At 42.7% G+C, this 57,671-nt stretch carries 46 protein-coding genes and 1 tRNA gene (1 of these 47 running past the window's edge); 18 read left to right on the top strand and 29 right to left on the bottom strand.

Going from position 1 to position 57,671, the window contains the following annotated elements:
• Nucleotides 1–49: 49 nt before the first annotated feature.
• The 3 genes from M917_RS01280 to M917_RS01290 all read right to left on the bottom strand — a co-directional run bounded on the left by M917_RS01280 (nt 50) and on the right by M917_RS01290 (nt 3,055).
• Nucleotides 50–757 (bottom strand): DUF2057 family protein, encoded by a 708-nt coding sequence (locus M917_RS01280; protein ID WP_021812931.1) that lies wholly within the window; start codon nt 755–757, stop codon nt 50–52.
• A 55-nt stretch (nt 758–812) separates the two neighbouring features.
• Nucleotides 813–1,616, bottom strand: a complete 804-nt coding sequence (hda, locus tag M917_RS01285; RefSeq protein WP_021812932.1) for a DnaA regulatory inactivator Hda — start codon at nt 1,614–1,616, stop codon at nt 813–815.
• Nucleotides 1,617–1,948: 332 nt separating this feature from the next.
• Entirely contained in the window at nt 1,949–3,055 is a 1,107-nt protein-coding gene (locus tag M917_RS01290; protein WP_021812933.1) for an AI-2E family transporter, read from the bottom strand.
• Nucleotides 3,056–3,422: 367 nt separating this feature from the next.
• Between M917_RS01290 and purM the strand changes: the two genes are divergently transcribed.
• Together purM and purN are read left to right on the top strand one after the other, a co-directional pair.
• Nucleotides 3,423–4,472, top strand: coding sequence for a phosphoribosylformylglycinamidine cyclo-ligase (purM, locus tag M917_RS01295; protein WP_040641591.1), 1,050 nt, complete (start codon nt 3,423–3,425; stop codon nt 4,470–4,472).
• The gene (gene purN, locus M917_RS01300; protein WP_021812935.1) at nt 4,472–5,179 is read left to right on the top strand and encodes a phosphoribosylglycinamide formyltransferase; all 708 of its coding nucleotides are present in this window, start codon (nt 4,472–4,474) and stop codon (nt 5,177–5,179) included. Before purM ends, purN begins: the two co-directional genes overlap by 1 nt.
• Before the next feature lie 287 nt (nt 5,180–5,466).
• Here the strand turns inward: purN and M917_RS01305 are convergent, their stop codons facing one another.
• Together M917_RS01305 and M917_RS01310 are read right to left on the bottom strand one after the other, a co-directional pair.
• Entirely contained in the window at nt 5,467–6,846 is a 1,380-nt protein-coding gene (locus tag M917_RS01305; RefSeq protein ID WP_021812937.1) for an NAD-dependent succinate-semialdehyde dehydrogenase, read from the bottom strand.
• 417 nt (nt 6,847–7,263) lie between these two features.
• Nucleotides 7,264–8,253: a LysR family transcriptional regulator gene (locus M917_RS01310; RefSeq protein WP_021812938.1), complete on the bottom strand. Its 990-nt coding sequence runs from the start codon at nt 8,251–8,253 to the stop codon at nt 7,264–7,266.
• A gap of 655 nt (nt 8,254–8,908) precedes the next feature.
• Between M917_RS01310 and M917_RS01315 the strand changes: the two genes are divergently transcribed.
• Nucleotides 8,909–10,495: an isocitrate lyase gene (locus M917_RS01315; RefSeq protein ID WP_021812939.1), complete on the top strand. Its 1,587-nt coding sequence runs from the start codon at nt 8,909–8,911 to the stop codon at nt 10,493–10,495.
• Between the two features lie 145 nt (nt 10,496–10,640).
• Nucleotides 10,641–12,257 carry a CYTH and CHAD domain-containing protein gene (locus M917_RS01320; RefSeq protein ID WP_021812940.1) on the top strand — a complete coding sequence of 539 codons (1,617 nt, stop codon included), beginning with the start codon at nt 10,641–10,643 and terminating at the stop codon, nt 12,255–12,257.
• Between the two features lie 99 nt (nt 12,258–12,356).
• On the opposite strand, the gene M917_RS01325 is transcribed toward M917_RS01320, so the two are convergent.
• Complete coding sequence (locus M917_RS01325) at nt 12,357–12,872, bottom strand: L,D-transpeptidase (protein WP_021812941.1); 516 nt, start codon at nt 12,870–12,872, stop codon at nt 12,357–12,359.
• 136 nt (nt 12,873–13,008) lie between these two features.
• On the opposite strand from M917_RS01325, the gene M917_RS01330 reads away from it, so the two are divergent.
• Nucleotides 13,009–14,211: a hypothetical protein gene (locus M917_RS01330; protein WP_021812942.1), complete on the top strand. Its 1,203-nt coding sequence runs from the start codon at nt 13,009–13,011 to the stop codon at nt 14,209–14,211.
• Between the two features lie 201 nt (nt 14,212–14,412).
• On the opposite strand, the gene M917_RS01335 is transcribed toward M917_RS01330, so the two are convergent.
• On the bottom strand, nt 14,413–15,651 hold the full coding sequence (locus M917_RS01335) for an argininosuccinate synthase (protein WP_021812943.1): 1,239 nt from the start codon (nt 15,649–15,651) through the stop codon (nt 14,413–14,415).
• 328 nt (nt 15,652–15,979) lie between these two features.
• Between M917_RS01335 and pyrC the strand changes: the two genes are divergently transcribed.
• The 3 genes from pyrC (at nt 15,980) to M917_RS01350 (ending at nt 18,585) form a co-directional block, all read left to right on the top strand.
• The gene (pyrC, locus tag M917_RS01340) at nt 15,980–17,050 is read left to right on the top strand and encodes a dihydroorotase (RefSeq protein WP_040641654.1); all 1,071 of its coding nucleotides are present in this window, start codon (nt 15,980–15,982) and stop codon (nt 17,048–17,050) included.
• A 260-nt stretch (nt 17,051–17,310) separates the two neighbouring features.
• Nucleotides 17,311–17,964 (top strand): ribonuclease T, encoded by a 654-nt coding sequence (rnt, locus tag M917_RS01345; protein WP_152513945.1) that lies wholly within the window; start codon nt 17,311–17,313, stop codon nt 17,962–17,964.
• A 545-nt stretch (nt 17,965–18,509) separates the two neighbouring features.
• A tRNA-Glu gene (locus tag M917_RS01350) sits at nt 18,510–18,585 on the top strand.
• A gap of 258 nt (nt 18,586–18,843) precedes the next feature.
• Here the strand turns inward: M917_RS01350 and M917_RS01355 are convergent.
• The 11 genes from M917_RS01355 to M917_RS01405 form a co-directional block, all read right to left on the bottom strand.
• Nucleotides 18,844–19,452 (bottom strand): BLUF domain-containing protein, encoded by a 609-nt coding sequence (locus tag M917_RS01355; RefSeq protein WP_021812947.1) that lies wholly within the window; start codon nt 19,450–19,452, stop codon nt 18,844–18,846.
• A gap of 516 nt (nt 19,453–19,968) precedes the next feature.
• A complete protein-coding gene (gene ispD / locus M917_RS01360; RefSeq protein WP_021812948.1) occupies nt 19,969–20,718 on the bottom strand; it encodes a 2-C-methyl-D-erythritol 4-phosphate cytidylyltransferase in 750 nt (249 codons plus the stop codon).
• Between the two features lie 120 nt (nt 20,719–20,838).
• Nucleotides 20,839–21,147: an FtsB family cell division protein gene (locus tag M917_RS01365; protein WP_021812949.1), complete on the bottom strand. Its 309-nt coding sequence runs from the start codon at nt 21,145–21,147 to the stop codon at nt 20,839–20,841.
• 143 nt (nt 21,148–21,290) lie between these two features.
• Entirely contained in the window at nt 21,291–22,607 is a 1,317-nt protein-coding gene (gene eno, locus M917_RS01370; protein WP_021812950.1) for a phosphopyruvate hydratase, read from the bottom strand.
• Between the two features lie 345 nt (nt 22,608–22,952).
• On the bottom strand, nt 22,953–25,313 hold the full coding sequence (locus M917_RS01375) for a heavy metal translocating P-type ATPase (RefSeq protein WP_021812951.1): 2,361 nt from the start codon (nt 25,311–25,313) through the stop codon (nt 22,953–22,955).
• Between the two features lie 220 nt (nt 25,314–25,533).
• Nucleotides 25,534–25,758 carry a heavy-metal-associated domain-containing protein gene (locus tag M917_RS01380; RefSeq protein WP_021812953.1) on the bottom strand — a complete coding sequence of 75 codons (225 nt, stop codon included), beginning with the start codon at nt 25,756–25,758 and terminating at the stop codon, nt 25,534–25,536.
• A gap of 101 nt (nt 25,759–25,859) precedes the next feature.
• A complete protein-coding gene (locus M917_RS01385; RefSeq protein WP_021812954.1) occupies nt 25,860–26,114 on the bottom strand; it encodes a hypothetical protein in 255 nt (84 codons plus the stop codon).
• 27 nt (nt 26,115–26,141) lie between these two features.
• A complete protein-coding gene (gene kdsA, locus M917_RS01390) occupies nt 26,142–27,017 on the bottom strand; it encodes a 3-deoxy-8-phosphooctulonate synthase (RefSeq protein ID WP_021812955.1) in 876 nt (291 codons plus the stop codon).
• Nucleotides 27,018–27,502: 485 nt separating this feature from the next.
• Complete coding sequence (locus tag M917_RS01395) at nt 27,503–29,137, bottom strand: CTP synthase (RefSeq protein WP_021812956.1); 1,635 nt, start codon at nt 29,135–29,137, stop codon at nt 27,503–27,505.
• Between the two features lie 192 nt (nt 29,138–29,329).
• Nucleotides 29,330–30,388: a porin gene (locus M917_RS01400; protein WP_021812957.1), complete on the bottom strand. Its 1,059-nt coding sequence runs from the start codon at nt 30,386–30,388 to the stop codon at nt 29,330–29,332.
• Between the two features lie 551 nt (nt 30,389–30,939).
• Complete coding sequence (locus M917_RS01405) at nt 30,940–33,138, bottom strand: malate synthase G (RefSeq protein ID WP_021812958.1); 2,199 nt, start codon at nt 33,136–33,138, stop codon at nt 30,940–30,942.
• Between the two features lie 497 nt (nt 33,139–33,635).
• On the opposite strand from M917_RS01405, the gene miaE reads away from it, so the two are divergent.
• Entirely contained in the window at nt 33,636–34,331 is a 696-nt protein-coding gene (gene miaE, locus M917_RS01410) for a tRNA-(ms[2]io[6]A)-hydroxylase (protein ID WP_406621707.1), read from the top strand.
• Nucleotides 34,332–34,442: 111 nt separating this feature from the next.
• Here miaE and M917_RS01415 read toward each other — a convergent pair whose 3' ends face one another.
• The 5 genes from M917_RS01415 to mtgA all read right to left on the bottom strand — a co-directional run bounded on the left by M917_RS01415 (nt 34,443) and on the right by mtgA (nt 38,964).
• Nucleotides 34,443–34,643, bottom strand: coding sequence for a hypothetical protein (locus M917_RS01415; RefSeq protein WP_021812960.1), 201 nt, complete (start codon nt 34,641–34,643; stop codon nt 34,443–34,445).
• Nucleotides 34,644–34,703: 60 nt separating this feature from the next.
• Nucleotides 34,704–35,084: a hypothetical protein gene (locus M917_RS01420; protein ID WP_021812961.1), complete on the bottom strand. Its 381-nt coding sequence runs from the start codon at nt 35,082–35,084 to the stop codon at nt 34,704–34,706.
• A gap of 81 nt (nt 35,085–35,165) precedes the next feature.
• Nucleotides 35,166–35,417: a hypothetical protein gene (locus M917_RS01425; protein WP_021812962.1), complete on the bottom strand. Its 252-nt coding sequence runs from the start codon at nt 35,415–35,417 to the stop codon at nt 35,166–35,168.
• Nucleotides 35,418–35,873: 456 nt separating this feature from the next.
• Complete coding sequence (ppk1, locus tag M917_RS01430; protein WP_084606113.1) at nt 35,874–38,075, bottom strand: polyphosphate kinase 1; 2,202 nt, start codon at nt 38,073–38,075, stop codon at nt 35,874–35,876.
• 202 nt (nt 38,076–38,277) lie between these two features.
• Nucleotides 38,278–38,964, bottom strand: a complete 687-nt coding sequence (mtgA, locus tag M917_RS01435) for a monofunctional biosynthetic peptidoglycan transglycosylase (protein ID WP_021812964.1) — start codon at nt 38,962–38,964, stop codon at nt 38,278–38,280.
• Between the two features lie 279 nt (nt 38,965–39,243).
• Here mtgA and M917_RS01440 point away from each other — a divergent pair, with 279 nt between their 5' ends.
• From M917_RS01440 to M917_RS01455, 4 genes are all read left to right on the top strand, one after another.
• Entirely contained in the window at nt 39,244–39,627 is a 384-nt protein-coding gene (locus M917_RS01440) for a glutaredoxin family protein (RefSeq protein WP_021812965.1), read from the top strand.
• Between the two features lie 41 nt (nt 39,628–39,668).
• Nucleotides 39,669–40,856: an alpha-hydroxy acid oxidase gene (locus M917_RS01445; RefSeq protein ID WP_021812966.1), complete on the top strand. Its 1,188-nt coding sequence runs from the start codon at nt 39,669–39,671 to the stop codon at nt 40,854–40,856.
• A 112-nt stretch (nt 40,857–40,968) separates the two neighbouring features.
• Nucleotides 40,969–41,973 carry a rhomboid family intramembrane serine protease gene (locus tag M917_RS01450; protein WP_021812967.1) on the top strand — a complete coding sequence of 335 codons (1,005 nt, stop codon included), beginning with the start codon at nt 40,969–40,971 and terminating at the stop codon, nt 41,971–41,973.
• Nucleotides 41,974–42,100: 127 nt separating this feature from the next.
• On the top strand, nt 42,101–42,916 hold the full coding sequence (locus M917_RS01455) for a MipA/OmpV family protein (RefSeq protein WP_021812968.1): 816 nt from the start codon (nt 42,101–42,103) through the stop codon (nt 42,914–42,916).
• Between the two features lie 116 nt (nt 42,917–43,032).
• On the opposite strand, the gene M917_RS01460 is transcribed toward M917_RS01455, so the two are convergent.
• From M917_RS01460 to fumC, 3 genes are all read right to left on the bottom strand, one after another.
• Nucleotides 43,033–44,514 carry a DNA cytosine methyltransferase gene (locus M917_RS01460; protein WP_021812969.1) on the bottom strand — a complete coding sequence of 494 codons (1,482 nt, stop codon included), beginning with the start codon at nt 44,512–44,514 and terminating at the stop codon, nt 43,033–43,035.
• A gap of 1 nt (nt 44,515) precedes the next feature.
• Nucleotides 44,516–45,343: a TdeIII family type II restriction endonuclease gene (locus M917_RS01465; RefSeq protein WP_021812970.1), complete on the bottom strand. Its 828-nt coding sequence runs from the start codon at nt 45,341–45,343 to the stop codon at nt 44,516–44,518.
• Nucleotides 45,344–45,437: 94 nt separating this feature from the next.
• Entirely contained in the window at nt 45,438–46,841 is a 1,404-nt protein-coding gene (gene fumC / locus M917_RS01470; RefSeq protein ID WP_021812971.1) for a class II fumarate hydratase, read from the bottom strand.
• A 185-nt stretch (nt 46,842–47,026) separates the two neighbouring features.
• Here fumC and M917_RS01475 point away from each other — a divergent pair, with 185 nt between their 5' ends.
• Together M917_RS01475 and M917_RS01480 are read left to right on the top strand one after the other, a co-directional pair.
• Nucleotides 47,027–47,677: a 5-formyltetrahydrofolate cyclo-ligase gene (locus tag M917_RS01475; protein WP_021812972.1), complete on the top strand. Its 651-nt coding sequence runs from the start codon at nt 47,027–47,029 to the stop codon at nt 47,675–47,677.
• Entirely contained in the window at nt 47,677–47,913 is a 237-nt protein-coding gene (locus M917_RS01480) for a hypothetical protein (RefSeq protein ID WP_021812973.1), read from the top strand. Before M917_RS01475 ends, M917_RS01480 begins: the two co-directional genes overlap by 1 nt.
• Nucleotides 47,914–48,049: 136 nt before the next feature.
• Here the strand turns inward: M917_RS01480 and M917_RS01485 are convergent, their stop codons facing one another.
• Nucleotides 48,050–49,411 (bottom strand): Na+/H+ antiporter family protein, encoded by a 1,362-nt coding sequence (locus M917_RS01485; protein ID WP_021812974.1) that lies wholly within the window; start codon nt 49,409–49,411, stop codon nt 48,050–48,052.
• 471 nt (nt 49,412–49,882) lie between these two features.
• Here M917_RS01485 and lon point away from each other — a divergent pair, with 471 nt between their 5' ends.
• The 3 genes from lon (at nt 49,883) to M917_RS01500 (ending at nt 54,431) form a co-directional block, all read left to right on the top strand.
• Nucleotides 49,883–52,495: an endopeptidase La gene (lon, locus tag M917_RS01490; protein WP_021812975.1), complete on the top strand. Its 2,613-nt coding sequence runs from the start codon at nt 49,883–49,885 to the stop codon at nt 52,493–52,495.
• Between the two features lie 140 nt (nt 52,496–52,635).
• Nucleotides 52,636–53,691, top strand: coding sequence for an META domain-containing protein (locus M917_RS01495; protein ID WP_084606107.1), 1,056 nt, complete (start codon nt 52,636–52,638; stop codon nt 53,689–53,691).
• 182 nt (nt 53,692–53,873) lie between these two features.
• Nucleotides 53,874–54,431: a superoxide dismutase family protein gene (locus M917_RS01500; RefSeq protein WP_021812977.1), complete on the top strand. Its 558-nt coding sequence runs from the start codon at nt 53,874–53,876 to the stop codon at nt 54,429–54,431.
• A gap of 92 nt (nt 54,432–54,523) precedes the next feature.
• On the opposite strand, the gene topA is transcribed toward M917_RS01500, so the two are convergent.
• Complete coding sequence (topA, locus tag M917_RS01505; RefSeq protein ID WP_021812978.1) at nt 54,524–57,178, bottom strand: type I DNA topoisomerase; 2,655 nt, start codon at nt 57,176–57,178, stop codon at nt 54,524–54,526.
• 274 nt (nt 57,179–57,452) lie between these two features.
• Nucleotides 57,453–57,671: the 3' portion of a hypothetical protein gene (locus tag M917_RS01510; protein WP_040641595.1), read on the bottom strand. Its footprint extends 384 nt past the window's final position; 219 of the gene's 603 nt are visible here — the last part of the coding sequence; the start codon falls outside the window, past its right edge; the stop codon is at nt 57,453–57,455.

A 57,671-nucleotide genomic window follows, 5' to 3' on the forward strand; every position in this document is an offset into this window, starting at 1 on the left:
GCACCTAATTAGGTGCTTTTTTATGGTTTTACGTTTTAAAAAAAGTCGTTTATTTTTGCATCCATTGACGCATTTTTTCACGCTCAGCAGGCGTTGCTTGTAGCCAGATCTGCATAAATTGATCTAGTGTATTAGCAGATGAACCCATGCTCATAGTTTGATTCGTAGTAGCCACTGTACCTGCATTCGTATTACTTTGGCTAGCGACAGAGGGTTGACCGAGTGCTGCAATAGCACGCTGATTCTGTAATTCAGCGTCATCGGCGCCACCAAACACCCCACCCAACGCTTTACCCAAACCTGATAGCAAGCCGCCTTGGCTGCCTGCCATTCCTTGTTGACTGGCAATCACTGTATTGTTCTGTTGCACGGCCAAAGTTGGACGTTTGGCATATTCTTTGGCTGCTGTATACTCTTCTGGCTGATTCGGCATGGTGAGACGATAGGTTTGATTGTCTGCCAACTCTGCTGTCACACTCACATTTCCTGAGCGCAAATAGTCATGTTCGTCACGGCGCAAGTTGTACAAACGATCATACTTAGCGGTAATGGCATGTTGCCCCGGATCAAGCGTGAATTTTTTCGTCAGTGGCTGAAAAGCACTTTGCTGAACTTCTTGCCCGTTAATGGCTGTTACTTTTATATGGTCATCAACCAATAAAGTGACAGCTGCTTGCGTGAGCATAGGAACAGAAGCAGCACCAATAAGCAACGTGCTGATGGTCATTTTTTTTAGCAAAGAAACATTGGGTTTCATAAGTGATTCCATTAATAGTAAAGGCATTTTGGTAGAAAAATTTGTGTTCTTAATGCTAAAAATCAAGTGGCATTGTATGTTGATCTTGATCGGCTGCGTCATTATCTACTTGGGTTTCTTGAGCAATGTCGGCCAGCTCTGCTACAAGGGTTTGCTCGTCAATAGTACGCAAGGCATCACTGATGACCGCTTTGGATATATTGCTACGACCAAGGTTAGAAAACATCGGCTGAATATAATTGAGCACTTCCATCATCGCCCCAATACGATGTGGCCCCTCAGTCAGCAAATGATTAATAATTCGACCATCAAATTGCCAACCACGCCTCCGTAAAATAGACTGCAACAATGCCTGACGATCCGCTTGGTTCTCACCATTAGGGACTTTAAACGTAGGTGCTTGTGCCAAGCGAGTCAGCAAATCTCTCAGTTGAAAAGGCAGATCACCCGCAGGCTTATTTGCAGCAAACAATAACTGACGTTGCCCTTCGCGACTACGATTGATTAGATGAAATAACGCTTCTTGCCACTGGCTACTTTGCTCTAGCACTTCTAAATCGTCAATTGCAATCAGATCAAAATTCTCTAAAGAAGAGAGTACATGAACATCGGTATGAATCAGCTCATTGAGAGACAAACAGATGGCCGACTTGTCCATTTCAATAAATGATTCACAAATAGCAGATAGTAAATGAGACTTGCCAGTGGCAGGGCTGCCAAACAAATATAACTGACCAATTAAGCCAACATGTAGTTGTCGTACTGCATCAATAATCGACATCCAACCAGGACCTGCAAAGTCGCTTAAACTTGCATCATGCTTAATGTCCAGATTGAGACTTAGCTGTGCTTCTGCCATGAATCGTCAACTCGTGTTGCGTAATGCAATCTAAAAAAGGATACACCATTAATAACTTGCTTTGAACGGCTTTTATAATTTTGAATAAAGACTTGGTACGTTAATATGTCGTCTTTTTTACCACCAATAAAACGAAAAATTGCGTAATCAAAACAGACCTGATTAAGAATTCATTTATTAATGGCTGACGCTAGCAATACTCTGCCTATATATAACATATTTACAAAATGACTGACAAGTCTTTTACTTCTTAACCGCACCCAGTCTCCTTTTCTCTACTTCACCAATCCCAGTCTACATTTCACTATCTTATTGATTTAACAATAAATCACTTAATTTTTTTCAAACAGAACCAATTGTTTACGGCCTTTGTAAAAATCCGTTGAGCGGTAATACTGATATAAATGACGGAATAATACATTAAGAACGGCAGATACAGGCAGCGCAATCAGCATACCAACGAAACCTAATAAACTTGCACCCGCTAATACCGCAAAGATAACCCACAGCGGCGATAGACCAATCTTATCGCCTAATAACAATGGCTGTAGGACATACCCTTCTGCGGCTTGTCCGACTAAAAATGCCCCAACGATCAATGACAGATACGTCCAATTCAAGCCAAACTGAAATAAGCACGCAATGATGGCGGCGATAAAACCAATACCAAACCCTAAATAAGGAACAAAGCTTGCGATACCAGCAACCATACCAATGATAAGTCCAAGCTCAAGTCCGATGAGCTGCAACTGTATCGCGTAAATTGCCCCTAATAACACCATTACCAATAACTGACCTTTGATAAAAGCCATCAGCGCACGGTCACATTCTTGGGCGATATTGACGACTTGTTTACAATAAGAAGCCGGAAGCGCCATCTTCCATGTGTGCAACCGCTGATCCCAATTGAATAAAAAATAAAAGGTCAAAATCGGTACCAACACAATCAGTCCTGCACTATTGATAAAATTCATACTCGAAGCAATGATTTGGCTCATCATGGTGCTGGCATCTGCAAACTTATAATTTGTTTGCATGTAATCCATCAATGTATCAGAGAATTCTTTGGACTCTAGTTGCGGCAGACGAATACGGCTGTTATTGATGAACCACTCACGTACCACTTGATTGTACCAATTTAAAACTTTAGGCAAATATTCCCATGCTGCTTGCAACTGATGCCACAATGTCGGTATCAACCACCAAAGTAGCAGCGCCATTCCTAAAGTAATGGTCGAGTAAACAATGATAATCGCCACCCAACGCTTGAGGTGTCTCGACAAGCGCTTGACCAGCGGATTGAATAAATAAGCGAGTACGAAAGCAAAGACAAACGGTACAATCACTGGTAGCATCAAATACAATAGAAAAACAGCCACCACTATCCCAACGACAATAAATAAGCGCCGAAAAAAGGGATCTATTGATTGGTTTGTCATGATAAGAAATCCTGTGAGTAGGCTAATTTAAGACAGTACCGTGATTAAGGTTCACGTGTTTTGCTGGGCCATAACATCACGATAATGAATAGGGCGTGTCTTCATTTTGAAAATGGTCATAAAAACGAGATAAATTTAGCGTTCTATTATCGCAGAGTCCAACAAAAAATCAGTCATTTTTTGTTTCTTGACTCATTCTTGATGACTTGTAGCAAATCCTAGTGAAATATCGGCCAAATATCGGCAAGTTGCTTTGCGAGTGTGGGTCATTTTTGGGTATAATGCGCGCACTATCTGCAGAATTAACACGACCAACTCGCTTTTCTACTGACTGACCTTCATTCCCTATAAAATTTGTGAGATGACCATGAGCAACAAGCCTTCTTTAAGCTACAAAGATGCTGGCGTTGATATTGATGCTGGCGATGCGCTGGTTCAACGTATTAAATCAGTGGCAAAAGCCACCTCTCGTCCTGAGGTTGTGGGCGGACTTGGCGGCTTTGGCGCGCTTTGTCGCATTCCAACTGGTTACACCTCTCCTTTATTGGTTTCAGGTACAGACGGCGTCGGTACTAAGCTAAAACTGGCTTTACAACTGAATCGTCATGACACTATCGGTATTGATTTGGTCGCTATGTGCGTCAATGACCTATTGGTTTGCGGTGCAGAGCCATTATTCTTCTTAGATTATTATGCAACTGGTAAACTCGATATCGACACTGCGGCTACTGTCGTCACTGGTATTGGCGAAGGCTGTAAGCTTGCAAATTGCGCGCTTATCGGTGGCGAAACTGCTGAGATGCCAGGTATGTACCAAGATGAGGATTACGACTTGGCTGGATTCTGTGTGGGCGTGGTCGAAGAGGCCGAAGTCATCACAGGCGAAAATGTCGCTGAAGGTGATGTATTGATTGCGCTTGCCTCAAGTGGCGCTCATTCTAATGGTTATTCATTGGTTCGCAAAGTCATCGAAGTCAGCGGTGTTGATATCACTAGCAGCGATAAGCAACTAGATGGCCAACCGATTCAAGACGCCCTGATGGCGCCTACTCGCATTTATGTAAAAGCCATTAAAGCCTTGCAAGATACGCTTGGCAGTGCAGCGTTACATGCAATGTCACACATCACAGGTGGCGGCTTGACCGACAACCTACCTCGTGTGCTACCAGAGAGCTTGGCTGCTAGTATCGATACTAACAGCTGGCAGTTTTCAGAGCTGTTCACTTGGCTACAAACGCAAGGTAATATCGAGCAAAGTGAGATGTATCGCACCTTTAACTGTGGCGTCGGGTTTGTCATTGTTGTCCCTAAAGATAAAGCAGAAGCAGCAATCAAGACGTTAAACGATGCTGGTGAAACCGCATGGCAGTTGGGCGAAATGGTCACGCGCGACACAGATGCAGTGGTATACCGTTAATGTCGATTAATACTGCATCGGTTAATCCTACTGACCATATTACCAAACCCTTAAGAGTGGTTGTTTTGGTATCGGGTAGTGGCAGCAATCTGCAAGTGTTAATCGATGCGATGCAAGCAGGCGAGCTGCCGATTGAGATCGTAGGTGTCATTAGCAACCGTGATGACGCTTATGCCATCACACGTGCCAATGACGCTGCTATCCCTGTAGCCATATTGTCACACGTGGCAAACGGCAAACGTATGGGCATTCAGACCTTTGAGAAGCATGCCAGCGATCAGCTGAAAGCATGGCAACCAGACCTCATTGTCCTGGCTGGTTTTATGCGGGTATTGAGCGCCGCCTTTATCGATAACGCGCCAGCACCAATGATTAATTTGCATCCCTCTCTGCTACCAGCTTATAAAGGTCTTGATACCCATCAACGTGCTATACAAGCAGGTGAGCGGCATCATGGCTGTAGTATTCATGTGGTTACCGCTGAGCTTGATGCTGGAACTGTCTTGACCCAAGCCTTGCTAGAAGTCACTCAAAAAGATACAACAGATGGTCTACAAGCACGCGTGCAAAAGCTTGAGCATCAGCTGCTGCCTTGGACCGTTGCATTGTTAGCAAAAGGCGTGCTTTCGTTGAATCACGATCAAACACACAATCCACAAAGTACTTTTTTGCCGACTTTGCCTTTGAAGCTGTATTTAGACAGTTAGAACGTGTCCTTATTTGACAGCATTTAACAGCAAAAATCGTTACGAATCACAAAATCCCCTCGTTGCTGAAAAATCATTAACCATAAAAAAGCCCCATCACTCACTATTGAATGATGGGGCTTTTCGGTATTTATTATAAATAAACGCTTAGAATTTCTTAACAATAAAGCGTCTATAGTCGAGGCAGTTTAAAGTGGGTACAAGGCAACCGAGTGCAGGTAGTACCGTTGTACAGCAAGCAAGGTTAACACCGTACCCATTTATAAATGCTTTGACTATAAATACTATTAGCCATTGTGGACATGTAGACCTTTGATATTAACAAACTCTTTAATACCAAAACCACCATGCTCACGACCATGACCTGAGTTTTTCACTCCACCGAATGGCAGTGCTGGATTTGCAAGGCCATAACCATTGATATAAACCATACCAGTATCAAACTCTTCACGCGCTAAGCGAATGGCTTTTTCTTCGTCTTTGGAGAAGATAGCGCCACCTAAACCATAACGGCTGTCATTAGCAATACGCAATGCGTCATCTTGATCTTTCGCACGTATTAAAGCGGCGACTGGCCCAAACAATTCATCGTCATAAGCAGGCTGACCTTTTTCGACATTTTCCAAAATAGTCGCTGGATAGAAGCTGCCTTTGCCTTCTGGTAGCTTACCACCAACTGCAATGGTAGCACCCTTACTGATGCTTTCTTCTACTTGCTCATGTAACTTTTCTTGCAAATCCTTGCGCGCCAATGGACCCAAAGCAGAACTTTCAGCCATTGGATCGCCTGATTTTGCATTTTCGAATTTTTCGATAATACGCTTACGGAAATCCTCATATATGCTATCAACGACGATGAAACGTTTCGCTGCAACGCAAGTTTCGCCATTATTGACGAGACGCGCTTGGGTACAGGTTTCTACTGCTAGCTCTAAATCGGCATCTTCTAAAACGATGAAGGCATCGTTTGAACCCAATTCTAAAACCGCTTTTTTGATTGCTTTTGCAGCTTGCTGTCCCACAATACTACCCGCACCATCACTACCTGTAAGCGTGATACCACGTACTTTATCATGAGCGATTAATTTTTCTGATTGATCATGATCGATTAAAATCGTACGGAAAAGATCGTTTGGCAAATCAGATTCATGAAATATTTTTTCAATCAATAGACCCGAACCCGTCACGTTTGCTGCATGCTTGAGCAAAACGCTATTGCCAGCCATCAAGTTGGCAATGGTATAACGGAATACTTGATACGCTGGGAAATTCCAAGGTTGCATACCATAAATGACGCCGATAGGCTGATAGGTAACGATACCTTTTTTCATGCCTTCAATGTCACGCTCATCATCTGCTAACGCGGCGATACCTTTTTCCGCGGTGTAATCGCAAATGGCTTTACACAAGTCTATTTCTTGCAGACTTTGGCTATAGAGCTTACCGCGCTCTTCCGTCATTAGCTTAGACAGCTCTTCTTTGTATTTCATCAACGTCTCACCAATAGAGGTGATGACTTTTGCACGCTCTTCATGGCTGGTCTTACGCCATTCTAAGAATGCTTGATGTGAGGCATCAACAATACTGTTGACCTCATCAGTGCTCATATAGTTATATTCTTTAATATCTTCGCCCGTTGCTGGGTTTACGGTAATAATATCTGCCATGATGATTGTCCTTATTTATTGGAATATTTTATTGGTTTAACATTTTATAATTTAGAAAATTCATATCGTTAGGGCTTGGATTGTCATACTCTATTAGTATTTTTTAAATTTAAATAATAGCTTATAGCTTAACAATAGACCTCCTAATTCTCTTTTTTCTTAATGTCCATTGATAATAACAAAATACCCAGTGAGTAGTTTTACAAGTTATGAAGAAGTGTGCGTAAGATGTTAAGAATGTGACTGTCTTAGTGAATAAACCTAAATTTTAGGCAAGAAATGTCAACAGATTAAACGCTTTATAGAATGTACAAATAAAAAACCAGCCATAAGGCTGGTTTAATAAATAGTGGGTATATTATCGAGAGATAGGTCACTCAAAAATTGTCATCGAACGTTTCAGAAAATAGATGACCATCAAAATAAATGGTTCGTCACCGGAATTTCTTGCGGTGGATTCTCTTCTTCATCAACAATTTGACGTGCCACATGCATGATGAGCTGGCGTAACCATCGATGTGCTGGATGGTGCTGTAGTAAAGGTGACCATGCCATAGTTAGCTCAAACTCAGGGATAAAAAATGGTGGTTCTTCCATCTTAATGCTGTCATTGTTGGCCTGCATTTTTGCCACACGAGTGGGCAAGGTCGCAATCAAATCTTTGTTAGCAGCTAGCATGGCTGGCATTTGATAATGGCGGGTAAAGACACTGATTTGGCGCTTTTGCCCCAAACGCTGGAGTGCCTGATCGATAGAACCCAAGCCACCAGATTTTTCTGGATTCACCCCAAATCCCACGCCCATACCCGTTTTAGAAACCCAAACGTGCTGAGCTTTCAGATAGTTTTTTAAATTAAAACGGTTGGCATAAGGGCTTTCTGAAGATAACAAACAACTAAAAGTATCACGCCATACCAGTACTTGGTGGAAACTCTGGGGTATCTCATTAAAGCGGTTAATCGCCAAATCAACACGCCCCTGCTCCATATCGCGATAGGAGACGTCGGATGGTGTCAAAAAATCCAGAATGACATTAGGCGCTTCAGAACGTAACGCCTTGACCAATTTAGGCACTAAAGTCGCTTCTGCATAGTCTGACGTCATAATACGAAAAACACGCGAGGTACTATAAGGACGAAACTCTGTGCGCGGCTCTAATACTTGCGTCAAATCAGCCAATATCTCACGGATACGAGGCTGTAGTTCTAAAGCGCGCTCAGTCGGTGTCATACCTTCAGAGGAACGTACAAGCAATGGATCATTAAAGAGTTTACGTAGACGACGCAAAATATTACTCATTGCAGGTTGGGTAATGCCAAGCTGCTCGGCTGCACGAGTGACGTTTTTTTCTCGTAGCAGCACATCTAAATGTACCAATAAATTTAAATCTACCCGCTGCAAATTCATATATGTATTTCTCTTGGCGTTTGAATAAATACCATTATAGGCGTGGTATTTTTAGTACTGTTTTAATAATTTATAGTCTACCACAGCATGGTTTTGTTGTTTTTTATCCGAATTAATGCGATTTCCGTCAGTTATAACTCAATATACCCAACGTAAGATACTGTTATATATATACTATAACCAATGAAAATACTAAAGATAACTATCATAAATTAGATAAATCTTAGTAAGGCAGTTATAGTTAGTTTAACAAAGGATTTGCGATACAGACAATAAATCCGATTTTTATAAGCCAGTTACTGTCTAAAAAATACTATAACCACATAGTAAATTAGCAGTTTATATCGGCAGCAAAACAATACCAAGTGAATGTATTATTGTAACACCTCTTGTTGCCAATTATGACACGACTGCCTATTAAATACTCAAACGCCTTAGAGATACGTACACGAGCTGAGTAACTATTTATAGATCAGCAACTATTTGTCAACTGATGAGTTCAGCAATCTCCTTGTATTAATGCACAGGTTTGTTTAGGGTAAAGAAGACCTTTGTAAGATGGCGATAGCATTGATACAAAACTTACTAGCATCACAAAATTATTATTTTAACACTTAATTTATTGATTTTTCACACCCCACCAAGGAGACTATAGATGTCAACTGCATATAAATCAGCGATCGATTTAGTACGTGAATTAAAGCAAAAACACGGTAACTGGCAAAATATCAGCGAAACCGATGCTGCACGTATGATGTCACAGAACCGTTTCAAAACCGGTCTAGATATCGCCAAATATACTGCAAAAATCATGCGTCAAGACATGGAAGATTATGACAATGATACGTCTCAATACACTCAGTCTTTAGGTGCATGGCATGGTTTTGTAGCACAGCAAACCATGTACGCTAAGAAAAAATATTTTGGTACAACCTCTAAAACTTATATCTACCTATCTGGTTGGATGGTAGCGGCGCTACGTTCTGAGTTTGGTCCCCTACCTGACCAATCTATGCATGAAAAAACATCAGTACCTAAACTAATCGAAGAGATCTACACGTTCTTACGTCAAGCAGATGCTAAAGTATTGAACGATTACTTCCGCGAGCTAAATGCTGCTGAAGAAGCGGGTCAAGATACCTCAGCTATCGTAGAAAAAATCGAAAACTTTGATTCGCATGTGGTGCCAATCATTGCTGATATCGATGCAGGTTTCGGTAACGAAGAAGCCACTTACCTATTGACTAAGCAAATGATCGAAGCGGGTGCTTGTGCTATTCAGGTTGAAAACCAAGTATCTGATGCTAAGCAATGTGGTCACCAAGCCGGTAAAGTAACTGTACCGCACGAAGACTTTATCTCTAAGCTAAACGCTATCCGTTATGCATTCTTAGAGCTTGGTGTTGAAGACGGTGTCATCGTTGCACGTACCGACTCTGAAGGCGCATCATTAACGCAAAAAATCCCAGTGTCGAATGAGCCAGGCGATCTTGCGTCTAAATACATCGACTTTATTGAGATGGAAGAAGTCACGTTAGAAAATGCCAAAGAAAACGACAGCTTGCTTAAGCACAACGGCAAATTGGTACGTCCCGTTCGTCTACCTAACGGCCTATATCAGTTCCGTGAAGAAACGAACATTGACCGCGTGGTACTTGACTGTGTGACTGCTCTAGAAAACGGCGCTGATCTACTATGGATCGAAACACCGACTCCAGACGTAGAGCACATCAAAATGATGGTTGACCGTATCAAAGAGCAGCAGCCTAAAGCGAAACTGGTATACAACAACAGCCCATCATTCAACTGGACGCTTAACTTCCGTAAGCAAGTGATCGCTCAGTGGGAAGAAGAAGGCAAAGACCTCTCTGCGTACAATAAAGATGACTTGATGAGTGTTGATTACGACGGTACTGAACTTGATGCAGCAGCTGACATTGCCGCCAAGAACTTCCAACGTGATGCATCACGCGAAGCGGGTGTATTCCATCACTTAATCACGCTACCGACTTACCACACGACTGCTCTTAGCGTCCATGAACTTGCTAAAGGCTACTTCGGTGAAGAAGGTATGCTTGCTTATGCAGCGGGTGTACAACGTAAAGAAATCCGTGAAGGCATCGCTTGTGTGAAGCACCAAGCAATGGCGGGTTCTGATCTTGGTGACGATCACAAAGAAATCTTCTCTGGTGACAATGCCCTTAAAGCTGGCGGCGGCAAAAACACCATGAACCAGTTCTAATAACCGACAGTCTATAATCATAAGTTACAAAAAAAGCCGCTCTACATGATGTAGGGCGGCTTTTTTATTACGATTTAAACAATCATAGAATGGTAGACTAATAATTGTTAATCAAAGCCATCATTCAGAATTATTAGGAGCCGTCATGCAAGAGATAGAGCTGAAGTTTTTGGTACCAGCAGCACGATTAAAAGGTTTGATGCGTCAAGCAAAAGTCAAATCTTCACAGATCACGCAACTGGCTGCCCATTATTACGACACACCTGACCAACAACTTGCACAGGCTGGTATTGGTTTGCGTATTCGTAAAGAAGGCGATACTTGGGTACAGACCCTAAAAGCTGGCGGCGATGGTATTGCAGCACGTTTAGAGCACAATGCCATACTGGACAATGAGCAAGTACAAGCGATGCTCGATAATGATGCGCTCGTGCCAGATTTAACCATTTATAAAGATACCGCAGTCGACCCTACTTTAGAGGATTTTAAGCTCAAAAAACTGGCTAAAAAATTAACACGACTGTATGTCACGGATGTGCAGCGCACCACACGCTTGCTAGTAGAAAAAACAAGTGGCGATACGGATGATAGTCATGATAACAGTATCGAGATGGCATACGATCATGGTGAAATTATCCACGGCAACGATGACAGCCAGCGAGATGCTATTCAAGAGATTGAGTTTGAACTGGTATCGGGAGATTTAGATTTTTTATTTATGACAGCCAAAACATGGTGCAAGCGCTATAAGCTTTGCCTATCTACCGTCACCAAAGCGGAACGTGGTGGACTGCTCATTGAAAGCCAAAGCCATAGTCAAGCCGTTAGCGCTGATCTTAGCCAGCTAACAATCGATAAAAAAACCAGTATGCCTGCCTTCGTACGCGCAGCAGTACATAACTGTTTGTTGCAAATACTACCGAATAGCAGTGCGATCGTAGCTGGTAGCACTGACGATGAACACGTCTTACAATTGCAAATTGGCATTCATCGTTTGCGCGCTGCTATAAAGGCATTTGCAGATTTTTCTGATGAAATCAATCCGGATTGGGAACCAATACTACAGCAAACTACCACCTTGCTCAGTGATTATAATGACCTAACTTATCTAGCCAATCATGTTGAACCTGAACTACAGAAACATGGCTCGCCTGCGATTGACTGGACAAAAGACATTGATGCGCTCAAAATTAAGCCGATGGATGCGGTAAGCGCCAATGACTTTCAGCTCACCTTACTAGAACTTATTGCTTTTACCATGAGTGACCCAGATCTCGAACCGCAAGCCGATACGCCTGCCATCGATCCGCTCACAAAAACTCTATCCCAGCAGCATAAAAACATCATTAAATTCAATGAAAAACTCGATGATGCAGACAATGCTGAGCTTGATAGCGCTGATACACAGAGTGCTGATACACAAAGTGTGGATTCAGAAAGCAACGACGAAGAGCAAACACAGCTAGAGTTGCTTCAGCAGATAAAAGCGTTACACTATATCAGTGAGTTTTCTGCACCAGTATTTCACAAAAAATCGTCTAAAAAGAAAACCAAGCACTGGTTAAAACGCGTGATAGAAGCACAAGAAGCAGTGGAAGAGCATCTTGATCACACTCAATATCAACAGCGTTATCAGCTAAAATCAGCATCAGATGCTAATGCGCTTTATGGAGCGGGTTGGTTTGCCGCCACGCTAAAAAAAGACCATAAGCACGCCGAAAAACGCTTGGCCAACGTTAGAGACACTTCGACATTTTGGTAAGTCTCCTTATCAGAGAGTAAAAAGCCAACATAAAAAAGACAGCTCATATTAGGGCTGTCTTTTTTATGTACTTGTTTAACTCACAACAATTATACTCATTTAACCCGCAACAATAGTCACGAGCGTCCCTTCGTCTACCTGTTCAAACAGCTCCAGAATATCTTTATTACGCATACGCACACAACCATGCGAGAGTGGCAAACCCATCGGTTCAGTGTCTGGCGTACCATGAATATAAATATAACGCTGATAAGTATCACAGCCGCCTTGACTGTTACTGCCTTTGTTAATTCCTTCTTCAAGACCACTCAGCCATAAAATACGGCTCAGTATCCAGTCGCGCTCAGGATATAAAGTGCCAAGCTCAGCACTATATTGCTCACCAGTTGGTACACGTCCAACGAATACTGCGTTTATAGGTGCGCTACCACCGATTTTTTCTGCAATGATATGTTGACCAAGTGGTGTACAACCACTGTCTTGCTGGCTACCTATGCCATTCTTCGCAGTAGATACTGAGTACGTATGAACTTCATTTTGCTGCTGATATACGGTTAAGGTTTGCTCAGCAATATTAATCACTAGCTGCATATTATGGTTTTCGTTATTTTTCATAAATACTTCCAACGGTTATTCTTGGTATGACTTATATCGTTATCAATAAAATGATTGAAAATTTCTATTCTTAAGGGATTGTATCGAGGCATTTGGCACCGTAAGATAGGGGCACACTTTTTAATGCTAGCAGATTATGACGACTATTTCACCGACACGTGTGTCGATGTATGATTTTCTATATCAAGATACCATGCCTATGCTGTCATTATTGGCAGACGCCGCTCAGCTTTCACTACCGCAAGCACGTTTGGCCATGAATGCCAGCTTACAGGCCATCATCAGTACCCTTCTTGCCTATCAGCAGCATCAAGGGCCAGTCGTTAGCAAGAAACTGTTTGGACGTGCGGCGGTCAAAGAGTTACGGCAATATAATTCTATGAACTTTATGACCATCAATGCGACACTATATCATCGTCATGATGCCGCTGACGCAATATTTTATGATAACGCCCGCGTGATCAAAGCCAGCGATCACATTGCCGCACAGATTGGTGCGACGACGCAACAAGTCCAAATTTTACTCACGTCTTTGTGCGTGATCGTCTTACGTGAATTAGCGATATTGGCAGAATATAGCCAACTTGATAATAATGAATTGAATAAATGGTTTGCATTGCAACCACAGTTTTTGTCAGCAGCACGTTTTGTAGCGAGCGAGTCCCATTTAACCTCTATCGATGACGAGTTAAAACAGACAAATCATAATAAAGAGTCCGCATCACCAGCAGAAAACACGCCACCACTTTTCGACCCTTACTGGTATGAACTGACCTCATTTAAACCTGAGAACCATCAGCCAGTACAAGACATGCGGTTGGCAACTGGCAACTACTTAAAAGCAATCGGTCGCTCACCTGATAATTTGCAACAAGGGCGGCATAACGACATGCTTGTATTTACAGAAATGCATGCAGTTGCTTTACCGCATCAACGCTGGTTATTGCAGCTGGCAAAAATATCTGACATTTATCTCAGTCGAAATCGACTACGTATTAACTCTGAACCCACCAGCCCGCCCAAACCTCCTCTAGTTAGTTTGGGGTTGCTAGGTGGTAACAGCGAAAACACTCCCATAACGATCAGTGAAAAACCGATTGAATACGAAGCATCAACACCGCTCTGGAAAAATCCAGTGATTCTCATTATTATTCTGGTCATCAGTATACTTGGGGCGCTGGCGACCATCAAATATCAAATAAAAAAATCTAATGGCGCCACGCTGGCAACAGCTGAGGTGTTAGAGCAGGATATTATCAAAGAACATCAACAGCAAGATGTGGCCATTGTGATGATAGATGATGATGAGCCTAGCACTGAAAGTGCACAAGATAAGTAAAAATGTATAATCAAAAAAAACAGAGGCGCTATTTATATAGGCCTCTGTTTTTATCGAAAATTACTATTCTACTTCACTCACAACCGTCTAAAATCTTATAACAATCCCCAAAATTAGAGTAGCAAGGAAAACAAGTGCAAGTACTACGTGTTGTAGGCTAAACGAGTTTGACGCAGCTAATCGTATTTTTGGGTTTTGGTATTACTTTGACAAATCGCGACCACGGCTGGCTTCGATGGCTAAACGTAGACCATTTAAACGGATGAAGCCTTCTGCATCTTTTTGATCATAAGCGCCCGCATCATCTTCGAAGGTAGCGATTTTTTCGTCAAATAATGAATCATTTGACTTACGACCAACTACGCTCACAGCACCTTTGTATAATTTTACACGCACTGTACCATTAACGTACTCTTGTGATTTGTCAATCAACGCTTGCAACATCATACGCTCAGGGCTGAACCAATAGCCATTGTAGATAATTTTTGCATAGCGTGGCATCAGCTCATCTTTTAAATGCGCCGCTTCACGATCAAGCGTTAGTGACTCGATGCCGCGATGCGCTTTTAGCATAATGTTACCAGCTGGCGTCTCATAGCAGCCACGTGATTTCATACCAACGTAACGGTTTTCGACAATATCTAAACGACCAATACCATGCTTTCCACCAATTTCGTTCAGCTTAATCATAATCTCGTAAGGCTTAAGTGTCTCACCGTCGATGGCAACGATATCACCTTTTTCGTATTCTAATTCTAGATATTGTGCTTCGTCAGGCGCTTCTTCTGGGCTAACTGACCAGCGCCACATATCATCTTCTGCTTCGGCATACGGATCTTCTAAGACACCGCCTTCATAAGAGATATGGAGTAAGTTGGCATCCATTGAATAAGGAGATTTTTTCTTATTGCCAGCATAGTCAATGGCAATGTCATGCTCTTTGGCATATTCCATCAGGCTTTCGCGGCTCGATAAATCCCACTCACGCCAAGGTGCAATCGTTACAACATCTGGCGATAAGGCCACAGCGCCCAACTCAAAACGTACTTGATCATTGCCTTTACCCGTTGCACCATGACTGATGGCATCGGCGTTGTGCTCTTTAGCAATCTCAACCAAACGCTTAGCGATGAGCGGACGAGCGATAGAAGTACCGAGTAAATACTCACCTTCATAGATGGCATTGGCACGGAACATAGGGAATACGTAATCACGAGCAAACTCTTCGCGCAAATCTTCGATGTGGATATGTTTGATACCCATGGCCTTGGCCTTAGCACGTGCGGGCTCAACTTCTTCGCCTTGACCGATATCAGCGGTAAAGGTAATCACTTCCGCATCATAAGTTTCTTGTAGCCATTTAGCGATGATTGAAGTATCAAGACCACCTGAATATGCCAATACGATTTTATTAATATTTTTTGGATCAAGCTGAGCCATGAATAACTCCTATTATGGGAATTTAGTGTTAATAAAAGCACTAAGTGTAAATAAAAAGACAAATTGCTTACTCAGTGTACATCATATTTACTATAGGCAAAAGTCTAACTGCTATAAGGCGTGTGCTTTTGGCTTAAATGTTGAATGAGTACATTTTAACTATCCATATTAAAGTAATCTTTAAAACGGATACATGGAAAATTGACCAAGGAATTATGTACAGATATTTAGCCGTATATTTAGTCAAGTAGGCAAATCTGTTATGATAGTCGCACAGTATCACTCCCTTTTGTTTCCCTTATTTGACGATATAGAGCGCTTTGACACTATGACTGATTCGATTAGAGAGTTGACCATCCTACAGCCAGATGATTGGCATATCCATTTGCGTGACGGCGAAGCGCTGAGCACGACCGTAGCGCACGCAGCAAATAGCTTTAACCGTGTCATTTGCATGCCGAACCTAGTACCACCAGTCAAGAATGCCCATGATGCTCGTGCCTACCGCGCACGTATCATGGATCATTTGGCCGCGAGTGATTTGAGCCTTGAACGAAAATCAGCCTTTGATCCGCGGATGACCTTATACTTGACAGACAATACTACTGCACAAGATATCGAGTTGGCAGCGCAGTCAGGTATCGTACAAGCAGTCAAGCTTTATCCTGCTGGGGCAACCACCAACTCAGCAGATGGTGTCACCAACATCAACGCCTGTGTCGATATATTCGAAGCACTAGAAAAATACAATTTACCGCTACTGATACATGGCGAAGTGACACAAGATCATGTAGATATTTTTGATCGTGAAAAGCGTTTTTTAGACGAAGTTTTGGCACAAATCATCCTAAAATTCCCCACGTTAAAAATCGTGGTAGAGCATATAACCACTAGTGATGCTGCGGATTTTGTATTGGCTCAAGGCAACCATGTTGCTGCTACCATTACCCCACAGCATTTGATGTTCAACCGCAACCACCTATTGGTTGGTGGTATCAAGCCGCATTTTTATTGCTTACCTATTTTGAAGCGGGAAAGCCATCAAAGAGTGTTATTAGATGTTGCGACAAGTGGTAATCCAAAGTTCTTTTTGGGCACCGACTCGGCCCCGCACGCCACAGATAAAAAAGAAGCGGCTTGCGGTTGTGCGGGCTGCTATAGCGCTGCAACTGCCTTGCCACTATACGCCACCGCTTTTGATAGTGTCGGCAAAATAGACAAGTTAGAAGGGTTTGCCAGTCGTTTTGGCGCTCAGTTTTACGGCTTGCCCGTAAATGAGAGTACCATTACTTTGCTCAATACACCTATGCAAGTGCCAGCAGCATATCCTTATTTTGACGGTAGCTCACTGACCCCGCTGATGGCTGGCGAGATGCTGCCTTGGTCTATTAAAGGATAAGCCTGACTAAGTAATATCTCCTTTATTTTATCCTATGATAGGAATAACACCTTTATAGTAAGCGGTGTGGCTTTTATCATAGGATGCTTATTTTTTAATTCAATATAACGTTACGACTGATAAAAGCGACTTAACCTGATATGACCACTCAAAACGATGCCGCCTTACCTGACGACAACTCATCAAAGAACGTAGAGGAGAGTCTCAATATTGCTTCAAGCGTGCATACTGAAGATACCGCAGCGGACGAACAAGCGCCGATGGGCTTAAAAGACCGTTTTCGTAAGTTTCTACCTGTCGTCGTCGATGTTGAGACAGCCGGTTTTAATGCTCAAACGGATGCTTTGTTAGAAATTGCCTGTATTCCCATACTACTTGATGAACAGGGCATCTTTTATCCGGGCGAGGCACTTAATGCCCATGTAGAACCCTTTGAAGGCGCAAATTTAGAACCAAGTGCGCTAGCCTTTACTGGTATCGATCCTAAAAACCCGCTGCGCAAAGCCATTGCTGAAGATGAAAAAACCGCACTACGCCGCATTTTTAAAGGCTTAAAAGAAGTACGCCGTACTGAAGAATGCCGTCAATGCGTTTTGATCGGCCACAATGCCCATTTTGACTTAGCATTTTTAAACGCGGCGGTGCTACGTACCAATAGCAAAAACCACAACCCTTTTCATAACTTTTCAGTGTTTGATACCGTGACCCTATCGGCACTAGCGTTTGGCCAAACAGTGCTAGCACGTGCCTGTAAGGCAGCGGGGCTGGAGTTTGATGGTAAAGATGCACACTCCGCTTTATATGATACGCAAAAAACTGCTGAGCTATTTTGTTATATTCTCAATCACTACCCTATGCTGTCTAATGCGATGCATGCTGAGCAAACCAGTGAAGAACTGACTGATGATAAATAAGTCACTTATCACACATCATATGTTGCTAAGCATCAATAATAGTGTTATTTGTAATACTTGATGACTTTGACATCTTGCTTTGACAATCAATAGGGATATGATTGATATCAAGATACATAGATGGCAGTATTTAATATTTTTTAGGTGTCATACTTTTAGACAATCCGTATGAGTTACCTGATAATACGGTATCGCGCTCAAGCGCTGCATTAGTTATATCCCATAGATGGTTTAAGTTGCTCGCGATGTCTTATTAGCAAATGCTATCGAGGCTTAATAGGAGGGACTTTATCATGGATCCACAGCTAAAATTATGGGGCACAATCATTGGTTATATGTTGCTAGCATTGACTATCAGCGCGTGTACTTCTTTATGGATTCGGTATCATTTAAAGCGCAACGATTTGCATCCTCGCCGCGCCATCAAAAAAAGATATTTAATTTTAAAAAGACGTAGAAAAAGGCTTGACAGAAAACGCAGACACCATTAGAATACGCACCACTTCAGCATAAACGGTGAAAGCAGTTGAAGTGTTGTTATACTAGTCCCCATCGTCTAGAGGCCTAGGACACTGCCCTTTCACGGCGGTAACGGGGGTTCGAATCCCCCTGGGGACGCCACTATTTGGCGTCACTTATTAGCAATATTGCTGTAAAGCATTATATAAGACTGTTAAGCGTACCAACGAAAAAGCCCAATCACAACATATCGTGATTGGGCTTTTTTTATGCCTGCTCATTTCTTATACTCAGCAAAGGTTTTAGGCTTCAACGCTTTCATTTCAACACTTTCACTTTTAATATACCAAAACAGTCAGCATAGAATGCTGACTGTTTTATTTAAATATTACCCGCTTATCACTGCTCTCAAATCTTGCGTTACAGTATCAACCAAAGCAACGCCAATACGATCAATCCACCCAATATAGCCTGAATCAAGAAAAAAGCTTGATGCTGCCCTACCACTTTACCCAACGTTATACCCAGCGTACTATATTTTATGGGCTGAGAATCTGTATCACCATTTCTAACTTCTTCATCATAGTAGTCTTGCAAAATATCTAGGAACTGCTTACATTCATCAGCTTTCCAAAGATCAGGCTTAAAGGGCATAAATGACTTGAGCTTAGGTTCATTAACCATCCAACGCTCAAGTGTAATAGAGCGTAGTGACCAACCAGAAAAACGGCGCTCAGCGATAACTGAAAAATCCAATATCGTTAAATCTTTATGTCGCTCATCTACCAATAAACGGTTCTTGAGATTGGTCAATGCTTGCTCAGTACCTTCTATACATTGCAAAAAGTAGCCATTGCCGTAGCAAAGAATACCAGTAATATTATCAGTATTGTTATTCTTAATTGAGACTTCTGCGATGTCATTAAGTGTGCTGGCATTTGAAAGACCAGTCGAAGTAATGTGGCTCAGATATACAAGCTGGCAGAGATCCGTTATTACTGGGTTTGTAGCATTATTAGCTGTTGACAATCAGTTTCTCCCTATTATTAGGTATGCGTAGCTAGAACAACCATATTAACTTTAGAAAAAAACATAAAGATAGAACCTTTGAAAGTATCAAATCGGCTTGCTATGGTATTGATTTTATAAATGTTTATATTAATTGTATTAAGTTGGTTACATCATAAGCCAGTTCAGTCATCAAAGCAACATATGTTTATATTAATAGATTGATTATTATTACTTAATGATATTTAACGTTCCTATACATATGTTTTTGGCATATGTATTGGCCATTAATAGCAGAATAACTGTAAACATTTTACGGAACTGAAAACGAAAATGTATAGTCGAGGCAGTTTAAAGTGAGTACAAGGTAGCTGAGTGCAGATAGTACCGTTATACAGCAAGCAAGGTTAACACCGTACTCATTTATAAATGCGTTGACTATAGTTTGAATAAACGAGACATTTTTATGAAATGGCAGAATCGAAAAAAATAGACAATAGTAGAGATTCAAGGATGATGTAAAATACTGTAGAGCAATTATGATTGGGCAGCCAGAATTGCTGCTAGCAAGACAGCATCGTCAGGATAAGTGAGCTTGATGTTTTGGCGACTGCCAGTCACTAGCCGAATCGGCAAATCTAAGTATTCAAAAGCGCTGGCTTCATCGGTAATATCAAGTTGATACTCAGAGACATGATGTAATACGGCTTTTAGCTGACCTAATCGAAATACTTGCGGGGTTTGGGCTTGCCACGTATTAATGCGGTCAATTGTGTGTTTGATATAAGGATATGAAGTCTGCCCTATATCGTCATTAGCAAGCTCAGATTGAACATTAGACTGTGTGTAAGACTGTTTTAGAGTATCGGCAACTGGCGTCGCTAAAATCGCTCCATAAGGCTCTGACATAGCGACTCTAATAACTTGGTCAATGTCTTGAATGGGTACGGCAGGGCGTGCGGCATCATGGATCAGCACCAAATCTGAATCGTCGGCTCCTGTGTTAGCAATTGACTCTACCCCCGCCTGTACAGACTGCCAACGCTCAGCACCGCCAATCGCATAATGTATAGGAAGTGCAAAATCTAATGTTTCTACAGTGCTATCATCTGCTGCAACTACCAATAAGCATTTATCAATATAAGCGCTACGAGCGAGCCTTGCCACGCTATGCTGTAGCAATGTCTGTCCTTGCAGCATGGTATATTGCTTAGCGATAGACGAACCAAAACGACTGCCGCGACCAGCAGCGACAATCATGGCATGTATATTAGGTTTGCTATTCATAAGACAGTACTCATGGCTGAAACCCATGATGGTTTGGTTGAGGACAAGCTAAAATAGAAAGCACGTGAAATATCATCTCTCTCTCATAGACAACAGAGAGCAGCATAACGTCATAAAAAGCTAATAACGACTGTGTGTGATGGGTGCGGTTGATACTTGTACAAAAGTTTCATTCGGCTTAATCAAGCCCAAATCCAGACGGGCGTGTTCTTCTACTGCTTCAAGACCGTTTTTTAAATCATACACATCGGTACGTAATAAGTTGTTTGCGGTGACTTGGTTTTCGTTTAGGCCTTGTTGCTCTTCAATCTGAGTCATCAGTTTATTATGTTCAAATCGACCGTTTTCGCCCAGCCAGTACTGATATTGCAATCCTAATAAGACGGCAACAGCTAAAGCAAGCAGCATAAATTGACTAAAGTATTTCATAAGAAGATAACGCCAAACGATAAAGAGATAATAAAATAGAGCCCACTAAGCTTACTAGGCAGTACATAATCACATTAGTTACCTATCAATGGTTACCTAATGCCTAGCGTTAGCGGTAATTTTTGCTTCTGAACCAAGGCTTCTTAACCACGCAAACCAATAAATTCTTCACGGCCACGATAGCTTGCACGTACTTGCTGCTCGATACGTAATAGCTGATTATATTTTGCAACGCGGTCTGAACGGCACAGTGAGCCTGTCTTGATCTGACCCGCCGCAGTACCAACTGCCAAATCTGCAATAGTGCTGTCTTCAGTTTCACCTGAACGATGCGAGATAATGGTCGCGTAGCCGTTTTTCTTCGCCAGATAAATCGCGTCTAGCGTTTCTGACAATGTGCCGATTTGGTTAAACTTAATCAAAATCGCATTGGCAATATGCTTATCAATCCCTTCTTGCAAGATAGCAGGATTGGTCACAAACAGATCATCACCGACCAATTGGACTTTATCACCAATTTGCTCAGTCAGATACTTCCAACCATCCCAATCGGACTCGTCAAGACCATCTTCGATAGAGATAATAGGATACTGACGTGCCAGCCCAACCAAATAGTCCGAGAACCCTTGGCTGTCAAAAGACTTATTACCTTCGCCTGCCAAAATATATTGACCGTCTTTATAAAATTCACTAGCTGCACAATCTAAAGCAAGATGAATATCTTCACCAGCCTTATAGCCGACTTGTTCAATCGCTTGCATAATGACGGTAATGGCTTCTTCATTGCTACGTAAGTTTGGTGCAAAACCACCTTCATCACCAACAGCTGTATTTAGACCTTGTGATTTTAAAACCGACTTCAAGCTATGGAAAATCTCTGTACCAGCACGCAGCGCTTCTGAAAAACTCGAAAACCCAACTGGCTCAATCATAAATTCTTGAATATCAACGGTGTTATCCGCGTGCTCGCCGCCGTTTAGGATATTCATCATTGGCACAGGCATCGTTAAAGACGTTTGATTACGCAAGTTAGCAATGTACTGGTGCAACGGCAAATTCTGTGATTTAGCAGCTGCTTTGGCGGTCGCTAGTGACACGGCTAGCATGGCATTAGCGCCCAAGCTTCCTTTATTTTCTGTCCCATCTAATGCAATCATCGCATTATCGATGCCTTGCTGCTCAGTCACGTCTTTGTCAATCAATGCACTGCGTATTTGGCTGTTGACATTAGCAACTGCTTTTTTCACGCCTTTGCCCATGTAGCGATCTTTATCGCCATCACGCAGTTCAAGCGCCTCACGTGATCCAGTTGATGCGCCGCTTGGAGCAGCAGCACGTCCGACAGTACCATCAGCTAAGATAACATCGGCTTCAATGGTTGGGTTGCCGCGCGAGTCTAAGATCTCACGAGCACGAATGTCTTTAATTGCGGTGACGTTGTTGGTTTCTTCAGCGTACATAATGTCTGTTAATTCCTTTGGTCATGCCAAGTTTGTGGGATAAATAACGGCAACTAGAATACAAAAAAGATAAAGCAAAATATCATATAGCGCAGGCGCTTAAACCCCTTCAAAACTCTCTATTATATGAACATGTTTAAATAGGGTTTAAGCATAGTTTAAATAGAAGTCAAAGAGTTATTAAGCATATTAATGGTCGGCTATAGTGCTTGGCATCATAGCATATATTTTATCAAACTTCCCTTATCTTACACCGACTTGCGCTCATAAAAGCTATTGGAGACACGAATATTGGTTGTGGTGGTCTCGTTTAAGTATCATGAGATACAAAAGTTAATATAGCGCTTATACTTTAGCCGAATGATCTTTATTAGCATGAGAGGCAGAGACCGTATTCTCCAGCTCAACCTCTGTCTTAAAACGTGTCAATCGTAATGCATTCATCAAAACCGAGATGGAACTAAGCGCCATAGCAGCCGCCGCAATCATCGGATTTAAAAAGCCAAAAGCGGCAAGCGGAATACCCAGACAATTATAGATAAAAGCAAAAAACAGATTTTGTTTGATATTGCGTAACGTGGCTTGCGCAATCTTTTGTGCGGCATCGATATGCATGAGTGACTCACCCATTAAGCGCGCAGAAGCACTATGCTGTGCCACATCAGTGCCTTCGAACATGGCAAAACTGGCATCAGCGGTGGCCATCGCTGGCGCATCATTGACACCATCCCCTGCCATCGCGACCTTGTGACCAGCCGTTTGTAGCAGTGCGATTTGACTGGCCTTGTCGCGTGGACTCATTTTACCATAAGCTTTGTCAATACCTAACTGCCCTGCTACATGATCGACGACAGACTGCTTATCACCGCTCATCAAAATAACATTAATACCAGCATCTTGTAACGCCGTAATCGCCCGCGGCGTATCAACTTTTAGGTCGTCCGCTAAGGCAAAAGCACCTAGAGGTTCATCATTAATGCTGATCGCAACAGTACTAGCGATGTTCCAAACTTTTGGCATCAGCTTCGGTAAGATCAAATTAGCAAACTCTGCTGTACCAACTTTTACCAGTCCAAGTCCTTCGATATTTGCTTGAATACCTGCACCCTTGACCACACTGATATCATTTACAGTTAACAATGGCAATTGACGCGCAGTGGCCGCATTGATAAGCGCCGTTGCTAGTGGATGGCTGGCATGTGCCTCGACACTGGCAGCAATTTGCAATACATCATCGACTGCCAATGACTTATCTACCATTAATTCATTGACGATTGTAGGTTTGCCAATGGTCAAAGTGCCTGTTTTATCGAGCACCACTGTATCAATACTACCCGCAGCCTCAAGGCTTTGTGCGTCTTTAAACCAAACACCATGACGCGCTGCAACACCCATACCAGCCATAATCGCCGCTGGTGTGGCCAAACCAAGAGCACAAGGGCAAGCAATAACCAATACAGATACCGCGTGCATTAAGGCGGTATCAATCATGCCCGTGAGCCACCACGTCAGACCAAAAGTAACCAAGGCAATCGCAACCACAACGGGCACAAAGATGGCCGTCACTCTATCGGCAAAACGTGCCAAATTGGCTTTTGAGCCTTGCGCGTCACTCAGGGCTTGTACCATATCACCCAGCTTAGTATCACTGCCTTTAGCACTGACGCGGTATAATAAGCTGCCGTTTTCTACCAAGGCACCTGCCAACAGCCCATCGCCCACGTCTTTTTTGAGTGGTACAGACTCGCCTGTTAAATGACTCTCCACACACCAGCCACTACCGTCGATGACCGAACCATCAGTTGCGACACGGCTACCTTGTTTTGCGCGCAAGATGTCACCTACTTGTACATCTTTTAAAGCGACATTATGGAAGTCACCATTTGCTTGCTGCTGCTCGACTTCATCAGGAGTCAGTGACAATAATAAATCAATACTGTTTAGACTGTGCTTTTTGGTTCTTTCCTCTAAATATTTACCCGTACGCACAAAAGCAATGACCATGACGCCCGCTTCAAAATATACTGCTGGGCCATCACTAGCACCGTGACCACCAGCATGACTGCTTTGCAGCAAACTGTTTAAGCTGCCATCGCCATGAGTGAGCCATAAATATGTCGAATACGCCCAAATAGTCACCGTGCCAATGACGACCAATACATCCATATTGGCAAGACCACCTTTGATGGACGCCCAAGCACTTTTATAAAATGGTAAGCCAAAGCCAAATTGTACAAGCGTTGCCAATACAAACTGGAGCCAAATAGGTGGCATCCACGCCATACCGAGACCCGTCAGCATACCTGCCATACCAATTAAGAATGGCACCAAACAAATCCACAGCCCAATCAGTCGCCACGGATACTGGGTGGCTATGTCTTCATCCGTTTGTGAAAACAAGCTATCGGCTGCCTGCAAATTGGCAACAAAACCTGTCTTATTTACCCATTCTGTGACCTGCTCTGGCGTCGTCTGCGTCGGATCATAGTCCACATTTGCAGTCTCACCAGCGAAGTTCACACTCACCTCATATACCGAAGGCTTTTTGTTCAGTACCTTCTCGATACGCGAGGCACAAGCCTGACACGTCATTCCATCAATCGCCAGTTGCAGGTGCGCACGCTGCGGCGCTATCTGCGTATCGGATTGAATATCAGTGTCGACATCGTAAGTGTTATGGTTGTCAGTATGGGTAGAATTATTCATAAATAGGGCTCGTCATGGCATTTACACAGTGGTATAAGCCATAAAAACATCAATGGGTGGAGAGCTTTAAATCACACAAATATTACATTCTAAAGCTATGGGCTTTATTTTGAACCGCTTATATAGTCGAGGCAGTTCAAGAATAGCAAGAGTGCAGTGCCAATTTTTAATCACTAAAAAACCAGCCCTGATAGCTGGTTTTTTAAGTGAAGCACAAACCTTATGAATGAGCGACTGTGGCATCAAAGCCAGCGTCATCGATAGCCGCCGCAATTGCTTCCGCACTGGTCTTACTGTCATCAAAAGTGACCGTTGCTTGATTCTCCGCAAGCTCAATGCTCATATCGTTTAAACCATCAATATCTGCGGTGGCATTGTGGACGCTGGCTACGCAACCACCACAAGTCATACCTTCGATTTTAATAATACGGGTTTGGTCTGCCATGGTAGGCTCCTTATTTTTATTGATAAATAACGTTATCTTTTAAGTATGTGTAAATACAACTACTAAACTAGCATAAGTCGTATTGATATGAACCACAAGGTTCAATCGTCATAACGTGGGTTTTGTGGTGCATCGATAGGAAATGGCTGGGTGACATAATCGACCATACTAATCGCCGCCGTTAAAGCATGAATACTGGTATCTGTATCCTCATAGCGTACGATAGCGACATGACTAGCAGCATCCAGCTCAATAGCCGTCACGCCTGAGATGTTTTTCAACGCTGTCATCACACTCTCTAACCCTTCAGCATTATCGATATTTTCGATACTCACCTGGGCAATTTTAATCGCCATTGTCTTATCCTATTGTGATTTACGCTATTAATGAGTATCTAGGGTCTCAAAACCTTTAACCAAGTCATCAATCTGTTTAAGCTGACGCAAAAACGGCTCTAGTTGGTTCATTCTTAAGGCACACGGCCCGTCACATTTTGCTGTTTCTGGATTTGGATGCGCTTCTAAAAATAGCCCTGCCAATCCTGTTGCCATACCAGCTCGTGCCAGTGTGGTGATTTGCTCTCGGCGGCCGCCCGCACTATCACTACGCGCGCCTGGCTGCTGCAAACTATGCGTCACATCAAAAAATACAGGTATGTCCATCTGCTTCATCGTATCAAAGCCCAGCATATCAACGACCAGATTATTATAACCAAAAGCACTACCGCGCTCGCAAAGTATCAGCTTGTCGTTGCCACCTTCAAGGCATTTATTGACGATATGGCGCATCTCATGTGGCGCTAAAAACTGGGCTTTTTTAATATTAATAATCGCATCCGTTTTGGCCATCGCATGCACCAAGTCAGTCTGACGTGACAAAAACGCAGGCAGCTGAATAATATCAGCAACTTCAGCCACTGGGGCTGCTTGATGTGGCTCGTGCACATCTGTGATGATTGGTACTTGGAACTTTTCTTTAATTTGACCCAACCAATCAATGCCCTGCGCGAGTCCAGGACCTCGATAAGAGTGCAGACTTGACCGGTTGGCTTTATCAAAGCTGGCTTTGAACACATAGCCGATACCCAAGCGTTGGCATATCTCGACGTATTGCTCAGCAATCTCAAACGCCAGTTCTTTAGACTCTAAAACATTCATCCCACCAAACAACACAAAAGGCTGGTCATTGCCGATATTGATGGTACTGTTATTAGGCGTGTTAAGCGCGATATGTGATTGTGCCGTCAATAAATTTTCCATTAAACCGTTGTCCTCTTTATTGTTATCAATATTTCTATGCCCTATTGTAACTGATAGCTTGGTTAAAAAAAGTATGCAAGCGTAATTAGATATGTTTGAAGAAAATCATTGTATAGCTGATTCAGCTTCGAAATAATATAGCGCTGCTGAGATGAATTTTTCGAAGCCTCTGTCTGCGAAGGCACAACAAGCGAGGAAAATTATCTCAGCAAAGTGCTAGTCAATCTAAATTTGTTTTATTTTGAATTGATACCAAACCCAAAAAATACGATTAGCTTCGTCAAACTCGTTTAGTCTACCATGCGTAGTACTTACACTCATTTTCCTTGCTACTCTAATTTTTGTGAATGGTATGAGCATAACGAACAATGCTCTTTACTGAAAAACGAGAAAAAAAGACCGATCCGAAGATCAGTCTTTTTTAAGAAAAACAGAGCGATACTACTTTAAGAGTGGTACTACTTTAACAATGACTTATTTAAATACTACTTAGCTTCACTATAGTTTTTTGCCGCTTTTACGAAGCTGTTAAACAGTGGATGGCCACCACGTGGCGAGCTAGTAAATTCTGGATGGAACTGTACCGCGATAAACCATGGATGCCCAGTCACTTCAACCGACTCTACCAAATGCTGCTTGGCAGAATAACCTGATATAGTCATGCCAGCCTGCTCTAACGGCTCGATATAACGATTGTTCATCTCGTAACGATGGCGATGACGCTCAGTGATATTACTAGCGCCATAGATTTGGCTCAGTTTGCTACCAGCAACCAGTTCCGCTTGCTGTGCACCTAAACGCATCGTACCACCAAGGTCTGAGTCATCACTACGAATCTGTAATTCACCGCGCTCATCTAACCATTCAGTAATAAGACCAATGATAGGCTCTGCCGTCTTGCGATCAAACTCAGACGAGTTGGCATCGATCTTCAATACATTACGCGCGTACTCAATCACGGCCAGCTGCATACCGAGGCAAATACCTAGATACGGAACATTATTTTCACGCGCATAAGTGATGGCTTTTATCTTACCATTGGTACCGCGCTCACCAAAACCGCCCGGTACTAAAATAGCGTCGACATCATTAAGACGGGCAAATAACTGCGTATCACTTTCTAAAAGCTCGGCATCGATATAGTCGATTTTTACATCGGTTTTATGAGTGATACCTGCATGTAATAAAGCTTCATTGATAGACTTATAGGCGTCAGGTAGCTCGACGTATTTGCCAACCATCGCTACTGTCACTGTCGATTCAGGATTGAGCTGGGCTTCAACCACTTTATCCCAATCACTCAAGTCTGCCTCTGGTACATCAAGACCGAAACGCTCACAGACTAAATCATCAAGGTCTTGCTCATGTAGCGTCCGCGGTATTTGATAAATGCTTTGCGCATCCTCACACATAATGACTGCGCGCTCTTCAACGTTAGTGAACAGTGCAATCTTACGACGGTTGTCTTGTGAGATATGATGGTCGGAGCGGCAGATCAAAATATCAGGTTGCAGACCGATAGAGCGCAACTCTTTCACTGAATGCTGCGTAGGCTTAGTTTTGGTTTCACCTGCACTCGCGATATAAGGCACTAATGTCAAATGCATCAGCATCGCTCTGTTACGACCAAGCTCTACTTGCATCTGGCGCACCGCTTCCATAAAAGGTAACGACTCGATGTCACCGACAGTACCGCCAATCTCGATAATAGCAATATCGTAGCCTACGCCACTGGCCAAGATTTTGCTTTTAATCTCATCAGTAATATGCGGAATAACCTGTACCGTACCACCAAGGTACTCACCGCGGCGCTCTTTGTTTAGTACGTTTTGATAAATACGACCACTGGTGAAATTATTGCTTTTGCTCATTTTTGAATGACGTAAAAAGCGCTCATAGTAGCCCAAATCTAAATCTGTCTCCGCGCCATCCTCAGTCACGAATACTTCACCATGCTGGAACGGACTCATCGTACCAGGATCGACGTTGATGTACGGATCCATTTTGGTCATCGTGACGGTCACGCCACGGGCTTCTAAGACCGCTGCAAGAGAGGCTGCGGTGATACCTTTTCCTAGTGAGGACACTACCCCACCGGTCACAAATATAAACTTGGTCATAGTATTCTGTCGGTAATTGGTAAAGAAGGATTTTACTAAAAATACGCCATAAAATATAGGGCAAAAACACAAACTCTTTGAAACTCTTTATTTTGGTACGTATTTGTTATGACCCATTATCTGTTTAGAGAAGTCATAACAAAAAAACTCACCCCGAAGGATGAGTTTTTATGCTATGTGCGAAAGATGATACTAGAACAAGTATTCTAGACCAGTACCAATTACGAATACATCAGCATCGCCTCTAGTGGCTACCATACCAGTATCTGTATTAAGCGTTTTAAGATCTTCAGCACTGTTCATACCAGCATAGGCATGAGCAATAATGTTGTCTTTATACATGTACTTACCACCAACAACGATCTGGTCTGAATTTGCGTCATTCCAACCATTCAAGTTGTCTGTTTTGTTGTACTGAGTATATATAGATGCTGGACGAGCAAAGTTAGTCAAGCCCATTTCAGCACTAACAATCAAACCTTTTTCTTTTTCAGTATTGCGATCATAGTCATAATCAGCAACTTGATACAAAGCACCTACAGTTACAGGCGCTGCAATGTATTTGCCTAGATCCACAGTAGCCGTACCACGGATGATATCACCGTTGATGTTTTGATCTTTGTCATATGCAAGACCAGCTGTGAAACCAGTACCTTGATCAAACATAGCAGCAACACCGAAGCCAGCATCGTTGTTGAAATTATCATCGTCAGAGCTGTACATTGCAGATACTTGTAATGGCAAACCGTCATACTTTGGTGAAGTCCAGATAACTGAGCTGTTGATACGGCCACTATCAGCCATGTTTAACGCTTCAACAACGTCGTTTTCCATTTCATTAGTACCTAGGTTATCCCAGTAACCTTGGTTAACAACAACGTTATTAATTCTATCTAGGCTAGACTGGTTTTTACCAACGCGGAATTCACCAAACTGTTTGTTGTTAAGGCCTAGGTATGTATCACGGTTAGAAAAAGTAGCATTGTCACCATCGATGCTTGTGCCATACTCTAGTCGATAGATAACATCAGTATTAGCCGTCATGGCTTCAGAACCTTTAAAGCCTAAACGTGAAGAATGAGAATTGATCTCTATTGTGTCTTCGTCAAAATCAGCACCAGCAACACGTGAATCAAAATCAGCATTGACATAGTCAGCAGCTAAGAATGCTTTACCATAAACGGTAGGCGCTGCATTGGCTGCAGATACAGATAGGGCAGCAACTGCTGTAGCTAAAAGTAGTTTTTTCATGGGGTATCTCCACTTTACAATTTTAGTAATAAGCTAGCTATTATTAGCTGGTGCTCACAATGGTATCGTCACAAATCCTCAAAGATATAATGTGTAACTGGCTACCGAGATTAGTCAGAAACAAGTGTGGCGAAGTTCTATTACAGTAAGATGAAAAAAACCATGACTTACATAACTGGGATTAAAAAAGTAACTGCCATGTAAAATTAGGTCTTTATCTGTCCTTTGCGTAACATCCGTTACCAAACTCATACTTCGAATACAAGCATAACAACTTTGACATAATTTGCAACATATTTTTTTGCTTTTTAAACACATCCATTGGTGGAAGCCATGCACACTATTGAATACGGTAAGTTGCAAAAAAAACCTTATCTACTCAAACAGATAAAGCTATCATTGATTAATAGGATTGCTAAGAAATTGAAACCATCGTAATCAATACACTTTCATTGGCAAAAATAAAGCGCTACTTATTATTAATTAATAAGTAAGTAGCACCAATAAAATAACGAGCTTTACTCAGTACATGCAGAAATTAGCAATTCGACTTAGCAGTTTGCTTTTAAATCAAGGCGCGCTTGATGCAGTAATGGCTCAGTATACCCACTAGGCTGCGTGCGTCCCTTAAAAACCAAATCGCACGCTGCTTTGAAGGCATAGGAGTTGTCAAAGTCATTTGCCATCGGCTGATAGTCACTATCGCCCGCATTTTGCTCATCAACAACCTTTGCCATGCGTTTCATCGTGTCCGTCACTTGCTGCTCGCTAACGATGTCATGGTGCAACCAGTTGGCGATGTGCTGACTTGAAATCCGCAAAGTCGCGCGGTCTTCCATTAGACCAATGTCATTGATATCCGGCACTTTAGAGCAACCAACTCCTTGATTGACCCAGCGTACCACGTAACCTAAGATACCTTGAGCATTGTTATCAATCTCTTGTTGCTTCTCTTCCTCTGTCCAATTGGTGTCTTTTGCCAATGGGATGGTCAGGATATCGTCTAAGCTTGCGCGTTTACGTGATTTTAGGCTGTCTTGTACATCAGCGACGTTCACTTGATGGTAATGCATACTATGCAAGGTTGCGCCAGTCGGTGATGGCACCCAAGCGGTGGTAGCACCAGATTTAGGATGCGCCGCCTTGGTGTCCATCATCTCTTTCATCTCATCAGGTTTTGCCCACATACCTTTACCAATTTGAGCACGGCCTTGTAGCCCTGTCTCCAACCCAATGTCAACATTCCACTGCTCGTATGCAGGCTGCCATGCTTGTGACTTCATCTCGCCCTTTGGGACAAATGGACCCGCATTCATGCTGGTGTGCATTTCATCACCCGTACGGTCTAAGAAGCCAGTGTTAATAAAAATAACGCGCTCTTTTGCTTGGCGAATGGCTTCTTTTAAGTTAACCGTCATGCGGCGCTCTTCGTCCATAATACCAATTTTGAGAGTGTGACGTTCTAAGCCCAATAAATCTTCTGAGGCATTAAACAAATCATTGGCCATTTTGACTTCTTCAGGACCGTGCATTTTTGGTTTCACGATATACATCGAGCCTTTGCGCGAGTTTGACAGCGCGTTTTTACCTTTTAGGTCATTGAGCGATAATAATGGTGTAATCAAACCGTCCATCAATCCTTCAAAAATGCCCTCTTGACCATTGCCTAAATCGACTAAGATGGCAGGGTTTTGCATCAAGTGACCCACATTACGGATGAGCAATAGCGAGCGACCCGGTAAGATTAGCGTGCCGCCCTCTGGCGTATGGTATTCACGGTCTGGGTTTTGCTTACGAGTACGGGTTTTGCCGCCTTTTTCAAAGGTTTCTTGCAAGTCGCCATTCATTAAACCGAGCCAGTTGCGATAGACTTCCACTTTTTCTTCTGCATCGACAGCAGCGATTGAATCCTCGCAATCTTGAATAGCGGTAATCGCTGACTCAAGAAGCACGTCTTTAATGTTTGCTAGATCATCTTTGCCAACTGGATGGCTGGCATCTATTTGAATCTCCGCATGCAACCCATTGTGTTTTAACAAAACACCCGTTGGGTTTTCCGCGTCGCCCAAGAAACCAACAAATTGGGCAGGCTCTTTTAGCTGTGTATTACTGTCGCCTTGGGCAATTTCAAGTTTACCGTCCACCACTGTAAAGCCAGTCGCGTCGTTATACGAGCCTGATGCTAATGCAAAATTGTCGTCTAGGAATTTTTTGGCATAAGCAACAACAGCAGCGCCACGAGTTGGATTATAGCCACCTTTAGCTTCTTGCCCATTGTCATCACTGATGACATCTGTACCATATAGTGCATCATACAAACTGCCCCAACGTGCGTTAGTCGCGTTCAGTGCGTAGCGAGCATTACGTACTGGTACTACCAGCTGCGGCCCTGCGATATGGGCGATTTCATCATCGACGTTTTCTGTACTGACAGTAAAGTCATCGCCTTCTGGCAATAGATACCCAATCTCTTGTAAAAATGTCTTATAGGCAGGGTAATCAATGTCGCCGTCTTTGGCAGGATTGTCTAGATGCCACTGATCAATCTGTGCTTGAATCTGGTCACGAGTTTCTAGTAGCGCTTTGTTACGCGGCGTGAACTCTTTGATGACCTTTTCAAAACCTGACCAATAGCCCTCTGAATCAACACCGACTTTTGGCAGCACTTCATTCTCAATAAAGTCATACAACTGCTGGTCAATGGCAAGAATGCCTTTTTGAATACGATTGGTTGTAGAAGACTGGCTCATGTTGTTATCCTTATCTGTTCGTGAGGTGTATAAATACGAAATTGCTACCGCAATGGTTGGATATTGTCGGTCTTAGGCATCTATTTCTAACTCAGATGACCTGCCAAACACGCTTATGGGTTTTTAGGGATCTGCTTATTTATACTATACTGGCGATTGTTATCATGCCCAGTATCTACCATCAAGCGACAATGAATGGTAAGGCGAAATATCGCTCAAGCAAAATCTCATCCTACTATCAAATAAAGAAATAAACAAGAAAACACCATTCATAAAATAAATGTTGAGGTTGTATAATAATGATAATCTATGTTGCATCAGCTATATAGGCGTTAAATATGATGTAGTAATAAGATGACGACGACGTATAAATAAACGGTAAGTAATGATTACTAGAATAATTTATACTTAACGGTTGTCTGTTTAATCTTTATATTTTATTTAAACAAGTTAAACATTCGACCATGACAGAGACTATGAATACAGAAATGATGCAGATGAAAACCAACAATATTAGCGATAATGACATTAACAATCATGATATAGCAGAAGATAGCGTCGATATCACCCAACTGCGCACCCCGATAAAGGTTGATCTCTCCCCTATTTATAATTTTTTGGGTGCTCGAACCACGCAAGCTTGGGTCGATGCGGCCATAGCGGATTTACCTACTATTATTCAAGATCATGCCAACTGTGAAAAGAAAGCGGCTGGTACGGCGATGAACTTGATATTTCGCTATGAGTTTTCTTATGATTTGCAGCGTAAATTGGCACAGCTGATACGTGAGGAGATGCTGCATTATGAGCAAGTGCTAGGCATCATGAGTGATCGTGGTCAAGAGTGGCGATACTTAAGTGCGGGACGTTATGCCAAAGGCATGTTAAAGCACAAACGCACCTACGAGCCAGCAGCGATGGTAGATGTACTGATAATCGGGGCATTTATTGAAGCGCGTTCTTGCGAACGTTTTGCTGCGCTTGCGGAGGTTATCGATGATGAGCGCTTGGCAAAGTACTATCGCTATTTATTGAAGTCGGAAAGTCGTCACTTTGAGGACTATTTGGCATTGGCACAATCACTGTCTGAAGACACTATCGATGAACGAGTGGCATTTTTTAAAGAGATAGAAGCAGAGCTAATAGTAATTCCCGATACTGAGCTACGCTTTCACAGCGGAACTCCGGCTTAAAAGCCACTTTCTAACTATTCCCTTACTGCCCTTTTATAAAAATAGAAAAGCCTAACGATGACAACGTATTACTGGTGCTTTTATGACTCAAAGCACCTTGTCAATCAACGGTTATTTGTCATCTTCCATTAATGAGCTGTCGTACTGCTTATTGTTTTTAGCAACGTGATGCGGGTCATGATCGTCTGTTGCTCTTTCAGCAGCGGCTGGATTGACCTTTTGCAGCGCGTCATCAGGTACGATACCGTTATTGTCATCCGCATCTTTTAGCTCGCGACCTTTGTTATTAAGTTTGTCATCTGATATGCTCATTTTTATTCCTTAGTATGTGTTCCCTGTTAATATATTTTCTTTCTAAAATGCCAAACCTTGCTATCTATTACTGTTCTTTTGATCTGGGTTTAACACGCGGGTCTGAGCATTATCAACATTGGCATAACGGTTCATATTGTTAATTTTTTCGCTATCAGGTGCTTCGCTACCGACAGTGTCTTCATTGATATTATCGTCAAAACCATTGCCGCTTTGATCACGGCGATCAGGCTGGCGTGCGGGATTGTCATTATCATTGACATGCTCTGATTGGACTATTCCTTCCTCAAAAGTATCAGTACCTTTATTTTCAGTGATGTTTTTTTCAAGCTCATCATGATGATTGGGATGAGCGTTAATGGTTTGATTCTCATCAAAAGGTTGATGAGTATCCGTTTCTGTAATTCGAGTTTTGCTCAAAGCAGAATCTTTGGTTTCCATGGTCATGTCCTTATAATTTTTATTTATTGGTGGCTACTTGTATAATTAAAGCGCTATAAATATTGACTATTAGTCTAATATCTATTTGTTACCCTCTCGACTTAAATCATGAGCATTTAAATCTGCAACATTTTTGCCACCTGCTGGCAAATCTTCTTCTTTACGAGGATCAACATAAACTTCATCGGTCTCTTGTGACGCTTGCTCAGGGCCATCTATATTTGGCTGATGTTTTCGACCTTCATAGCTGTTTTTGGGGTTATCCGGATGTAAAGTAGCGGGATCGTGAATAGGGACTGCTTCTTCATCATTTGGATGGGTTTTGTCTGTCATGGTAAATTCCTCGGGCTAATCAATTAAGAAATCAATGAAACAGGTATGACTATCATACGATTGCTATTGATGTTTTATAGATTTCCTCAAGTATAGTTAGCATGCTGTAAACCGTACCAGTGTACTGCCGTATCAATATGTGAATAAATGTGAGGTTACCAGACAGTTTGTAACTTTTATAGAAATGTCCTAACTATTAATGCCTCAACTATAGTCAATCTTAAATAAAGTGGATACACGATATGATGACGCAGGACTGGTACAAATTTTTCTTGCTTGCTGTGCCTGCTCAGCTCGATGCTACAAAAAATTCGTACCAATCCTGCTGTATCCTTTTTATATTGATCTGACTATATTATAGAAACGCCTCAACCATAAAATAAAAACCAAGTACTAATATTATCAGTACTTGGTTAAATACATACGCCTTCATGTTAGCCGATATTTTTGCAGCTGCTAAATAGGATCTTGTACATTATTAATGGTTTTTAACAAATGCTCTTGGGCAATGTGCGGCGTCTCTCCAGCTGCTGGCTGTAACTGCTGCCAAACGCCATTACCATCGAGTGTCCACGCTTGCGTGTTGTCTTTTAGATAGTTGAGTAATCCATCTTGATAAATATGCTTAAACAGTTTTTTGTCCACAATCGGAAATGCCACTTCTACACGATGAAATAAATTACGATCCATCCAATCGGCACTGCCACAATACAAACGCTCATCACCATCATTGTAGAAATAATAAATACGCGTGTGCTCCAAGAATCGACCAATAACAGAGCGTACAGTAATGTTTTCAGACAGCCCTGTGACTTGCGGGCGTAAACAACACATTGAACGTAAAATCAGCTCGATTTCGACACCTGCTTGTGACGCATCATATAGCTTGTCAATCAGGCGACGCTCAGTTAGAGCATTGACCTTGATAATAATATGAGCGCGCTTGCCTGCCTTTGCATGAGCGATTTCATCATCAATAAAGCTCATCAATTTATCGTGCAAGGTAAATGGTGCATGCAGTAGCTTTTTGAGGTTGGCAGGTTTGCCCATACCTGTCAGCTCTTGGAAGATATTGTGTACGTCTTCTGAAATATCAGGATCTGCACTAAATAAACCGTAATCGGTATACACTTTGGCATTGGCAGCATGATAGTTGCCTGTCCCTAAATGCACATAGCGGCGAATGCGATCGTCTTCACGGCGCACGATGAGCATCAATTTTGCATGGGTTTTGTAGCCAACGATACCATACACCACGACCGCGCCAGCTTCTTGTAAATAGTTGGCAACGGCGATATTAGAGGCTTCATCGAAGCGGGCACGTAGCTCGATGACGGCAGTGACTTCTTTACCATTTCGAGCAGCAGCAGCCAGCGCTTTGACGATTTCTGAATTGGTGCCTGAGCGGTACAGTGTTTGCTTAATGGCGAGCACTTTTGGGTCGCTGGCTGCTTGCCAAAGCAGATTGATAATTGGCGAAAATGCATGAAACGGATGATGCACGAGCACATCATTTTTGCGCATGGCGGCAAACATGCTGGTCGCTTTGTCTAGTTTGTCCATCTCACGGCGAAACTCTTTTGGTATCACGTGAGTAAAAGGCTGATAGCGCAGTGCTGGAATATTAAAATCAAACAGCAAACGCGTTAAATTGACAGGCCCATTGACTCGGTACAATTGATTGTCATGTAGTTCAAACTCGTTGAGCAAATAATCACTAATAGGTGTCGGGCAGTCGGCTGTGACCTCTAACCGTACTTTGTCACCAAATCGGCGGTTTTCCAGCTCGCCTTCTAGCGCTTTGGCAATATCTTCGACATCATCGGCCAAATCTAAATCCGCATTACGGGTCAGTCTGAATTGATGACAACCCGTAACGTTCATCCCAGGAAATAGCTCGCCAATATGCTCATGAATAATGGCCGATAGCATGACGTGATGCTCTTTGCCACCCGTCAGCTCGTCAGGTAGACGAATCACACGCGGCAGACTGCGTGGCGCTGGCACAATCGCTAAATTGATATCGCGACCAAAGGCGTCTTTGCCTTCTAAAGTTGCGATAAAGTTTAGGCTCTTATTGACCAAACGCGGAAATGGATGGGCAGGGTCAATGCTAATCGGTGTCAATACTGGCGATACTTGTTCTGTAAAGTAGCGTTTCATCCAAGCCGATTGCTCAGCATTGAGCTCATCACGTTTGAGATAACGGATGTCTTCGAGAGCAAGTGCAGGCAAGACATCTTCATTGAGAATGCGATATTGCTCAGCAATGGCAGCGTGCGTTATGGTGGATATCTCGTTGAGTACTTCACTTGGACGCATACCGTGAGCGCTGGTCGACACATCGCCCATATTGAGCTTTTGCATAATACCCGCAACGCGTATCTCAAAAAACTCATCGATATTGGATGAAAAAATAATCAAGAAAAACAAACGCTCAAGTAGCGGATGGCGAGGACTGGCTGCCTGTGCCAAGACACGTAGATGAAACTGCAATAACGACAAATCGCGATTGATATAACTACTCGATGAATAGCTGCCATCCTCTGAGCGTTGCCAAGCAACCTGCGTCAAATGTTCAGTGCTACTCTCTCGTTTATTGTTGCTTTTTATTTCAGTGTTGCGCGCGCTATCGGCGGTATCTTTGATATCAATCATGTCATTATTATCATTACTGTCGCCATCATTGTTCTGCTTGTCATACACCTCTGCCACGTTACTACTCCTTTTGCGTTATCGATACGTCATTATCTTTTACGTCAATTCTTTGAATCGCTTTTATTTCAGTCTTTCTTATAACAGCTATTTATGACAAAACGCACCATCACCACTCAAACCTCACAATCATTCAAATATTCATTCAAGCAGATTGCGGTAATGCAGCGTTTTTCATACGTTTTTTGATAATACGTTGTTTGTTACGCAGGCTTCTGTCACCTTGATTGTCTTGATAATATTTTGGATTGGTCAGCATGGCGATGAGCAAGGCAGATTCGTCACGATTGAGATTGTCTGCAGATTTGTCAAAGTAATGCTGAGCCGCCGCCTCGATACCATAAATACCAGTACCAAACTCTGCCACATTGAGATATGCAGCCAAGATACGCGTCTTATCCCAAAATGTTTCAATCATTACCGTGATAACCGCTTCTTCGGCTTTACGAACGTATGAGCGATGTGACGTCAAAAACAAATTTTTTGCCAATTGCTGAGTAATCGTTGAGCCACCAGCTGACATTTTGCCTGTCTCTTCGTTTTTTTTGCGTGCCGCCTCGATACCTTTAAAATCAAAACCACTGTGTTGGCTAAACGTCGAGTCTTCACTCACGATCGCCGCTTGCTTGGCAGATTTTGCAATATCATTGTACTCTACCCACGTTTGCGTGACATCACCGCCTGTCATACGATGAGTCAGCATAAACATACTGTTGTTGATAGGCTGCGTTTTCCAAATTAATAGTAGGCCTGCGACCAATACATGGAATGCGACGACCAACAACATTATTGCCAGTAATAGTCGTTTGATAAATGTGCTAAAACTTGCCATGCGAGATATCCAAGTGATTAAAAAGCCAAGAAGATGAAACAATAAGATGAAATAAGCCGTTATCGATAAAAAAACGTAGGCCAGTCATGATAAATTGAGTAATTAAAAACAGTAGGTCATCTTACCTAATCTCACAATCGCTGTCATTATTTACCCCATTTCTTTATGATGTTATAAAAGCAAACCGTTTTATAATGTTATAAAGGACAAACAATATTCACGTTTTTTTGCGCTTTTACAGTAGCACTGTGCCGCACATATGAATATAAGAGAATAAATATGCACAATGACAGTATTTACAATGACAAGATTTGCGATGAGAGCACTTATAGCACTTATATTCATCAAAACGGTATGCACCACAACGATATAAAAGTATTGCGAGATCATATTATTTTGGCAAATCCTAATTTAGGTACGGCTGAAAATACCGATAAATGGTGGCTATTGGGTACATCTGGCTGTCATTTATGTGACATCGCTGAGCAAATTATCATGCAGTTTCAAGCGGTACAGCCCATTACTTATAAAAACGTCGATATTGCTGATTTTGATGAGTCACTAATGATGGCGTTTGCCACCACCATCCCAGTTATTTTAACGCCATCCAAACGCTTGAATTATCCATTTTCAGTCATGGATTTACAGCAATTATTGACTTAAAAACAATATATCTATCACTAGTATTTTATATTGAGACCCATATGAAAAATTTAGAAAAAGTCACCGAAATTGAAGACTTACGGCGAGTCGCTGAACGCAAAGTTCCACGCATGTTTTATGATTATGTCGATTCAGGGTCATGGACTGAGACCACATATCGCAACAATGAAAGCGATTTTGATCGGATTAAACTGCGCCAACGTGTACTGGTCAATATGGACAATCGCAGTCTGGCGACGACGATGATTGGTGAATCCGTAAAAATGCCAGTCGCCATTGCTCCAACTGGATTTACAGGCATGATGTGGGCGGATGGCGAGATTAAAGCGGCGCAGGCAGCAGAAACGTTCGGTGTGCCTTTTTCTTTATCAACCATGAGTATCTGCTCTATCGAGGATATCGCTACCCATACCAGCAAGCCGTTTTGGTTTCAATTATACGTGATGCGCGATCAGGCCTTTATGGCCAATCTGATTCGCCGTGCCAAAGAAGCGAATTGCTCAGCGCTTATTTTGACTGCTGACTTACAAGTACTCGGTCAACGACATAAAGACATTAAGAACGGTCTGTCGGCACCGCCCAAACCGACACTGACCAATATCCTCAATCTGATGACCAAACCAGAATGGTGCCTGAACATGCTGGGCACTAAAAGACGTACGTTTGGCAATATCGTCGGTCATGCAAAAGACGTTGCGGATCTCTCTTCCCTGTCTGCGTGGACGGCAGAGCAGTTTGATCCCGCTCTCAGCTGGGACGATGTCGCCCGTATCAAAGATATGTGGGGCGGCAAACTGATTATCAAAGGTATCATGGAACCTGAAGATGCGATTCTAGCCGCGCGTAGCGGTGCGGATGCGCTGGTGGTCTCGAACCATGGTGGTCGGCAATTAGATGGTGCGCTCTCCTCTATTTCAGCCCTTGCAGATATCGTACAAGCAGTGCATGCCGAAAATAGCAATATTGAAGTATGGCTCGACAGTGGTATTCGCTCGGGTCAGGATGTATTAAAAGCCATATCCCTAGGCGCGAAAGGCACGATGATCGGTCGCGCTTTTCTTTATGGACTGGGTGCTTATGGTGAAGACGGGGTGCGCCGTGCGCTTGAAATCATTTATAAAGAGTGTGATATATCCATGGCATTCTGTGGCCATACGGATATCAATAACGTCACAGATAACATCTTAGTAAAAGGGACTTATGAGAACCTTAAAACGAACCATCCTTAAAAAACCAACAACCATTAGATGATTTCACGCTTATAGATAACATGTTCTGAGCATACCCTTTATACTTTACCTACCATCTTTACTGATCATCTTTCATTTATAGTTAACTTTTATGACCATTCAACAATTATTAAAAACAGCACCCGTTACTACTTTGCTACTCATCAGCTTTATTGGATTATTTATCATCCAAATATTCACGGGGGTCGATGCCAACAATCCATCGACTGAAGCGCTGTTAAAGTGGGGCGCTAATGCCTTGCCTTTTACCATGGGCGATGAGCCGTGGCGATTGGTCAGCAGTGCATTTTTGCATATTGGTCTCATGCATTTATTGTTTAATGGTTTTGCTATGTACTTCTTTGGACAAGTTGCCGAGCCGATGTTTGGCTCAGCCAAATTTTTGGCATTGTTTGTGCTGGCAGCAATCGGTGGCAATTTACTCAATAGTTATGTCACATGGCAGGACATTTTAGCAGGTACTGGACAACCGGGATTATCGGCGGGCGCGTCTGGTGGTATTATGGGTATTGGTGCAGCTTTATTGATAGCAGCGCTGTTTAAGATATCGGTTAATGGCATGGTGCTCAATTTAAAGAGCTTGATATTTATCATGGGCATCAACCTTGTTTATGGTTTTGCCGTATCGGGTATTGATAATGCGGGGCATATTGGCGGCGCTATTACTGGATTGGTAATTGCGCTGGCTTTTGCGATTGCTTACCGTCAGCATATGACTGTCACTTTGCAAAACGTCCTTGTGCCTCAAATAGACTATCAAAATAATAATCAACTCGACACTCAAAACCCCTATCAAACTGATTATGAGAATAATGACCAAGCCGACTATTCAACCAGCCACATCGATCAGCCGTCCGACCCTGATGCTTATTCGACCATTAGCTCTGCCGAGTTTGACAATCATATTGACATAAATTTGGATACGCCTACCAGCGCTGCGCACACCAATACCATTCAACAACGAGCACCTGCCAAACCCTCATTTATTTGGACGCTGCTCCCATGGGTGGTAATGCTGTTAATCAGTATTGGCTTTATTTGGTGGTGGCAAGATATTCACTATCAAATCGTACAAGTATTAAAAATCATTGAGTAAATGGCCATACTTATTTATCATGGCAAAACTACTCATAAAAATAGCCTATTTATTTAGCTTACCTTACTCTATCGCTTCTGCTTGATGATACTATTCAACCATTACTACTCACTCACGAGATCCCATTATGTTTAAACTTGCAGCGCTACCTACTATCTCTACGCGCACATTGCTTGGCGCGCTAACGGCTACTGCATTATTCAGTGTGGCTAGCGCATCTCATGCCATCCCTTTTCTTAATAAGAACTTAGCTACTGACCAAGATGCTGAATTAAGCGTTGGGGTCAATGTCATGGCGGTAAAGTCAGCCTATGATTTGGAAGACAGTACCGATGTGCGGGTGTTGCCAGGTGCATTTTATGACAACAATAAGTTCTATATACGCGGCGCTCAAGCGGGTGCCTATCTTATCAATGACGGCACCAATCAGTTATCGGCCTACGCCAAGCTCGCGGGTTCCGAGTTTGATCCTGATGATGCCAATGGCGTACTCCAAGGTCTTGATGAGCGTAAAGCCTCAGCAGAGGCTGGTCTGAGCTATCAGCGCCGTACCGCTATTGGCGGTATCCGTGCTCAGTATGGAGCGGATGTATTGGACCGTAGTGGTGGCAATACTGGGCGCTTGACTTATCTTGCCAGAATCAGCAAAGACAAGCTAACCGTTTATCCAAGCTTTGGCTTTGAGTATCATGATGCTGCCTATAACGAATACTATTATGGCGTCAGTGAGGAAGAGTCAGCGAAGACGGGTGTTGCCGCTTATAAATCTAATTCGAGCTTGAACCCTTATATCAATATCAGCGCCAACTACGACTTTAATGATAAATGGGCAGGATTTGCCAATCAAAGCTTAAGTTATTTGTCGAATGAGCAATATGATAGCCCAATGGTAGACTCACGCACTGAGGCAACGACGACGCTTGGTTTGCTTTATAAGTTTTAATTAGGCGTAGATTTTTGATATAAAAAAGACCTTACTGTGTGATGTGGTAAGGTCTTTTTACTGCTATATATAATAATAAAGCCTATGTAAATAATACAACTCATTTCAGTTTACAATCAATCAAAAACTTCCGTTGAAACAATAGAATCGATTAGTGAACTTACAACAGGAACAGATACACTATTTCCAATTAGCTTCATCCATCGTGAACGACTTTCTGGCAGCTTAAAATTTCTTGGGAAACCTTGTATTAGGCAAGCTTCTTCCTTAGTAATTTTTCTATACTGCTTAGTGAAATAAACTTCCTCTAGGAACTTTTTCTTATAACTTTCATTCGTTTCTCTATCTACATGTTTGAGCGCAACGAAATCATTCGTGTCACTAGCCACAAGAGTTGGAAAGACATCTGAAGTAGGTAAAAATATACGGTTAATACCATCTATTCCACTGCTAATCTTTGTATTTTTAAACTCATATCTTTCCTCAATACAACTAATCACTTCTTTATTGATTAAAGAAGAGAGCAACCCTGAAAGGGTTCTACTATTTAACCTTAATGAATTTTGTGTTTTTATGATGTCTAATTGCAGTACACCATCATGAGCAAATTTTAAGAGTTCAGCTTCGCTATCGGTCAAATCGGTATCACAACTAGCTAATACTTTGAATCTATAAAAAACTTTCTTTAAAATATCCCTATGAACTAAATCTTCTAGTTCGTAAAAATTGATACTAGGATCGATTTTTTGTATTTGTACTAATGAGAGAGGGTTACCATCCAGCAAACCGAACTGTTTTTTTCGTCTATTTTTTAATAATAATAGACATATATCTTTCTCTCTATCAGTCGTATCAAGGATGTCCCATGAATGAATTGTGGTTTCGCCATTCCGTAGATCATTAAATAAAAAGTAATCATTGTAGCCATTTTTACTTGAAAGACTCATTTGTTTGTTTACTTTTTCACTGAAGCCAAACAAGTCCACTTGCTCGTTATTACTTTCAATTTCAGGGAGATCAATATCTAGTATATCTGCCAAGACAATTTTTTTTTCGATGCTTCGGGGAGGGTTAAATTTATCAAAAAACTGTTTTTCGCGAAACCCAACAATGTAAATACGAACACGATTTTGTGCTACTCCATAATCATGTGAGTTGAGAATATAGTAATTCGCATAATAACCGGCTTGTGTAATACGTTTAAGAATATACTGAAGTGCTGACTTATTTCTTGGATCAACTAATCCTTTTACATTTTCAAAAATAAAAGCTTTAGGCTGCGATTGGTTAAGTAAGTAAATCGTATCATTCCATAACTGACCACGATCATCATTGAAGCCAAGATTTTTTCCTGCAATAGACCAGCTTTGACAAGGAACCCCTGCTGTCAACAAATCATGCTCAGGTAGTTTTTCAATTTTCCGAATATCACCAAAATTTAAGGCTGGACTAATACGATAATTGTCACAGTATGTTTCGATAGCATCTTTATCAATTTCACTAAAGCCTATACATTCGCCACCGTTAGCACTGAGAGCCATCTTGAACCCACCAATACCTGAAAACAAGTCTATAAATTTAATTTTTGATGTTTCCATTTTAATGCAATATATCCTCTTTATAATTTCCAGGTGGTTCAATACCTAAAAACTCACGATAAATTCGCTCTTTATAATTTTTACCCAATGAATTAATTTCATCAATAAAAAGTTCGTATGTTCCCTCGCCGCCTATCAAATCCCAAAACTCTTCTCCGATTAAGACGGACTCATCGTTGTTCATATCAAACCATCTTTTAGGAAATGCCCAATTGTAATCAGCTTTCTTACCATAAGGATTATACGGAAGAGCAAAAAATGCAAAATCCACTTTCGGAGGCTGCATAGCTAACAATTTAAAAATTTTCTCTTTACTTACTTTAGTCTGGTCACTATTAGGAAGAGGTGCTTTGACTTCGAACGCATAAGTCCTGTATGTTTTTGTGCTCTTAATCAAAACATCACAAACTACTGATGTTGGCATCAACTTACCACCGCCTTCTAGAATGTATTGCAACTCACCTTTCCAGTTAGGTAGACTTCGATCTTTTCCCTTATGTTCCAGTCTGTTCAGAACCTGTTGAATCCTACGTAACCTTTCAGCTCCTATTTCACCAATAACATGAGTACCTGTTTCACAACGCCCGTGATGTTCTACAGCAACCACTTCAGCTAATCGTTCCCATACACCACCAAAAGGCGTCACAAAACGCCTCTCAAAATGAGATCCCTTAAATATTTCATCTGGCACTAGAGCAGCATATAATGGTTTCTGTGAATGGTGATTTTCTTTAATAAACGGGTCTCTGTTTAAAACCCTATCCATCACCCTATCCATCAATTCTGTAATGACTCTATTAATACCTTCCTTTACATTACTGTCTGCCATTATTTATTCCTTTTGAAGAACTTAACCCTTACAAAAAGACCTTGTCAGCTTGTACAACAAGGTCTTTTTCTATTCTAAGAAAGTCCTAAATAACTTACTTAGGATTTACCATATCAGCAGGAATAACCCACTCATCGAATTGAGCTTCAGTTAATAGCTCCAATTCAACCGCAACTTGCTTCAAGGTTTTATTTTCTTTATAAGCCGTTTTAGCGATTTTTGCTGCATTTTCATAACCGACATGACGGTTTAATGCCGTAACTAGCATCAACGAGTTGTGCAAGAAGTCATCGATTTTGTCTTTTACTGGCTCAATGCCGACAGCACAGTTTTCGTTAAAGCTATTGCACGCATCTCCAAGTAGTTTGATAGATTGCAACAAGTTAAAGGCGATCACTGGCTTATAAACGTTTAGCTCAAAGTTACCTGACGCGCCAGCCATGCTGATCGTCACGTCATTACCCATGACTTGCGCTACAACCATCGTCATTGCTTCTGACTGAGTTGGGTTCACTTTGCCCGGCATGATAGAAGAGCCTGGCTCGTTCTCTGGAATCGTCAATTCGCCCAGACCACAACGAGGACCAGATGCCAACCAACGGACGTCGTTAGCGATTTTGTTTAAGCTAGCTGCTAGTGTTTTTAATGCGCCTGAAGCAAACACTTCAGCATCACGAGCGGCTAGTGCTTCAAATTTATTCGGCGACGTGACAAATGGCAAGCCAGTCAATGTTGATAGCTGCTCAGCTGATTTTACCGCATAATCAGGATGGGCATTTAGACCAGTACCAACGGCAGTACCGCCTAGTGGCAACTCATATAGACCTTGTAGCGCGTTCTCGATACGAGTCAATGAATGGTCAAGTTGGCTCACATAGCCGCTGAACTCTTGACCTAACGTCAAAGGGGTGGCGTCTTGCAAATGCGTACGACCGATTTTTACGATGCTATCAAACTCTTTCGCTTTTGCAGCTAGCGTATCGCGTAGTGCTTTTACCGCTGGAATCAATAAACCATTGATTTCACGAGCTGCAGCCACACGAATCGCTGTTGGGAAGCTGTCATTGGTAGACTGTGCGTGGTTTACATGGTCATTCGGATGAATTGGCGTGTAGCTGCCGCGCTCAGAACTAGCGATTTCGTTGGCACGATTGGCAAGCACTTCGTTCATGTTCATGTTTGACTGTGTGCCAGAGCCCGTCTGCCATACCACTAATGGGAACTGATCCGTTAAACCACCGTTGATGATTTCGTCAGCAGCTTGTACGATCAAATCACGCTTATCACCTTCGATACGCTCAAGGCTTGCATTGGTAATTGCAGCGGCTTTTTTGACCAATGCCATCGCTTCAATCATCGGACGCGGCAATGTCTCGCCACCGATTTTGAAGTTCTCGCGGCTACGCTGAGTTTGCGCGCCCCAATAAGCATTAGCCGGGACTTCCACGTTGCCCATTGTGTCTTTTTCGGTACGAGTTGCCTGATTCTGTGTCGACATAACTACCCTCTTTGATTTTATTTGACTGTAAAAAATGCAACATCTGCTGCACATAAAGGAGAATACGATATAAAGTGGCGTTATGATAGCATGACTAAGGCGTGTTGAATATTCACAAATAAACGTTCCTTCTGTCTAAAAATATCAGCCATTATTCACTCATTACACAATCGGATAGTCTCTCTATGTATCCTGAACCCAATAATCCTGCATTAAAGGATTCTAAAATTAGCAATCCACCCAGACGACAATTTACGCGCCAGCGCCGTCAGTTAAGTGAAAGCACACGTCGGCATTTGGGACAAGCAGCGAGTTTACATTTAGCTAAGTTACAACAGCGGTTGCCAACGAATGCGCGTATTGGCTTATATTATGATGGCTTTGGTGAATTGCCTACTCAGCCACTGTTAGATTGGTGTAAACGCTTAGGCTATTTTCCTTATTTGCCTGTTGTGGGTTCGTTAGGTCGTGATAGTCAGGGTCAAAATGACAAGCGATTGCGTTTTGTACCGATCTATCGTTCTAAATTATTAAATGTACCGACACGCATTCATCGCTTGGGTATGAAGCAAAATCATCATCGTCGCCTGCTGTGGGCTCGCGAATTGGATGTGATTATCTGTCCGCTAGTGGCGGTAGATCTGAGTGGCAATCGGATGGGCATGGGCGGCGGTTTTTATGACACCACGCTTGGTAAAGGCCATCAGTCAGGCGTTAAAAAACCGTTAAAAATTGGTTGGTGTTATGATTTTCAAGTCGTCGACGCGTTGCAACGTCAGCCTTGGGATGTACCATTAGATGGCTTAATTACGCCAAATGGTTTGAGGTGGTTTTGATGAAAGATAATAAAACGTCTGATAAAAAAGACTCTAGCGCGGACAATGTGGACGAGTATCTACAAACATTAGGCAGTGATGACGCTAGAGAAATGCTTTACTACAGTCAAGAGCAGCCCTTCAGCGCTGAAGAGGTGACAAGGCTAATCAATGAGGAACGTTTAAACGAGCTGCTGGCGCAAAGTGATGCGTTTTTGCATGGTTTAAACAGTGAGATTGAGGGTTTTGATGAGTAATGTCTATGGTCGTACAAATTGAGCCATGCAAAATTCTTAAGAACGCGAGCGCCGATTGCTATCTGTACTCGCCTTTTCATATCAATTCAAAGTTTTATATCATGAATTATAGTCACTTTTATTGAGGTGCTTCTGATTAAAGCATCATCGCTGCAATCCAACCAAAGATTAATAACGGAATATTATAGTGAATAAAGGTCGGTACCACGCTGTCTTTGATATGGTCATGCTGTCCATCGATGTTGAGACCCGAAGTTGGCCCCAATGTCGAATCTGACGCTGGCGACCCTGCATCGCCCAGCGCGCCAGCCGTACCGATGATGGCAACGGTAGCCAATGGCGAAAAGCCTAACGAGATACAGAGCGGTACGTAAATCGCTGCCAAAATAGGAATGGTAGAGAATGACGAGCCGATACCCATGGTCACAATGAGACCAATGGCGAGCATAATAAATGCCGCGATTGCTTTATTGCCAGCGAATAATGACGCCGCGCCGTCGACCAATGGCTGAATCTGCTCAGTCGCTTTCATGACTTCAGCAAAACCCTGTGCCGTAATCATAATAAATCCAATCATCGCCATGAGCTTGATACCGTCATTAAAGACACCATCCGCATCGCGCCATTTGACCACGCCTGTCGCCATAAAGACCCCAAAGCCAAACATCGAACCTAAGAGCAGCGAATCGGTATAAAGCTGCACCACAAAAGCCGTAACGATAGCAGCCAATGCGACCAGCGTCTTTAACTTACTTTGCGACTGTGCACTGGCAGCAGTTTTGCTCAGAGCATCACCCTCTACCGCGGCATCATGAGCTTCTTTGTCTATCGCCACTTGCTGATAGTGACGCGGCTTACGATAACTGATAAATACCGCGATCAGCAGACCAATCAGCATCCCTAATGCAGGAATTGCCATCGCTTTAACCACAGAAATATCAGTGATATCAATGCCCGCTTCACCCACGTTTTTGAGCATGATTTGATTGAGGTAGATATCGCCAAAGCCATATGGGATAAACATATAGGTCGTGACCAGACCAAAGGTCAGTAGACAAGCAATCAGACGTCTGTCAATTTGCATACGATTAAAAGCCAGCAGCAGTGGCGGCACTAGCAGTGGGATAAAGGCAATATGAATGGGTATTAAGTTTTGACTAAAGCAGCTCATCGTAATCAAGCCTGCAAATAGCATATACTTAATCATACCGCTGGTACCACCCGCGTCAATACGCTTAATCACCGCGCCTGCCAACGATTGCGGCAAGCCAGAGTGCGCAATCGCGACGGCAAAAGCACCTAGTAATGCGTACGACAGTGCGATTTGTGCGCCATTACGGATGCCTTCTTGAAAAGCCTCCAAAGTATCGGTGATACCAAGACCCGCCAGCAAACCGCCTGCCAGCGCCCCAATGAGTAAACTGAGCACCACGTGCACGCGCGAAAGTGATAGCCCCAGCATGATAATAACTGCCAGCAGTACCGCATTGATTGCCATGTGTTGCCCCTTGTCCTGTCTAAATTGTCTGTCTGATTGATTTTGATCTAAAAATATCTGAGCCTCTAAAACGCGTTACTTTAAGCAGTATTTTAAATAGGCCCGTTTTAGACGCGCGCCAGTTTACCTTATTTTGCCCATAAAACCTATGTATAGGAACCAATAGGTACCAATAGTCACTGCCATATAAAATGAATGCGGTACTGCTAGGATAAATTTTCGCAGCCTCTGTCTGCGAAGGCACAGCAAGCAAGAAAATATTATCCTAGCAGTACGTTATAAGGGTTGTTCCTTTTTTATTTAGGATCAACTATGGCAGTATCCGAAGCTGTATTAAGATAGAGAGCGTTTTTTAGCAAAGATAAGTATGCGACTTGACCAATGAGCCTTGCAATTTTATCTGTGAGCACCATTTATCTAAACATGAACCACGAACTTGACTTTACAAGTCTGGTGAACGAGGAAAAATATATGAGTGAACATAAAATTGCCCCAGACAATATCGACATCGATGTCGACGTTTCAACGACTGTCGCAGAAGACAACGAACCAAACACTTCATCTGATAACACGTTAGATGCGGTGTCTGCCGATGTTAATGAGACTGATAGTGAGATTGATAGTGACGACAGTACAGCCAAAGACGATGCTACCGAAGACAATACCGTTGAAGACTATTTGCCCTTGTTGGCACTGCGCGACGTCGTCGTCTACCCACACATGCAAATTGCTTTGTTTGTCGGTCGTGCGCCATCGGTAAAAGCCGTTGAGCTGGCACAAGCAGAGTACGGCAACAAAGTACTGGTTTTGGCTCAAAAAGACTCTTTAACCGAAGATATCGATCAAGACAATCTATACCAGTACGGTACGGTCTGCCGCATCGTCAGCACCATGCCGCATGATAGCGATGAGAACTGCATCAAAGTATTGATCGAAGGTCAATATCGGGCGCGCGTCGATAATATTGAAAATCATGACGAGCTATTGATGGCAAGCTTTGAGCGTGCCGACCTCGATATCAGTATGGATGAGAGCCAACAGAAAAACACCATCCAAGCGTTGACCAGCCTGTTTGAAAGCTATGCGGATGCGCGTCTGCGTAATGCGCGTGAGCTAACTCGCGTGGCAAAACGTATTGATGATTTGCTTGAGTTGGTCTACTTCATCTCAACGCGTGTGTCGATGGACCTTGAAGTAAAACAGTCTTTCTTAGAAAAAAACGATATTAAAACGCATATCAATACCTTGACAGAATATCTGGTCAAGCAAAGCGCGGAACAAAATATCGAACAAGACATCCAAGAAGCGGTTCGTCAGCAAATGGAAGACAATCAACGCGAATACTTCTTGAACGAGAAAATGAAAGCCATCAAAAACGAGCTGTCCGATATGAATGACGGCGCGTTCGATGGTGAAGATGATGTGGCGGAGCTTGAGCAGCGTTTAGAAGATGCGGATTTGCCAGAGGATGTCCGCAAAAAGGCAGAACAAGAGATGAAAAAGCTCAAAATGATGCCGCCTGCATCGAGCGAATCATCTGTCGTACGTAACTATATTGAATGGATTTTGGATACACCGTGGAATGCAACCACCAAGGTTTCAATCAATTTAGACAAAGCTAAAACCGTCTTAGATGAAGATCATTATGGCTTGCAAGATGTCAAAGACCGCATCTTGGAATATCTCGCCGTTCAATCACGCGTGAAAAAACTGCGTGGCCCTATTCTTTGTCTCGTTGGCCCTCCGGGTGTTGGTAAAACCTCATTGGGTGAGTCCATCGCGCGTGCAACGGGTCGTAAGTTTGTGCGTATGGCACTTGGCGGCGTGCGTGATGAAGCGGAAATTCGTGGTCATCGCCGTACCTATATCGGTGCGATGCCGGGCAAAATCGTCCAGTCACTGGCGAAAGTAGAAGTCAAAAACCCGCTGTTCTTATTGGATGAAATCGATAAGATGGCGCAAGACTTCCGCGGTGATCCAGCCTCAGCATTGCTTGAAGTATTAGATCCGTCGCAGAACGACACCTTTAATGACCATTACTTAGATATGGACTTAGATCTGTCGCAAGTGATGTTTATCTGTACCGCCAATAGCATGGATATTCCACCAGCGTTGCTTGACCGTATGGAAGTGATTCGTCTACCGGGTTATACCGAAGAAGAAAAAGTCAATATCGCGCAGAAATATCTGGTGCCAAAAGCGATTAAAAATAATGGTCTCAAAGAAGGTGAAATTGAGATTGTTGAAGCGGCATTGCACAGCATTGTGCGCAGCTACACTCGTGAAGCGGGCGTGCGTAACCTTGAGCGTGAAGTCAATAAAATTTGCCGCAAAGTGGTTCGTGGTTCAGTTGAAAATCATGGCGCGCGGGCCCCGAAAAAAGCAGAACGTCAGCTGATCGTGGTCGATGACAAAAACATTGATGACTATCTAGGCGTGCATCAGTATGACTATGGTCTAGCTGAAGAAGCGCCTGAAATTGGTCGTATCACTGGTCTTGCGTGGACACAGGTCGGTGGTGAGCTACTCACTATCGAAGCCGTCGCCATGAAAGGCAAAGGCGAGCTTAGCTTTACGGGCTCGCTCGGTGATGTGATGAAAGAATCTATTCGCGCTGCCATGAGCGTGGTACGTGCTCGCGGCGACAGCTTAGGTATCGATTACGAGACCTTCAAAACCACTGATGTCCATGTGCACATGCCAGAAGGCGCAACACCGAAGGACGGCCCTTCTGCTGGTGGGGCGCTCACCACAGCGCTGGTCTCGGCTTTGACTGGTATCGCGATTCGTTCAGATATTGCCATGACAGGTGAGATTACCCTACGTGGTAAAATCCTACGTATCGGCGGTCTCAAAGAGAAGCTACTCGCGGCGCATCGCGGTGGTATCAAGCACGTCTTGATTCCAGCGACCAATGAACGTGACTTGGCTGATATCCCTGACAATGTCAAAGCAGGTCTAATCATTCAGCCAGTGGCGACGATTGACGAGATTCTAAAAGTGGCCTTGGTCACTATGCCAACACCGCTTAAACCTGCTAAAGTAACAGTTGATAAAACCTCAGGCAAAGCGCTGCGTAATTAATAGACTAATCATTAGTTAAATCTTAAGAAGTAGCAGCCGTTCATCACTATGATGGGCGGCTTTTTTTTGACAAAAATAAAAAACAATGTCTATAAAATACTATGATATATTTCAGACAAATGTTTATTAATTAGAAATACATGATGTTAAATAGTCTACGGATTCCTCTAGTGATAATAAGCGCATTACTACCAGTCGCTTTATTAGGTTGCCAAACCAATAGCCTCAATCATCTAGCGCAAACCAGTACTGTCATCGACGATAAAAACTGGTCAGCTGATACGCCAATACCTAGGCTACTTCAAACGCTCACCAAATATGAATGGCAATTGACCCACCTCAGTAATAATGATGGAAAAATCAACCCTTTTAATCATAAGCCACCATTGGTCATGAATGTGCGTCCCGATGCTTTGCTATTCCAAGAAGGCTGTCACCGCTATCAAGGTAATTTTAACGCTTGGCGACCCTTACCTTATCCTTACTCGCTACCTGATATGTCAGATATGCCTGATAATTGTGATATAGCGACGAACAGCTCAGGTACAAGCAACTCAAATAAAGGCGAGGTTCAGCAAGCTTTAGATGTCGTATTTGCGCCCTATTCAAATTCTTACTTTAGATTTGACCCTATATTGCCAAACAATCCGCTTTTCTCTAAAAAAGCATCGAAACAGATGAGGTTGACTACAGATAAAGGTAAAGTATTTATTTTTTCTGGTAGAGCAAAACCTATTAAGCAGACCTCAGGATTATCTATCACCAATGAGCTATTAGAACGCTATGACTGGCATCTTATACGCGCAACTGATGATACTAATACGTTGAGTCCTAAGCTTAATAATCCCAATGTGCCTATCACCGCAAGCTTTCGGCTCGATGCTCATAACCAAGGTGTTGGCTTTTTAACTGGATGTAATGGCGTTGGTGGGTCTTATGCTCTATCCACTAATCATACATTGCTGATCGGTGCATCGCCATCAACATTAATGGGATGTGGTGAGTTAGTGAATGGTATTGAAAACTACCTTGATCGCATTATGCATAACAGCACTAGCCAACTAACTTTGACTCATCCTGATAATAATCCAATAGCTGATTCTGTTAATGAAACAAAACCCAGTTACTTATTCACCCAAAAATTAGATTCTGGCGAAAGGTTAATTTGGAAAAATGAGGCAAAGAAAACATTGTAAGTAATTTTCAAACCCATACGATACTTACATTTATTAACCGATTGTTGCGCTTTTGATGAATAGCTATGTTCTATCCTTCGCTATACTGAACTAATTGCGACATTGAGCAATGTTTGCATATTTTAAATAAAATTATAGATAAGTATATTCATCATAATGATGGAACATAAATGGAGATAACAATGAATAAGACGATGTTAGCAAGTGCCCTATTATGTGGTTCAGCTTTAGCAATGACTGGTTGTCAAACAGTAGAGAGCCAAATGCAAACAGGCAACCCTTTGAATCAACCTGTTTTAAAATCTACTATCAATACCGTCACTGATAATAAAAGTGAAGTTGGACAAGTCTTTCTACGTCCAGTTGATGGCGGTGTACAGGTTTACGGCAAGCTTATGAATTTACAGCCAGGTAAGACCGTATCACTCCATATTCATGAGACTGGCAGTTGTGGCGATATGGGTAAAGCGGCAGGTGGCCACTTTAATCCAGACAACAAGCCTCATTCTAATCCAGATGACATGAATGGTCATGCGGGCGACTTGCCTAATTTGACAGCCAACGAAGACGGTGTCGCTACCATCAACTATGTGAATAAGAAAATCTCTGTCGCTGAGACAGGCAAATACAGCGTCAATCGCTTAGCCTTTATCGTACATAACGGTGTTGACGACTATAAGAGTCAACCCGCTGGCAACGCAGGTGATCGCGTCGCGTGTGGTATCATCGAAAAAGTCTAATAAGTTTCAAGATGAACGCTTAATTGCATAAAAAAACCCTCCTAGCCAAATGATATGGTTAAGAGGGTTTTTTATTGTCGATAGAAAAACCGTTATTCTTCTACCCACTCGCCTTTACGCCAGTACACTCCCCAACGTGTGGCTTTTCCATTTTTTTCAGAGCCGATATATTGTTCCTTTTTCTTACGCGACCAGCGCAAAATTGTTGGATTACCGTCAGGATCTTCATCTGGCCCTGCAAATAAATACTGGAATTTATCTTCCATTTTGTCTTTGATTTCTCTTAGCTCAGCAAGCTTTGGTGGACGCGTCTCACGTACTTTTGGGAACTTAGACGCCGCTAAAAACATACCCGCTGCGCCTTCACGTAAAATGAAATAATCGTCATGCTTGGTTGATTTTAGCTCTGGTAGATGGATAGGATCCATACGTGGCGGTGCTGCTTCGCCTGTTTTTAGTACTTTACGAGTGTTGTCACATTTCTGACAAGCAAAGTAAGGGCCAAAACGTCCAGTCTTTAACTCCATTTGACCATCACATTTATTACAGTCAATGGTTGGGGCGTCTGAGCCTGGTACTTCAAACTTCCCTTCTTCTAAAATATAACCATCGCAATCAGGATTGTTACCGCAGATGTGCAGTTTGAGACCGCCATCGACGATATAACCATTCATCGCTGTACCGCATTTCGGGCAGCGCTTTTTCTCCATCAAGTCTTTGACTTCTGCCGCTTCGTCATCGCCTTCCGGATCATCGAGATTGGCAAAAGCTTCGACTGGCATTAGGTTCTTGGTGCCTTTACAACGCTCTTTTGGCGGTAAGTTATAGCCAGTACAGCCTAAGAACACCCCTGTTGACCCTGTACGCAGCTGCATCGGACGATCACAAAGATCACAATGCACATCTGGTACGTCGGTCGGATCATTTGGACGCATGCCGTCTTTTTCTTTGGCGCGGTCTAGCGTTGTTTTGAATTCGCCATAAAAGTTATCAAGCACGTCTTTCCAGTTTTGCTCGCCTTCTGCCACGTGATCGAGCTTGTCTTCTAATGCCGCCGTAAAGGTATAATCCATTAAGTCTGGAAAGCTGGCCGTCAATCTGTCAGTAACGATGTCACCCATTTTTTCGGCAAATAACCGTTTGTTTTCCAGCTTTACATAACCGCGATCTTGAATGGTCGAGATGATGGAGGCATAAGTCGATGGACGACCGATGCCTTTTTTCTCAAGCTCTTTTACCAAGCTGGCCTCAGTATAACGCGGTGGTGGCTTGGTAAAGTGTTGGCTCGGATCGAGATTATCTAGCGTTAATTGATCACCCTTTTTGACATCAGGTAATAAGGTATCGTCCGTCTTAGCAGGTGGCATCACTCTGGTATAGCCATCAAATACCATGGTACGGCCGCGAGCTTTTAGCTCAACGTCATTTGCGCCAACGAACAAATTCACTGACAGGTACTTTGCAGGTAGCATCTGACAGGCCACGAACTGACGCCAAATCAGCTCGTAAAGACGTATGGCATCACGCTCAACGCCTTTAAGCTGCGTTGATTTCATGTTGACGTTGGAGGGGCGAATCGCTTCATGCGCCTCTTGTGCGCCTTGCTTATTGCCATAAAAATTGGGGTTTTCTGGCACGTATTTTGTGCCATAGCTGTCTTCGATATGACCACGCACGGCAGCGAGCGCATCGCCTGACAAAAAGGTCGAATCGGTACGCATATAAGTGATGTGACCAGCTTCATATAAACGCTGTGCCAAAATCATGGTTTTCTTAACAGAGAAACCCAATCTGGTACTGGCCGCTTGCTGTAAAGTCGAGGTGATAAACGGCGCACTTGGACGAGATTGTGTGGGTTTTTCTTCTCGTTCTTTAACAATAAAGTCACTTGCTTTGAGGATGTCTAATACTTTATCCGTCTGCTCTTTGTTTACCAGCTTCAGCGTTTTGCCGCCTTGCTTGGTCGCCTCTAAACGGATACCGATTTGCTCAGCGTCTTTTTTGCTATTGGTGATATGAGTATCTGCATGAATCTGCCAATACTCTTCTGGAATAAAGGCGCGAATCTCATGCTCACGCTCAACCACCAAACGCATGGCAACCGACTGTACGCGGCCTGCCGATAGACCGCGAGCGATTTTTTGCCACAGTAAGGGCGATACCATAAAGCCAACCACTCGGTCCAAAAAGCGCCTCGCTTGCTGGGCATTGACGCGGTCGATATCAAGCTTTGAGGGTTGTTTAAAGGCATTTTGAATGGCGGATTTGGTAATCTCATTAAAGACCACGCGCTGATATTTACTATCAGGGCCACCGATGACTTCTTTTAGATGCCACGCAATCGCTTCCCCTTCTCTATCCATATCCGTTGCGAGATAGATTTGGTCCGCGTCTTTGGCCAACGCTTTAAGCTCTTTGATGACTTTGGTCTTGTTGGGCAACACTTCATAAACTGCTGCCCAATCATGCTCTGGATCTACGCCCATACGACGTACCAATGCTTGTTGGGCTTTTTCTTCTTTGCTCAGAGTGTCATCTTTTTTGGCAACGGCGGTTTTTTTGGTGCTTTTGCTGGCACTGACTGGCAAATCACGGACATGGCCGATACTTGAGCGGACGATAAAGGCATCACCAAGGTATTTATTAATCGTTTTTGCCTTGGCTGGTGATTCTACAATCACCAGAGACTTGCCCTTTGGACTGTCAGCAGTAGCTGCTGAACTTTTTTTAGTTGTGGTTTTTGCCATATTTGACGACACCATTGTATAAGTAAATTAAAAGAATATGATTAAATTAAAAGTAAGGATACATTCAGCAGCATGGCAGTTTATAATTGCTCAGCAAATTATTGTAATAATAGCTGCTTATAAAAATGGTTATAAAACAAACAATAACCATAAAATAAAGATATAGTTATAATGACGTTACACTGCTAAGTATTAAACTGTCAACTGTAAATGAATGAGCGTCTGCCAAAAGTGCTTGCATATTGTCTACTTATGGAGACTAAAAAACCATTTACTACCTTACGGTATTTTTCTGCATTTGTAGGGCCCATTTTTCTAGGTTTTGTTTCAGCACCAGTAGGTCTGACTCGATCGCTTTTTGCTGATAAATGGGGTTGGTCGATGGTCGCACATAAGCGATATCTTCCCAATAAATGACAATCGTATTGGCCTTGGTCAATAAACCTTTAACAAACGGCTCAATACTGACTGGCAAATCTAGTGGCGCTTTGTC

This window comes from Psychrobacter aquaticus CMS 56 (assembly GCF_000471625.1).
Taxonomy (GTDB): Bacteria; Pseudomonadota; Gammaproteobacteria; order Pseudomonadales; family Moraxellaceae; genus Psychrobacter; species Psychrobacter aquaticus.

Excerpts from the sequence above, each read along its gene's own strand:
- mtgA (WP_021812964.1), bottom strand. The coding sequence starts at position 38,964 with ATGGCAAGTTTTAGCACATTTATCAAACGACTATTACTGGCAATAATG.
- M917_RS01480 (WP_021812973.1), top strand. The coding sequence starts at position 47,677 with ATGAAAGATAATAAAACGTCTGATAAAAAAGACTCTAGCGCGGACAAT.
- pyrC (WP_040641654.1), top strand. The coding sequence starts at position 15,980 with ATGACTGATTCGATTAGAGAGTTGACCATCCTACAGCCAGATGATTGG.
- M917_RS01365 (WP_021812949.1), bottom strand. The coding sequence starts at position 21,147 with ATGAAATACTTTAGTCAATTTATGCTGCTTGCTTTAGCTGTTGCCGTC.
- M917_RS01320 (WP_021812940.1), top strand. The coding sequence starts at position 10,641 with ATGCAAGAGATAGAGCTGAAGTTTTTGGTACCAGCAGCACGATTAAAA.
- M917_RS01485 (WP_021812974.1), bottom strand. The coding sequence starts at position 49,411 with ATGGCAATCAATGCGGTACTGCTGGCAGTTATTATCATGCTGGGGCTA.
- miaE (WP_406621707.1), top strand. The coding sequence starts at position 33,636 with ATGAAAACCAACAATATTAGCGATAATGACATTAACAATCATGATATA.
- lon (WP_021812975.1), top strand. The coding sequence starts at position 49,883 with ATGAGTGAACATAAAATTGCCCCAGACAATATCGACATCGATGTCGAC.
- M917_RS01330 (WP_021812942.1), top strand. The coding sequence starts at position 13,009 with ATGACGACTATTTCACCGACACGTGTGTCGATGTATGATTTTCTATAT.
- M917_RS01450 (WP_021812967.1), top strand. The coding sequence starts at position 40,969 with ATGACCATTCAACAATTATTAAAAACAGCACCCGTTACTACTTTGCTA.
- M917_RS01385 (WP_021812954.1), bottom strand. The coding sequence starts at position 26,114 with ATGGCGATTAAAATTGCCCAGGTGAGTATCGAAAATATCGATAATGCT.
- M917_RS01305 (WP_021812937.1), bottom strand. The coding sequence starts at position 6,846 with ATGGCAGATATTATTACCGTAAACCCAGCAACGGGCGAAGATATTAAA.
- M917_RS01315 (WP_021812939.1), top strand. The coding sequence starts at position 8,909 with ATGTCAACTGCATATAAATCAGCGATCGATTTAGTACGTGAATTAAAG.
- M917_RS01280 (WP_021812931.1), bottom strand. The coding sequence starts at position 757 with ATGAAACCCAATGTTTCTTTGCTAAAAAAAATGACCATCAGCACGTTG.
- purM (WP_040641591.1), top strand. The coding sequence starts at position 3,423 with ATGAGCAACAAGCCTTCTTTAAGCTACAAAGATGCTGGCGTTGATATT.
- hda (WP_021812932.1), bottom strand. The coding sequence starts at position 1,616 with ATGGCAGAAGCACAGCTAAGTCTCAATCTGGACATTAAGCATGATGCA.
- M917_RS01335 (WP_021812943.1), bottom strand. The coding sequence starts at position 15,651 with ATGGCTCAGCTTGATCCAAAAAATATTAATAAAATCGTATTGGCATAT.
- M917_RS01400 (WP_021812957.1), bottom strand. The coding sequence starts at position 30,388 with ATGAAAAAACTACTTTTAGCTACAGCAGTTGCTGCCCTATCTGTATCT.
- M917_RS01375 (WP_021812951.1), bottom strand. The coding sequence starts at position 25,313 with ATGAATAATTCTACCCATACTGACAACCATAACACTTACGATGTCGAC.
- rnt (WP_152513945.1), top strand. The coding sequence starts at position 17,311 with ATGGGCTTAAAAGACCGTTTTCGTAAGTTTCTACCTGTCGTCGTCGAT.
- M917_RS01495 (WP_084606107.1), top strand. The coding sequence starts at position 52,636 with ATGATGTTAAATAGTCTACGGATTCCTCTAGTGATAATAAGCGCATTA.
- M917_RS01395 (WP_021812956.1), bottom strand. The coding sequence starts at position 29,137 with ATGACCAAGTTTATATTTGTGACCGGTGGGGTAGTGTCCTCACTAGGA.
- M917_RS01500 (WP_021812977.1), top strand. The coding sequence starts at position 53,874 with ATGAATAAGACGATGTTAGCAAGTGCCCTATTATGTGGTTCAGCTTTA.
- M917_RS01425 (WP_021812962.1), bottom strand. The coding sequence starts at position 35,417 with ATGACAGACAAAACCCATCCAAATGATGAAGAAGCAGTCCCTATTCAC.
- ppk1 (WP_084606113.1), bottom strand. The coding sequence starts at position 38,075 with ATGATTGATATCAAAGATACCGCCGATAGCGCGCGCAACACTGAAATA.
- M917_RS01440 (WP_021812965.1), top strand. The coding sequence starts at position 39,244 with ATGCACAATGACAGTATTTACAATGACAAGATTTGCGATGAGAGCACT.
- M917_RS01405 (WP_021812958.1), bottom strand. The coding sequence starts at position 33,138 with ATGAGCCAGTCTTCTACAACCAATCGTATTCAAAAAGGCATTCTTGCC.
- ispD (WP_021812948.1), bottom strand. The coding sequence starts at position 20,718 with ATGAATAGCAAACCTAATATACATGCCATGATTGTCGCTGCTGGTCGC.
- M917_RS01380 (WP_021812953.1), bottom strand. The coding sequence starts at position 25,758 with ATGGCAGACCAAACCCGTATTATTAAAATCGAAGGTATGACTTGTGGT.
- M917_RS01325 (WP_021812941.1), bottom strand. The coding sequence starts at position 12,872 with ATGAAAAATAACGAAAACCATAATATGCAGCTAGTGATTAATATTGCT.
- M917_RS01415 (WP_021812960.1), bottom strand. The coding sequence starts at position 34,643 with ATGAGCATATCAGATGACAAACTTAATAACAAAGGTCGCGAGCTAAAA.
- topA (WP_021812978.1), bottom strand. The coding sequence starts at position 57,178 with ATGGCAAAAACCACAACTAAAAAAAGTTCAGCAGCTACTGCTGACAGT.
- M917_RS01445 (WP_021812966.1), top strand. The coding sequence starts at position 39,669 with ATGAAAAATTTAGAAAAAGTCACCGAAATTGAAGACTTACGGCGAGTC.
- M917_RS01290 (WP_021812933.1), bottom strand. The coding sequence starts at position 3,055 with ATGACAAACCAATCAATAGATCCCTTTTTTCGGCGCTTATTTATTGTC.
- M917_RS01475 (WP_021812972.1), top strand. The coding sequence starts at position 47,027 with ATGTATCCTGAACCCAATAATCCTGCATTAAAGGATTCTAAAATTAGC.
- M917_RS01455 (WP_021812968.1), top strand. The coding sequence starts at position 42,101 with ATGTTTAAACTTGCAGCGCTACCTACTATCTCTACGCGCACATTGCTT.
- M917_RS01310 (WP_021812938.1), bottom strand. The coding sequence starts at position 8,253 with ATGAATTTGCAGCGGGTAGATTTAAATTTATTGGTACATTTAGATGTG.
- purN (WP_021812935.1), top strand. The coding sequence starts at position 4,472 with ATGTCGATTAATACTGCATCGGTTAATCCTACTGACCATATTACCAAA.
- M917_RS01465 (WP_021812970.1), bottom strand. The coding sequence starts at position 45,343 with ATGGCAGACAGTAATGTAAAGGAAGGTATTAATAGAGTCATTACAGAA.
- M917_RS01420 (WP_021812961.1), bottom strand. The coding sequence starts at position 35,084 with ATGGAAACCAAAGATTCTGCTTTGAGCAAAACTCGAATTACAGAAACG.
- fumC (WP_021812971.1), bottom strand. The coding sequence starts at position 46,841 with ATGTCGACACAGAATCAGGCAACTCGTACCGAAAAAGACACAATGGGC.
- eno (WP_021812950.1), bottom strand. The coding sequence starts at position 22,607 with ATGTACGCTGAAGAAACCAACAACGTCACCGCAATTAAAGACATTCGT.
- kdsA (WP_021812955.1), bottom strand. The coding sequence starts at position 27,017 with ATGGAAAATTTATTGACGGCACAATCACATATCGCGCTTAACACGCCT.
- M917_RS01460 (WP_021812969.1), bottom strand. The coding sequence starts at position 44,514 with ATGGAAACATCAAAAATTAAATTTATAGACTTGTTTTCAGGTATTGGT.